This is a genomic window from Oceanobacillus sp. FSL W7-1293 (assembly GCF_037969815.1).
Lineage (GTDB): Bacteria > Bacillota > Bacilli > Bacillales > Amphibacillaceae > Oceanobacillus > Oceanobacillus oncorhynchi.
Genome location: NZ_CP150212.1, coordinates 4,775,441 through 4,833,111, shown reverse-complemented (window position 1 = coordinate 4,833,111; position 57,671 = coordinate 4,775,441). Strand labels below are relative to the sequence as shown.

The window sequence follows — 57,671 nt, the reverse complement described above, 5'->3', positions numbered from 1 at the left end:
AAAATAAAGTATTGAATGATGTAAGTTTTGAAGTGAAAGAAGGAACGATTACAGCGATTGTCGGTCCTAACGGTGCCGGTAAATCGACATTAATCAAGACCATGTTAGGACTTCACCCCAAGCTGACAGGAAATGTCCGATTTTGGGGCAGTCCTTTTAAAACTGCAAAGAAGAAAATTGGTTATGTCCCTCAACGCGGATCGGTTGACTGGGATTTTCCAACGGATGCATTGGATGTAGTAACCATGGGACTGTATGGAAAGATTGGCTGGTTTCGTCTTCCTTCTAAAAAAGATAAAGAAAAAGCAATGAATGCCTTGAAGAAAATGGGTATGGAAGCTTATGCACATCGTCAAATCAGTCAGTTATCAGGAGGGCAGCAGCAGCGTGTATTCTTAGCACGTGCACTCGCTCAGGATGCTGAGCTATACTTTATGGATGAACCTTTGGCAGGAGTAGATGCGTCTACGGAAAAAGCGATTATGACTATTTTGAAAGAATTAAAGAGCAATGGCAAGACCGTGTTGGTTGTCCATCATGATCTGCAAACCGTCCCAGAATATTTTGACCATGTCTTATTTTTAAATAAAACCGTATATGCTCATGGGAAAACTGAAGAAGTGTTCACAACGGATAATATAGCGACAACGTATGGTGGAGATATGCAATGGGTTGGAAAGGGAGATCAATATGTTATCCAATCTTCTTCACATTAATACGCTATGGGTGATGGCAAGTACCATGATTTTGGGTATCGCTGCAGGGGGAATCGGATGCTTAGCTTATTGGAAAAGACAAAATCTGATGAGTGACGCCTTGTCCCACGCAGCATTACCCGGTGTTGTAGTAGCTTTCTTGATCATCCAGGAAAAAAATTTATTATTACTTGTTATCGGTGCAGCACTCAGTGCGCTTTTAGGAGCCTTTTTTATTCAATGGTTTTCGAGCGCGACAAGAATTACGGAAGACACTGCTATGGGAATGACGTTATCCGTCTTTTACGGAGTGGGTATCATGCTTTTGGCGATTGCCAACCGTTCTCCCGGCGGGAACCAGAGCGGATTAAATAACTTTATCTACGGGCAGGCAGCGGCAATGGTTCGTTCCGATGTCATCACAATGATTGCACTGGCATCGATTGTTATTTTGATTATATTCCTTGCTTTCAAGGAATGGAAATTATTTTTATTCGATGCTAACTTTGCTAAAGGTGTCGGAATGTCCATACGCGGCATGAACGTGCTGTATACTATCGTGCTGGTAACAACCATTGTTATTGGCATCCAGGCGGTTGGTGTTATTTTAATGGCTGCGATGCTGATTATCCCGGCTGTGAGTGCGAGATATTGGACGCATTCCTTTAAAATGATGATTTTACTTTCTTCTGCAATAGGGGGCTTAGCTGGTGCGTTTGGTACATGGGTAAGCTCCACAGGAAGCGGATTGCCGACGGGACCCTTTATCGTCCTCACTTCCTCCGCTGTTTTTATCATTTCCTTATTGTTTGGAAAGGAAAAAGGGATTATTATCAATTTCATCCAATTTAAAATGCAGCAGCGGGCATCTCAAAAAAAGCATCCATTAGCAGCTGAAAAAGGAGGATCACAATGACTTATACGATGTGGATTATTTTAACAGCATCTCTTGTGGGTCTTTCCTGCGGCTTAATCGGTGTATATCTCATTCTGAAAAAACAGGCGATGATGGCAGATGCAATTAGCCATACGGTGCTGCTTGGGATTGTATTAGCTTATATGGTAACACAGCAGTTATCAGGAACCGCAATGCTTGTAGGCGGTATTTTTGCCGGCATTCTTACTGCATTCCTTGTGCAGTCCCTTAATAACTTGAAGGTACAGCACGACGCCTCCTTGGGAATTGTATTTACAACCTTGTTTGCCATTGGCGTTATTTTGATTTCCACCTCGGTGGGGAATGTGCATTTAGATGTGCAGCACGCATTGATGGGAGAAATTACGTTTGTTCCATTCACAACGATGGATATTCCGTTGATCGGATCAGTACCTAAAGCTACTGCAATCCTTGCGCTTGTGTTAATTGTTGTGATTTTCTTTATTATTGCCTTTTATAAGGAATGGAAAATTACTTCTTTTGACCCGGCGCTGGCAGCAAGCATAGGTATACCAGTGATTTTCTTTCACTACTTATTTATGACGCTTGTGTCGGTAACCACCGTTGCTTCTTTTGATGCAGTCGGTGCCATCCTTGTGGTTGCGATGCTGATTACTCCAGCAGCAGCTGCTTACTTATGGACAGATAAATTAATCTTGATGTTATTTCTAAGCGGCGGATTTGGCATTATATCTGCTGTTGCAGGATATTGGGTAGCTACGTGGCTGAATACATCTATTTCCGGATCCATGGCGCTTATGACAGGCTGTATCTTTTTTATAACCTTCCTGCTCTCGCCAAAGCATGGTCTGATTTCGAGATGGGTCCGGCCGGCAGAAGTCAGGGGAGAGGCGTAAAGTGTTACCTCCTCCAGCAGGGGATTTTCGACGCACGGTGATAAAATCTTTTCAAAAGGGATTTCGTATCTGGAATAGGATATGGAATTCCTTTTTCTTTTGCTATACTTACAAATAAGAGAAAAAATAATAGGAGTAATCAATGTATGGCGAAAATTTTAGTAATAGAAGACAATAATGAAATCAATCAAATGATAGTAAACCTGTTGTCAGAGCATTATCACGTAGCAGGAGCTTATTCAGGTACAGAAGGGTTGCTGTTATTTCAGCAGGAATCTCCAGATTTAGTTTTATTGGATATTATGTTGCCGGGAAAGAATGGTGACCAAGTATTATCAGAGATTCGTAAAGTCAGTCAAGTACCAGTGATTATGCTGACCGCTTTAGGGGAGAAAAAGTTAGTCAGTGAATATTTACTGAATGGCGCCAATGATTATATTACAAAACCTTTTGATGATGAGGAATTATTAGCTAGAGTCATGGTTCAGTTACGTCAATTCAGGCAGGAGTTCGTCACCGGGGGAGTACAATCTGTTAAAAATATTTATGTAGATAGGTCTAATTTCGAAATTTCACGCGATGGGGAAAGGGTGCGGCTTGGTAAAAAAGAATTTGAGATTTTAACCTGTCTATTAGAGCATCCCAGTCAGATTTTTACGAAGGAGCAGTTATATGAAAGAGTTTGGAAGGAGCAATATTTGCCGGGGGATAATACGTTAAATGCGCAGCTGAGTAATCTGCGAAAAAAGATTGCTCTTTTAGATTCAAAAGAAGAATATATTGAAACAATCTGGGGGCTTGGAGTGCGTCTGGCTGGTGATCAGAGATGGTAGCCCTAGTTATTTTATTATCTACTGGTTTATGCTTCCTTTTTGCGTTTCTCTATTTTCGACAGAAACACGCTCTAAAAAGATTATTGATGGATATAGAAGCGAAGAAAATATCTGAAACCAATTTGTTGTTAACAAGTCAAATACAGAATACGGAAGTAGAAAAAGTAATAAATGCGTTTAACTTGCTTTTTGAAGAGCTGAGAGATACGAAAGTAATAAGCAGGCAAGAGCAAGAAACATTAAAATTAGCTCTTCACAATATTACGCATGACATTCGTACGCCGTTGACAGTTGCCAACGGGTATACGCAGCAGCTATTAAGAAAGGACACCAGCGAACAGACAATAGTAGAGAAAATTCAAGATAATATACGCACCGTGTCTGGGCGTTTAGATATTTTACTAGAATACCAAAACCTTTTAGAGCAATCAATTGAACCTATATTTCAGTCAGTGAATATTACAGAGCTTGTGAAACAGGAATTATTACAATACTATGATGCTCTTCAGGAAAAGAATTTTAACGTTGATATTGATTTAGAACAGGCGTATATCATTACAAATGATGCGGATTTGTTAAAGCGAATCATGCAAAATATTTTTGGAAATGTGTTAAAGCATGGGAGAGATTACTTACAGGTTCGTGTAAGTGGAACACAAGAGAGAATCCAGGTAGAAGTGGTTAATAGGGAGCGGCATCCTATTAAAAATTTAGAAAAGCTGACGACGCGTTTTTATTCAGAGAATATGTCTAAAACAGAAGACTCCTCTGGATTAGGTTTGTATATTGCAAAAGAGCTGGCCGAATTAACAGGCGGCTATCTGGATATTCAAGAGAAAGAAGATTTATTTATGGTGATGTTAGATTGGCCACACAGCTAAAAGCAGGGGAGGTAGAGCAAGATGAATCAAAGAAATAAGGTTCTATTGCCTGTCAGAAGCAATAGAACCTTATTTCTTTGATAATGCAACATCCTTCTTATAAGCTTTTATTACGAAAAACCTGATAAGCAATATAATTCATAACTATGATGACACCTAAACTGAAGCATAGGAAAACAAGCCAGGAAAAATCCGGCAAGTCACGTACCCAGGCATAATTTATCCCATATTGAAAGTCAACATATTTCAACCAGCCGATATTGAAAAAAGCACTTAAAATATTAATAATCAAGGGAAGCAGGATGACACTAAGGATACCTGCAACGTTGGAAAATGTGATTACCAGAATGCAAAGGCCAACGATAAAAATGGCATGGAAAGCGATAAATTGGATTCCTATTGTTTGTAAAGCATTCATCCAGAAATCCTGTGGAGCGGTACCAAATCCATTCTTAACAGCAGCAGTAAGAAAAGCAGAAGTGTAATAAAACAGAAATTGCAGGACAGTGACTACAATGAAAATCAAATACTTAGAACCAAAGTATTGAAGACGGGAGACACCGGAAGTCAGTTGATTTTTATAACTTTTATGAACTAAATCATAGCCTGCAATCATAACAAGTAAAGGCAGACAGAAATATATCAGGAAGCTCGCCATACTGGAAAAAGCAATGAAGGTCTGATAGCTGTCCCAATTATAAAATTGCAAATGGCTTTGCATCTCTGTCGTTCCCTCTGAAGTATTTACACCAACATTTCCTGTGGCTTCTGCTGCAACGCTGATGACTACAAACAGGATTAATAAAAACTGGGTAATATAAAATCCTTTTGTATGGAATAAGCGGTAAAGATCTGCACGTATCGCATTAACCATAGGTAATCTCCTCCATCTCTTCATGAACTAGGCTTGTAAAATACTTTTCTAAATCTTGTTTTTGGTAGTAGATTCCATCGATAGGAATTTGCTGCTGCACCAGCAAAACAATAATATGATTGATTTGATGTGAGTCATCGAAAATATGCATTTTATCTTTGGCAATAATCTTAAGCTGATAATGATTTGTTTCTTTCAATACACGACTGGCATTCTCCATCTGTGAAGTTTGTAATACAATATATTCTTGACTCAGCGTCTCAAATTCTTCTTTTGAGATTTCTTTCACCAATTTACCATGATGGATAATTCCAAAACGGGTAGCAACATGATAAAGTTCAGATAAGATATGACTTGAAATAATGATGGTCATTCCTTGTTCCTGCTGCAGCCGTTTTAATAACTGTCGAAATTCAATAATCGAGAGAGGGTCTAACCCGTTAATCGGTTCATCCAGTATAAGAAAATCAGGACGGGATAAAATGGCGATCGCAATCCCCAGCTTCTGTTTCATTCCTAAAGAATAATGTTTGAATTTCTTTTTATCTTTTGGGTCTAATCCAACGATATTCAGTGTTTCCTGGATAATCGTTTTTTCGTCAGTAATTCCCCGTAGTTTGCAGTAATAGGCAAGATTTTCCCAACCGGAAAGCGGCTCATAGGCGACAGGGACTTCGATAACACTGCCGGTTCTGGCTAAAGCTTTCACCCAGCTTTTTTCAGATGAAGAACCGAATAATGTAATCTTTCCGTTTGTTGGGGCGATTAGTTTTACAATGGATTTTAATAGGGTTGTTTTTCCCGCTCCATTTCTGCCGATTAAACCGTAGATTTCTCCTTTTTGTATAGATAAAGAAACGTTTTTAAGAGCATATTGGTCTTTATATTTCTTATTCAAGCTTTTAATTTCTAATACAGTTTCCATTTTGCTTACCTCCCATTCCTTATATTCTATATCATAAAGGGTATTTCTCAGATTTTGCTCAACCAATTCTCAAATGTTTCTAAAAAATTAAAAGAGCAGCATGATTTTTTTGAAAATATATTACCCAACGAAAATTTAAAAGAAGGTTCTCTATGATAAGCTTATTGGATAAAGAAAAAGCATTGCAAATTTATTGAAATTTGATTATAATGCTCTTTAACTCTTTGTTTGCTGAGATAGCTGAGAGGTTGGACAATCATTTATATATTCCATACATAAAACGAAACTTCATTCAGTGGGAGTTTTACGGGTGGTTCTCCGTAATAAAACATATTTAGACGAAAATGTTTCACGTGGAACATTTTAAAAGAGGAATCCTGTAAAACTGTATAGACATAGGGGCTGAAATTACTTGTCCTGTTAAAACTCATAAAAATAGGAGGCAGGAAGTGGCTTTATTCGGAACAATTATTAATTTCACATTTATTATTATTGGAAGCATCATCGGTTTATTTTTTACAAAAATTCCGGAACGGTTTAAAGAGACGGTGATGAACGGGATAGGACTGGCTATTGTTTTAATTGGTCTGCAGATGGCATTACAGACGGAACAGATTATTGTGGTCTTATTAAGTTTATTATCTGGAGCAATCATTGGAGAAGGGTTAAAGATTGAAGAAGGCTTAAATCGTTTTGGAAAGTGGATTGGCTATCGTTTTGCCGCGAATGAGAATGATACAAGCATCTCGCAAGGGTTTGTAACAGCTTCTCTTATCTTCTGTGTTGGAGCAATGGCGATTATCGGTGCTTTAGACAGCGGCATTCGCGGAGATCATGGTATTTTGATTACCAAAGGAATCATTGATGGATTTACAGCACTTGTGTTAACGACGACTTTAGGCATTGGTGTTATCTTATCAGCCATTCCAGTTGTGCTTTATCAGGGGACGATAACGCTTTTGGCAACACAAATTGACAAGTGGGTATCGGCTGCTTTTTTAGATGGATTAATTGTCGAGTTGACTGCAGTCGGCGGTCTGCTTATCCTGGCAATTGGCTTCAATTTATTAAATATCACCAAGATTCGCATCGGAAATTTATTACCAAGTATTTTGACAGTAGTGCTTGTTTACTATCTTTTTACTTTATTCTAGAACGAAAAAAATCGGGCAGAGAGCCCGTTTTTTTATGCTTAAATCATATTTTTAACTGTATTTATATGCCGGGAATAGGTTAATTGTCTGTCCACCTGTTTAAGTATGCCTGCTACTTCCAAAGCCATATCCATGACGAGTGACAGGCGGGTATTTTGTAAAACGGTTTGTTCCATAAATCCGCTGACATTGACAACCCCTGTAATGTTCATATTGCCAACCTGAGGGAGCTGTTTGTTTAATGCCAGACCAGGCTTTAAAGGCTTGTTTTCAGCAATTATACTTCCAACAGAGCTGCTTTTGCCCAGGCATGCATCAATGGCAATCAGATAAGGTTTCTCGTGATTTTTATAAATGCTTAAGAGGGATTCTTTCAGGTTAACCGCATGAACCGGCTCATGAATCGTTCCATAAACATGTAAATTTCTGGGACGCATTTCCTCGAAATACATACCAGCGAGCGGGCCTAATGCGTCTCCTGTAGAACGATCAGTACCAATGAAGACAGCGATATAATCAGCAGCTTTCAAAGGAAACCAGGGCATGATTTGATTAGATAATGTTTTGGCTATGTCGGGTTCTTGATAATTTGCTCTAAAATGGTTTGATTGTATGCGTAAGCTTGTTTTTAGATTCATAGCAGTTCCTCCAAAATCATATTGTTACAGTATACGGTAATTTACGAAGAACTATACGTATGAATTGGAGGAAATACCATGTGGAGAAGAGGCCTGCAATGGACGGCATTAATCCTTGGTGCAACGATTGGTGCCGGATATGTATCAGGAAGAGAACTGTGGCAATTTTTTGGGCATGAAAGCGGACTGGCTATTGTGTTATTTTCTTTTCTATTTTCATTCTGCTGTTATGTGATTATGGCAATCAGCTACCAAATGAAAAGTGAAAATTATTTACCTGTTTTAGAAATAATTGCTGGAAAAAAGCTGACGAAGGCATTTGACGGATTAATCCTTCTGTATCTGTTCACCACGACGATGATTATGATTGCCGGAAGCGGGGCAACGGGGCAGGTATTTCATTTACCATATCCGGTCGGCATCGGAATTACTGGAATTGTACTTGTATTGTTATTTATTAAGGGAATAAACGGGTTATTGACTTTTAATGAGCTTATATTGCCTATTTTGATTGGCGGGCTTTTGTATGTGTTAGCAATGTATGTTTCCAATCAAAATTTACAGCTGTTTGCATATTGGCACGAGCAGCGAAATTGGTTTTCCGCCTTTCCCTTTACAGCATTAAATATTCTTCCGCTGATTGCTATTTTAGGAGCGATTGGAAATAAGGTGAAGGGAAGAGGAGAAATTATTATTTGCTGTATTGGGACAGGGGTGTGCTTAGGAATTGTTTCGTATATTTACAATAGCAGCTTGATTCAAATTGCGGATGAAATTATTCTTTATGAGATTCCCTTATTCGCTATTTTGAAAGAATTTCCATTAGGGATGATTCTATTTATGTCTATCCTTCTTTGGCTGGCAATTTTTACAACTGCCGCTGCAGGGATGCTGGGCATCGCAACCAGGGTCCAGTCATTTTTAAAAGAAGAAAAGCCGATGTATCTGATTGTACTTATTTCGGTATTGCTGATGCTGCCATTAACAGGATTTGGTTTTGCTAATTTGGTAAATTTCCTCTATCCGCTGTACGGTATACTTAATTTATATATTTTAGCCAGACTGTTAACCTATCCGTTATGGAAAAAAACAAAATAATATTTCGTTGGTGACGAACATGCAAATAACTTCTAAATAAAGGACTGTTAAAAAAATGGAGGTATCGGAGAATAGTATTATTTCGATACCATCCCATCTATAAATAAAAAACTTGCAAAATATAAGATTTATATGTTTATATTTTTTCAGATGGGAAAAACATTATGGTAGTATTTTTTAACATCCAATAGAAAAACTGTTTATAAGAAAGTGAAAGGAGTTATATACGCATGAACTTGAATTTTATAAGTCATCAATTTGACAGGGTATGGGATTATTTCAGCAATCCTGAACTGTGGCTGGCTATTTTAGGAGGAGCCATCCGGATTGCTTTAATTCTTCTTATTTCTTGGCTGGTTGTCCGTATCGTGCGGAAAATAGTAGATAAATTATTTGTACAAAGACAGCACGGCCCGATAAAAATTCCGAAACGCCGGGAAGATACACTGAAGAAATTGATTAAGAGTGTCGTTGCATATGTTGTTTACTTTATGGCACTTGTCATGATATTAGAAGTTTTTAACTTTCAAATTGGACCATTACTAGCTGGTGCTGGTGTTGCAGGTCTGGCAATTGGTTTTGGGGCACAGAACCTTGTGCGTGATATCATTACAGGCTTCTTTATTATTTTTGAGGATCAATTTTCAGTAGGAGATTATGTGTTAGCTGCTGGAATAGAAGGAACCGTGGAAGAAATTGGATTACGCACATCAAAAATTGTTTCCTGGACAGGGGAGCTGAACATTGTCCCTAACGGAAATATTGATCAGGTAATCAATTATTCATCACGAAACGGCCTTTCTGTTGTCGATGTAAATGTGCCATATGAAAGCGATATTGCACATGTAGAACAAATTATTCATGAAGTAGCAGAAACACTGCCGGATAAATATGACTTTATTTTAGGCGTTCCAGAGATTATCGGTGTTCAAAACCTGGATGTCTCTCACTTCGTTGTTCGTATTATTGCAGAAACAGAGCCGGTCTTCCAATGGGCGGGAGAACGGAATATCCGTAAAGAGATTCAAGACAAGCTATATAAATCCGGAGTTAAAATTCCTTCTCCTCGTATTGTTGCTTATTCCGAGCAGGAAATGGACCAATTAACTCAGGAACGTCAAGAACGTCGGCAAAATCGAGGATAAACCTCCTTTAAATTTGCTATAATGTAATGTAAGAAAAGCGCTGAGTTTCCGTTTAAAAAGGTTCTTGAAGCCAGACAGCATTATTTCAAAAAAAGGAGCAGGAGTTATGGATAAAGAATTTGGTTTGCGTGACGTTGTCCAAATGAAAAAGCCGCATCCATGCGGGGAGAATCGCTGGCAAATTATCCGGATGGGAATGGATATCCGGATTAAATGTCTTGGCTGCGGGCATAGTGTGCTTATCCCGAGAAGAGATTTTACGAAGAAGATGAAAAAAGTTCTAGAAAAACACGAAGAATAGTAAAAAAATGATTTTGTTGATGAAAAGACAAGAGAAAAATAAAAAATTCCTTAGAAGAAAACTCAAAATGGGGTCAGAGAACAGCCCTGTTTTGAGTTTTCTCATGCTTGTCTTTTTGCATCGGACTATCTATAATTGGAATTACGAAAATGTTCATGAACGAATTAAGTCCTTAAGGAGTTGGAAATATGGCATTAACAGCAGGAATTGTAGGCCTTCCAAATGTAGGGAAATCTACCTTATTTAATGCAATCACGCAGGCAGGGGCGGAAGCAGCAAACTACCCATTTGCTACAATTGATCCGAATGTAGGGATTGTGGAGGTTCCGGACGAACGTTTAAATAAATTAACAGAGCTTGTAAAACCAAAGAAAACGGTCCCGACTGCATTTGAATTCACGGATATTGCCGGAATTGTGAAGGGTGCAAGCAAGGGGGAAGGTTTAGGAAACCAATTTTTATCTCATATCAGACAGGTAGATGCGATTTGTCAGGTTGTACGCTGCTTTGAAGATGAGAATATTACACATGTTTCCGGAAAGGTCGATCCGATTGATGATATTGAAATCATTAATTTGGAGTTGATTTTAGCAGACTTGGAATCGGTCAATAAACGATTTCAGCGTGTAGAAAAACTGGCGCGTCAAAAGGATAAAGAAGCACTGGCAGAGCATGAGATTTTAAACAAAGTAAAAGAAGGCTTGGAGAACGATCAGCCGGCACGTGCTTTAGAGTTTACAGAGGAGCAGGAGAAAATAGTTAAAGGACTGCATCTGTTAACGAGTAAACCTACCTTATATGTGGCCAATGTAAGCGAAGAAGAGGTAGCAGACCCGGATTCGAATGAAAATGTTCAAAGAGTAAAAGAATATGCAGCAAATGAGAATGCGGAAGTAATTGTGGTCTGTGCACGTATTGAGGAAGAAATAGCTGAATTAGAACCGGAAGAGAAAGAAGAATTCCTGGAGGATTTAGGTATTTCTGAATCTGGTTTAGATCAATTAATTAAAGCATCTTATAATTTACTTGGACTGGCTACGTATTTTACAGCCGGTGAACAAGAAGTGCGTGCCTGGACTTTCCGTCAGGGAATCAAAGCACCTCAGGCTGCAGGGATTATCCATACTGATTTTGAACGAGGATTTATTCGTGCAGAGACTGTATCCTATGATGCTTTAGTAGATGCAGGCAATATGGCGACAGCAAGAGAAAGAGGTCAAGTAAGACTGGAAGGAAAAGAGTATATTGTTCAAGATGGTGACGTTATTCATTTCCGATTTAATGTGTAAGTCCATTTTCTAATTATAAGCTGGATAATAGTAAATATTTAAAAATAAACGTAATCAGGTTCTCTCGAAGGCTTGTCATAACATAATTTATTTGGTATAATGTCCAAATGTGAGTAATTAAAAAATTATTCCTTGCTCTTATATCTGCGATTCAGACCGAATTGCAGAGAACAGAGCCGCTAAGACCAAAAGGAGGTGTAACGGATGAGAAAATACGAAATTATGTACATCATCCGCCCAGATATCGAGGAGGAAGCACAAACTGCTTTAATCGAGCGTTTTAACAAAATCCTTACTGATAATGGTGCGGAAATCGAAAAAGTTGATGAAAAAGGCAAGAAGCGTCTTGCATATGAAATCAATGACTATCGTGATGGCTATTATGTTGTTATCAATTTCCAAGGTGATGAAAATGCAGTAAATGAATTTGACCGCCTAGCGAAATTCAACGATGATATTATTCGCCATATGGCAATTCGAGATGAAAAATAATAAGGAGTGGTTCTGATGTTAAATCGTGTCGTATTAGTTGGCAGATTAACGAGGGATCCTGATTTACGCTATACACCAAGCGGTGTGGCAGTAGCTAATTTTAATATTGCTGTGAACAGACCTTTTTCAAATCAACAGGGAGATCGCGAAGCAGATTTTATTAACTGTGTCGTTTGGCGCAGACCTGCGGAGAACCTGGCGAATTATATGAAAAAAGGAAGTTTGATTGGTGTAGATGGCCGTGTACAGACACGTAATTTTGAAGGCCAGGATGGTAAACGGGTTTATGTAACAGAGATTGTTGCAGATAGTGTCCAATTCTTAGAGACGAAAGGTTCCCAAGGGGGCGGACAGTTTCAATCGGATGGATACCAGAACAACCAAAATAATCAGAACCAATATCAGCAAAATCCATTTTCATCAAATCAAAATCAAGGATTTAATCAAAACCAAAATCAAAATACAAGTCAGGAAGATCCATTTAAAAACAATGGAGAACCAATTGACATATCAGATGATGATTTACCGTTCTAAATGATTATCTAACAAATTAAACAAAAAGGAGTGTTTCACATGGCAGCTCGTCGCGGACGCGCAAAACGTCGTAAGGTGTGTTATTTCACAGCAAACGGAATTACACACATTGACTATAAAGATGTAGATTTGCTAAGACGTTTCGTTTCTGAACGTGGAAAAATTCTTCCTCGTCGTGTAACTGGAACTTCTGCAAAATATCAACGTAAATTGACTATTGCAATTAAACGTGCTCGTCAAATGGCTTTATTGCCTTACGTAACAGATTGATTAAAAAACCCTCAAGTTTTAATGAACTTGAGGGTTTTTTATGTCTTTATTGAATTGTAGTCCCCTAAGGAATTTATTATTGTGTAGGCAACACAGCGGTCATTACCTCCTGTAAAAGCTTCATTTAGTAACAAAAAAATTATTCTGATACAGGAGAGTATACAGAGAATAAACATAAAACGATATACAGCATTCCTGTATGATTCCGCCTCCCCTATCTATCATTATAAAAAAAATCTCTCCAAGTACAGGCAAATACTTTGCTGTACTTGGAGAGATTATATGAATCTACTAATCAAATTTTAGAGAGTGACAACGCCAATCAATATTGCACATCCTAATAAGACAATACTGAATCCCCATAACCAGAAGAAGGAGTATTTGATATGTTTCCCCATATTGGCTGAGGCAAGTCCGATTCCCAACCATAGCGCAGGAGAGAAAGGACTTACAAATGTTCCGATGATGTTACCAATCATCATAGCGTATGCTGTGGATACAGAAGCAATCCCTTGAGTGCTGGCAATCTGATCAACAATAGGCAGCAATGCAAAATAATATGCATCTGTACTAGTTAGTAAGTCTAAAGGAACCCCGAATATACCAACAATGATGTGTATAACTGGAACAACAAATGCTGGCATGATAGTAATCGCAGCAAGTGCAATTTGTTCAAGCATACCTGATTCATTCAGGACACCGAGGAATACCCCGGCTGCTAAAATAACTGCGGCCATCATTAAGGCATTAGGAGCATGCTCTTTAACACGGTTCATTTGATTATCGACGCCTTTGTAGTTCAATGGAAGAGCGATAGCAACCCCTATCATAAATGCATATTGTGGTGCCAGTAATCCAGCCATCATAGTTCCTAATACCAGAACAGTAAGAACAAGATTGGCCGCGTTTCTCCATGAAATATCTCGTGGCTGTTCTTTCGCTTGCGCCATTTCTTCATTTTGTTTTTTTGTGAAATTGTCAGCAATTGCTACAATATTTACGTTTTCACTTAATGTAATTTCACCAGCTGCCGCTTTTTTACTGATTTTCTTTTTTTCCCGAAGTCCGAGAAGAGCAGCCAGTAACAAAATAAGTACAGCTCCAATTACCTGTACAGGAATAAGTGGTAAGTAAAAGTCAATTAAATCCATATCGATTACGGTTGCCGCACGTGCAGACGGTCCGCCCCAGGGGATCATATTGATAACACTTGCACTTAGAGCAACTAATAATAATAATAAGTAACGACTCATATGTAGTTCCTTATACAGAGGAAGCAATGCCGGGATACAGAGAAGGAAAGTAGAAGCTCCAGCTCCATCAAGCTGTGCAATCATCCCAATAATCGCTGTTGCCATAGCTACGATGATTACATTTCCTTTTGTTACTAGAATCATAAAGCGTATGAAGGGATTAAATAAACCACTATCCTGCATAATACCAAAATAGACAATGGCAAAAATAAACATAATCACGACGCCCATTACTTGCTCTGAGCCAGAAGCTAAAAATTCAGAAAGCTCCTCAAAATTAAATCCCGCTATAAATGCTCCTATTATTGGAATAACTGTCATCCCGACAATAGGACTAATTTTATTTGAGATAAGTAATCCTACAATTGAAAAGATAATAAGCAGTCCAACAATTGTAAGCCAAATAGAAATATCTTCCATAATAAACCCCTTTTCTTTGGAAACGCTTCACAAACTTTTAAAAAAATGCATAATAACACTATAAAACGTTTACAAGTGAAATTCAACCGTTTCTTTGTTTAAATATGTAGAAAAATGTAATTTAACGGACTCTTTTTTGTGGATATAAGAATATCATTCGTATCAGCAGCACTACTGGATAAATAAAAAAGATAAATAAAAACCAATCTGGAATAGACCAAATAAACGAAAGTAAGGTAAAAACCAGCATAGGGAGAGTCAGAGAACAAGCAGTTAATTTCCATAGTGTGCCATAATAGAGTTTCCGGTTTGCCAGACGAACAATCCCCCTCCCGAGATAAGCGATAAATGAAATAACGCCTAGCAACAGAATAGCTAGAATTAAGTAATAAAACATAAAGAAATAAATAAGTTGAAAGATAATATTCATTTCTCCTCCTAAACCACTCCAACTTGTTAATCGCGCTATTAGTTCAGGCAGGGATGTCACCATAAATAAGATGAAAAGATAAATCATAATTTGATCCATTCCGATTCGATTAATCTGAAACATGGCCTTTTTTTGTGGGAGTAAAAGACTTTCTTTGAGTATTTTTATGAATTTCATTTTTATCATCCTTTATTTCGAAATAGAGAAAAGTCTTTTCCTTATGAATTATATAAAAACAAGGTGCTTTATGCTGGGCCAAAATAAAAATATATACAGCCAGAAATCGATGAAAAAAGATATGATTTAATCTACTTTTAGTTGGCAACACTATTATTATATAGGAATTAGCTTTTATTTGGCTAAGAATACAGCGTTATTCGACAAATTTCCCGGGAAATAATATGAAACTTAATTTTCAGAGCAACCTATCCTCATTTAATTGCATACATAAAGCGGTGATACTGTCTGAACATAGTGAAGCACCACTGTTACGCCTTCTTTTGAACAAGGTACTATACAAGCCTTTCTGCTAAATTCATGTTATCATAATAGAGTATGTGTTGAATTATCATATTGCCATTTGAACCTATAAAAATGGATGTGAATAAACAGGAAAGGATATAGCTATATAAATTGAAGTAAGAAATTATACTTTTTTCTTATAAAAGTGACGAAATAATAATTGAAAACAGTAACTGGCGAACGCTTTTTGATGGGACGAGTAATCGCAGACCCAGACCCAATTTTAGCTTTGTCTGCGTCTTTCGGCTTGCCAATCGCTAAGTCTTCTTTAGAGGAGACGAGTCCGGGGCACACGGAAAGCGTAGTGTTTTTCTGGAGGCTAAGATTACTCACCCCGTGAAACCTGTTGTAGCGGTAGCTATTAATATTAATTTCAATTTATATAATTAGATTAATTTTGATGTATTTTTTATAGAGGAGAGGAATTTAAAATATCCTTTACTATTACTTATTTTTGTTAGAATGAGGTGCAGTATATGAACCAATCGAGAAAAGTTACCGAAGGAGCATTAATGATTGCCATTGTTATGGTTTTGTTGGTGGCTTCTTTCTTACCGATACTTAGTTTAATCAGCATGTTTGTACTGCCTGTTCCTTTTATATTCTATGTGAAACGGCATGGAGTGAAGGCAGGTCTTATAATGACACTGGCTGTTGCGGTTATATCTACATTGCTGATGTCTATGATGATACTGCCAGGTGTGCTTATTGCTGCAGCAGGCGGTATTTTTATCGGCTATGCCATGTATAAAAGGAATACAGCATATGAAACACTGGCCCAAGGAACATTCGGCTTTATTGTTGGTATGCTTTTGGCTTTTGTTTTTATTCAAATACTGTTGGATGTTAATATTGTATCTGAATACGAAAACATTGTGGAAGACTCTGTCAGTATGAGTGCATCCATGATAGAAAGTGTCAATCCTTCGCTGAACGAAGAAGATATCACCGCATTGCAAGAGACACAAATTAGCTTACTGAAGCAATTAATTCCTACCTTTATGGTTGTATTTGCTTTAGCTACGGCATTTATTACGCAATGGATCAGTTATAAGTTATTAAATCGGATAGAGAAAGAGAAATTTTCTTTTCCGCCATTCCGTGAATTACAATTTCCGGGTGCAATTATTTGGATTTATCTGTTAGCATTAATTTTATCTGTTATCGGTTTTGACGAAGGAAGCACCATGGAATTTGGAGCGCAGAATTTATTGATGATTGTTGGGATTGCTTTGATGCTGCAAGGATTTTCATTTATTTTTTACTTTGCACATATCAAACGTATAGCCAAAGCAGTTCCTATTTTGATTGTTATTGCAACGATTCTTTTTCCAGGAATTCTTCTTTATTTCATCCGAATCTTAGGTATAATTGATATAGGTTTCCGGTTAAGAGGGCGGTTAAAATAAAAAAGAAGCAGGCTTATAGAGCAACCCGAAATTCCCGCACCGAAAGCCATAAAATAATTGTGCGGTCTAAGAATAAGTACAGGAAAAAAACAGAAAGACTGTTGGACTTTGAAGGAGCTGAATGCCGTGCCAGATTTACAGAATAGACCAACATTAAGCAAGCATGTATGGATGATTTATATCTTTACATTTCTATTGCTTTTATATGTTTGGTACTATCAATGGATAGTTGGCTTAATAATGACAGTTGTCTACGCTGCTTCATTTTACTATAGTATTCGAACGGAAAGAGTGCTTCTGGATGAAGCGGAAGAATATATATCGACGATTTCTCATCGTGTGAAAAAAGTTGGTTCGGAAGCTTTATTAGAGATGCCATTTGGAATTGTTCTATACAATGATAACTTTCAAATAGAGTGGTCAAATCCATTCATGAATCAGTTTAAAGCAAGCAAGGATACCATTATTGGTGAATCTCTTAATCAGTTATCGGAAGACTTAATCCCGATGATTATAGAGAACAGAGATGAAATATGGGTGGAAATTGGAGATTACACCTTTCTGTGTGTGATTAAAAAGGAAGAAAAACTGCTCTATTTCCTTGATCGTACAGAGCATCAAAAACTGAAGGACCGTTACTATAATGAACAAACCGTACTTGCTATTATCTTCTTAGATAATTATGAAGAAATCACACAAAATATGGATGATACAGCCAAGAGTCAATTGAACTCACAGGTGACGGCTGTTTTGAATAACTGGTCAAGTCATTATGGACTTTACTTGAAACGAACGTCCCAGGAACGATTTTTAGCTGTTGGGAATCTGGAAATTCTCGAGGAGCTGGAAAAAGTTAAATTCTCTATTTTAGACGAAGTCCGGGAAATGAAAGGTTCCGAAAGCAATCCAGTCACATTGAGCATCGGGGTCGGCGCTGGAAATATGACGCTGCCGGAAATTGGTGAAGTAGCCCAGTCCAGTTTAGATTTAGCCTTAGGCAGGGGCGGCGACCAAGTGGCTATTAAGGATGAGAATGGAAAAGTACGTTTTTACGGCGGAAAGACCAATCCGATGGAAAAACGTACCCGTGTACGGGCACGAGTGATATCTCATGCGTTAAAAGAGTTGGTTCGTGCCAGTGATAATGTTATTATTATGGGACATAAATCACCTGATATGGATGCCATTGGTGCAGCTATCGGTGTATTAAATATTGCTAAAACAAATGATGTACCCGGTTATATTGTGTTTGATGAGAATGATGTGGAGACTGGTGTTTCCCGCTTGATAGACCGTATTCGTGAGGATGGAGAGCTTTGGGATCAATTCATCTCACCGGAAGAAGCAGAGGATCTCATGATTGATCAGCAGAGTTTATTGATCATTGTGGATACCCACAAACCGAGCATGGTTGCAGTAGAAAGTTTATTGAACTATACCGATTATAAAATTGTTATCGACCATCATCGCCGGGCAGAGGAATTTGTTGATAATCCTACGCTTGTCTACATGGAGCCTTATGCATCCTCCACAGCAGAGCTTGTGACGGAGCTCCTGGAGTATCAGCCAAAAGGAGTGAAGCTGAAAGTACTGGAAGCTACAGCGCTTTTAGCTGGAATTATCGTTGATACGAAAAGTTTCACGCTGCGTACAGGCTCAAGAACATTTGATGCGGCTTCGTATTTAAGGTCACAAGGCGCTGATACGGTATTGGTCCAGCATTTACTCAAAGATGATTTAGAGGTATTTATCGAACGCAGTAATATTATTGAAAGAACACAAATTTATAATGACTATATTGCGATTGCGACAGCGCCGAGCGGAAGAGCATATAACCCTGTGCTGATTGCGCAAGCAGCGGATACCTTACTGTCTATGGTAGGTATCACGGCTTCCTTTGTTATTTCAGAAAGAGCAGATGGCAGGATTGGAGTCAGTGCACGCTCGCTGGGGGATGTCAATGTACAGGTCATCATGGAACAAATGAATGGCGGCGGGCATTTAACCAATGCAGCAACGCAAATAGAGGATAAAACCATTGATGAAGTCAAAGAAATGCTTGTTGAGATTATTGATGAGCTGGAGTACAAAAAAGGGAGAGATTCAGAATGAAAGTTATTTTCTTAAAAGATGTCAAAGGGAAAGCAAAAAAAGGTGAAGTGAAAAATGTTCCTGACGGCTATGCCCGCAACTACCTATTCAAAAATAAACTGGCAGAAGAAGCTACTTCCGGGAATCTGAAAGCACTTGATGCGAAAAAGAAAAAACAAGATCAATTAGAAATAGAAGAAAAAGAAAATGCCATTCAATTAAAAGACAAACTTGCTGATTTAACAGTTGAGCTGGAAGCAAAATCTGGAGAAAATGGACGTTTATTCGGTTCCATTACTAGTAAACAGATTTCAGAAGGATTAAATAAACAGCATGGTTATAAAATTGATAAGCGCAAGTTAGAATTAGATGAGCCAATCCGTGCGTTAGGTTACACAAACGTTCCTGTTAAATTACATCCGGAAGTATCTGGCTCTGTAAAGGTTCATGTAAAAGAAAAATAAATAGGATGACATTTGGAAATAAACAGAGAAAAAAGAAATTGGCAGGAAAACAGTGTGCCGATTTCTTTTTTCACTTAACTAGAATACGGAGGAGAGGTAATGAGTGCGTCTTTTAATGATCGTACACCACCGCATAATTTAGAAGCAGAGCAATCTGTTTTAGGCGCTGTTTTTTTGGAACCGACGGCCTTTGTACAGGCTTCCGAAATTTTGATTCCGGAAGATTTCTACCGTGCGAGCCATCAGCTTATTTTTACAGCGATGATGACCTTGTCTGAGCGTGGGGAACCAATTGATGTTGTGACAGTTACCACGTTTTTAAATGACCGGAAACAGCTGGAGGAAGCAGGTGGTGTATCCTACTTAACAGAATTGGCAGAAAGTGTGCCGACTGCAGCTAACGTAGAGTATTACAGCAGAATTGTAGAAGAAAAATCAACCCTGCGCAGCTTGATTCGAAAAGCGACAGACATTGTGACGGCCTCTTTTGAAAAAGAAGATGAGGTTGAAGATGTTTTAAATGATGCAGAAAAAAGTATCCTGGAGGTTTCTGGACGAAAAAATTCAGGAGCTTTCAAAAATATAAAAGATGTCTTGATTGATGTATATGATAATATTGAACAGCTCCACCAGCAAAAAGGTGATGTAACAGGTGTTCCAACGGGGTTCTTGGACTTAGACCGCATTACATCAGGCTTTCAGCGGAACGATTTGATCATTATTGCGGCGCGTCCTTCCGTGGGGAAAACAGCCTTTGCATTAAACGTAGCACAAAACGTTGCCGTAAAAACAGATGAAAATGTAGCTATTTTCAGTTTGGAGATGGGCGCGGATCAGCTCGTTCAGCGTATGCTTTGTGCGGAAGGAAATATTGATGCGCAGCGTTTAAGAAATGGACAGCTGCAAGCAGATGACTGGAGTAAGCTGACGATGTCGATGGGTTCTCTGTCAAATGCAGGGATTTATATCGATGATACGCCAGGAGTGCGTGTCAATGAAATTCGTTCCAAGTGCCGGCGACTGAAGCAGGAGCATGGACTCGGGATGATTTTGATTGATTACCTCCAGCTTATCCAGGGAAGCGGCAGCTCGAAGGAAAACCGTCAGCAGGAGGTTTCCGAGATTTCCCGTGCGTTAAAGGCATTGGCACGGGAGCTGGAAGTGCCATTGATTGCTTTATCTCAGCTCTCTCGTGGTGTAGAGTCCAGGCAGGACAAGCGCCCAATGATGTCGGACATCCGTGAATCAGGAAGTATTGAGCAGGACGCGGATATTGTAGGTTTCTTATATCGTGATGATTATTATGATAAAGAGACAGAGAAAGAGAATATTATTGAGATTATTATTGCGAAGCAGCGTAACGGTCCAACAGGAACCGTAGAGCTAGCCTTTGTAAAAGAATATAATAAATTCGTGGACTTAGATCATCGTTATGGAGAGGGAGATATTCCGCCAGCGATGTAGATAATAGAAGTATTATTGATTTTCTATATGAGAAAGTCTATCTTGGTTAGGCGAGAGGACTCCCAACCTTATTGAATGTGCAGGGTGAACCCCAATGAGTAGGTGGGAGGTGAATCGCCTCTTCTTATTTGCGAACATCAGTTTGTATGGTATAATGTTCTTGAAAGACGTTCTTTGAAAACTGAACATATTAGGTTGTGGCGAGAATAGTTGCTTTGCCACGTAAAATGTTCAAGCCAAACATGTCAGCCAAGGCACACAAACGTGTGAACCTCAGATAAGCTGAAAAGTAGTCCCAAAGGCAGGACCAATGGGATAGCGGGGTTGGGTGTTTTTAGCACACCGATGTGTCAACTCCACTGGCGGTTAATCGTCATCTTGAAAGTCGACACCCCAGAAACCCCCACTTCAAAATTAAGTGGCGGGAGTATTCATTTCTGTGTCACTTAGATGATACTGTTGAAATGTGACGATATAATAATAAATACCAGCATGAGAAGAGATGTCTTGTAAGTGATATAAGAAGGGCATCTCTTTTCTGTTTTATGAAAGGAAAATAGTAGTGCTTTCAGATGAATCGACAAAATAAGACAATGGAACTAGATTAGTTTACAATAAGTTAACAAATTAAAAAGAATATAAATGAGTGACTCTATGTTATATGTAAAGGTATTAAAGACTGTCCTGGAGGGAAGAGAGCAGGCGTTTCGTTTTTTGGATGTTAAATAGAGTACAGGTACCAGATACAAACAGATTACAGTTATATTAAGATATTTCAAAATTTTAGTAAATTAATACTATTATTGAATTTATCTGGGAGATAGATTAGAATAGAGAAGTAAGACAAATATATTCTAATTTGAGGGGAGTACGAATATGAAATTGTCAAAAAAGTCTTTATTATTGCTAATTTTCGGTCTTTTGCTTAGCGTTGTTTTGGTAGCGTGTGCAAGCGAACCAGATGAAGGCGGTAACAGTGATTCGGATGGAGATGGAGAAGGCACTTTCGAAGAAGCAGCTGAGGGCGGCGAGCTTGTTATTGCCAACCAGTCAGATGTTGTTTCAATGGACCCGGCAGGTTCAAACGATACGCCATCTAGTAACGTACAGGCAAATATCTTTGAGACACTTGTAACTTTAGATGAAAATATGGAATTACAGCCTGGTCTGGCTACAGAGTGGGAAGCAGTAGAAGATAATGTATGGGAGTTCAAATTACGTGATGATGTAACTTTCCATGATGGCTCGGAATTTAATGCGGAAGTAGTAAAAGCAAATATTGAACGTATTTTAGATGAAGATGTAGCTTCTCAGCGTTACTTCCTTTATGAAATGGTAGAGGATATAGAAGTAGTGGATGATTATACTGTACGTTTTACGACAGAATATCCATTTGCGCCATTCCCTGCACATATTGCACATAATGGCGGCGGAATGACATCACTTGAAGTAATTGAGGCAGACTATGAAGCAATGGAAAATGGAGAAGAACCGGGAAGCTATATTAATGAGAACCCGATTGGTACAGGCTTCTTTAAATTTGATTCATGGAATTCAGGTTCCGAAGTTCGTTTAGTGAAAAACGAAGATTATTGGGGAGAGCCGGCTCACCTTGATTCCGTTGTATTTAAGGTTGTAAGTGAAGCGAATACGCGAGTAGCTGAGCTTGAAACTGGAGATTCACATATTATTGATCCTCTGGGACCAAGTAATATGGCACAGGTTGAAAATTCAGAAGGAATCCATGTAGCACCGCAAGAAAGTGTCAGCGTATCTTATATTGGATTTAACGTAGAAAAAGAACCATTTGATGATCCGAATGTGCGTCAAGCAATCAATATGGCAATTGATAAAAGCCAGATTATTGATGGTATTTACGAAGGAGTTGGAATCCCGGCAGTAGGTCCATTAGCACCGGCAGTATATGGTTATGACGAGGATGCACCTGGTTTAGAGTATGATTTAGATGAAGCGAAGCAATTATTAGCAGATGCAGGTTATGAAGATGGGTTTTCAACAACAATCTGGACAAACGATACACAAGAACGTGTAGATGCCGCTACGAATGTTCAAGCCCAATTACAAGAATTGAATATTGAGGCAGAAGTAGAAGTTCTTGAATGGGGTACGTATTTAGAAAGAACAGCCCAAGGGGATCATGATATGTTTGTTCTTGGCTGGTCTACTGTAACTGGGGACGCAGATTATGGATTATATCCACTATTCCATTCTGATAATATCGGAGACCCTGGTAACCGTTCTTTCCTACAAGATGAGGAATTAGATGAAATGCTTGAAGCTGCCCGCCGTGAAGGCGACGAAGAGACACGTCTGCAGCTTTACAGTGATATTCAGGCAAAGCTTACAGAGCTTGCTCCAATGCTTTATCTGCACCATCAAGAATTCTTGCTTGGTGTGAATGATAATGTACAAGGCTTAACGCAATCGCCAACTGGAATACTTCAATTACATGATGTATCTTTAAATCAATAATGAATTAAAAGAACAGCAGCTTTTCTGGTAAAGAGAAGCTGCTGTTCTTTTATGAATACATTAAAAAAGCCACATGATGACCATGTGGCTTTTACGATATAATTACGCGTTAACCGTCGGCTGATGTTCACCAGAACGGATAGCTTCCATATGGTGACAAGCTGCGCGATGTCCGTCTTTCATACCTTCAGTGTTACGCAGTTCAGGCACCTTTGTACGGCAGATATCCGTTGCAAATGGGCAACGTGTGTGGAAGCGGCAGCCTTCAGGAGGATCAATTGGAGAAGGAACATCTCCTTTTAACGTAATACGTTCTTTTTTGGCTTCCAGATCCGTACTAGGGATAGCAGAAAGAAGTGCTTTCGTGTACGGATGCATATTATTGGTAAATAATGATTTTTTATCAGCTATTTCAACAACTTTTCCTAAATACATTACTATAATACGGTCAGAAATGTGACGTACAACGCCTAAATCATGCGAAATGAAAAGATAAGTCAGTTTAAATTCACGCTGCAGCTTTTTCAGCAGGTTGATAACCTGCGCCTGAATAGATACATCAAGTGCTGACACAGCCTCATCAGCAATAATTAATTTCGGATCAACAGACAGTGCTCGGGCAATCCCGATACGCTGTCGCTGTCCGCCGCTGAACTCGTGTGGATGCCGGTCAATCTGGTGAGCTCCAAGACCTACTGTCTCCATCAACTCTTTCACACGATCATTTCTTTCATGTTTAGGAACCGCATTTTGAATTTCCATTGCTTCGGTTAAAATTTGCCGGACAGTGTGGCGGGGATTAATCGATGCATATGGATCCTGAAAGATAATTTGCATATCTTTACGGAACTTATTCATTTCTTTTTTGTTCAGTTCAAGAATATTTGTACCGTCAAATTCTACCTTCCCATCAGTAGGTTCATCTAATCTGAGAACAGCTCGTCCGGTTGTAGATTTTCCGCAGCCAGATTCGCCTACGATACTTAGTGTTTCTCCTTCATATACTTCAAAGGAGATATCGTCTACTGCCTTTACGTGATTGACGGTGCGTCCCAAAATTCCGCCTTTAATCGGGAAATATTGTTTTAAATCATCTACTTTAAGAAGTACTTTCTGGTTGTTCATGAATGTTCACCTCCGGATCTCCGTCCCATTCGTCAGAATAAATCCAGCAACGAATTTGATTACCATCTTTATCGGTTTCTAAGTCTGGTAATTTATTTCGGCATAAATCGGTAGCAAATGGACATCTTGGTGCAAAACGACAGCCCTGCGGCATATCAGCGGGGCTTGGAACAGACCCTCTAATTACCGCTAAATCGCCATCCACATCCTGGTCGTGTTGTGGAACAGATTGCATTAAGCCGACAGTATACGGGTGTTTTGGTTCCGTAAATAATGTCTTCTTATCTGTAAATTCGACCACTTTTCCGCAATACATAACAGCAACATAATCACATGTTTCTGCCACAACGCCGAGGTCATGGGTAATTAATAAAATTCCCATATCTAACCTTTCTTGCAATTCTTTCATTAAATCTAAAATCTGTGCCTGGATTGTTACATCCAATGCTGTTGTTGGTTCATCAGCAATCAATAGGTCTGGATTACAGGCAAGCGCAATGGCGATCATTACACGCTGGCGCATTCCTCCAGATAGCTCAAAGGGATACTGATCGATACGTTTTTCTGGGGAAGGAATTCCTACCAGCTTTAACATCTCAATGGATTTCTTTTTTGCTTCTTTTTTGCCAAGACCTTCATGAATCTGGAACGATTCACTGATTTGCTGTCCAACCGTAAAGGTTGGGTTCAGAGAAGTCATTGGTTCCTGGAAAATCATAGATATTTCATTACCTCGAATTTTGCGCATCTGTGCTTCGCTTTTATCTAAGAGGTTTTCTCCTTTGAAGAGAATTTCTCCACCTTTAATCTTACCTGGTTCTTCGATAAGACGGAGAACAGATAAGGAAGTAATACTTTTCCCGGAACCAGACTCTCCAACGACACCAAGTACTTTTCCTTTTGGAATATTAAAGGAAACACCATCTACAGCCTTTACTTCTAAATCTTTTGTGAAGAATGAAGTCTGTAAATTTTTAATTTCTAGTATATTATCATATGAAGGGTTTGGTGCACCTGTCATAGTAAGCAGCTCCTTTCAAAAATCTCGTAATGCAAGAATACTAATCTAAATCAATTCGTTTGTTCAAGAACCTGTAAGCAACATCGACAATTAAGTTTACAAGAATGAACAGAAGGGATGCGACTAAAACGGTTCCTTGAACAACTGGGAAGTCACGAGCCTGGATAGAGTCGATAATCAATTTCCCCATTCCGTTCACAGCGAATACAGATTCCGTTAATACAGATCCGCCAAGAAGTCCGCCAAATTGCAGTCCTACTACGGTAACAATTGGGATTAATGCATTTTTTAATGCGTGACGGTAGATTACAATCCGTTCTTTAACACCTTTTGCACGGGCGGTTCGGATATAGTCTTGTCCAATAACATCGAGCATGCTTGAACGGGTCATGCGTGCAATGATGGCAGCACTGCTTGTACCTAATGTGATAACAGGCAGAACAATTTGGCTGAAGCTTCCCCAACCGGAAGGACTGAACCAGGATGTGTTATTAAAGAAAGGCACCCAGGAAGGTAAATCAATCCCGATTGCAAACCATTGAATCAACATTAAACCAAGCCAGAAGTTCGGCATGGATAAACCAAATAAAGCGATCACCATAAGTGTTGTATCAAGTGCAGAATATTTCCGTGTTGCAGAAATAATTCCAATAATCAGGCCGACAAATACGGCCAGCACGGTACTGTAAAAGGCCAGTTCGACCGTTACCCAAAACCTGGCGCCAATCTCAGAAGAAACATCTCGTCCGCTTTTCATGGATGTTCCTAAATCTCCCTGAACTGCGCCGCTTACATAATTCCAATACTGTGTCGGCAATGGATCATTTAAACCCAGCCGCTCTCTGATATTCTCAATTTGTTCCTGTGGAGCACCTTCACCGGCAATAACCTGCGCTGTGTCTCCGGGAACCAAATGCATCATGCTAAATACGATAATCGATACACCAATTAAGACAGGTATCGTTTGTAAAAGACGTCGAATGATAAATTGAATCAAAGTAGTTCACCTCTTTCTATTCTCTCGTTTTTGGATCAAATGCATCACGTAATCCATCTCCAAGTAAGTTAAATGCTAATACAGCTACGACAATTGCAAGCCCCGGGAATAATGCTAAATGGGGTGCATTGTATAAGTAGTTTCGTCCATCACTCAGCATGGCTCCCCATTCTGGTGTAGGCGGCTGTGCGCCTAGTCCTAAGAAGGAAAGTCCGGCAGCTGATAGAATCGCTGTAGCAATACTTAACGTAGCCTGAACGATGATTGGAGAGGTGATATTAGGTAAAATATGTTTGAAAATAATTCTGGAATCACTGGCACCTAATGCTCTCATCGCGTCAATATACTCCAGCTTTTTCACAGATAAAGTAGATCCACGAACAATTCTGGCAAATATCGGTATAGATGAAACAGCTACCGCGATAATCACATTAACCATGCTTCCGCCTAAAACCGTAACGATTGTTAATGCTAATAGAATACTAGGAAATGCTAATAATACATCCATGAAACGCATGATAATACTATCTGTCCGTTTACCGTAATACCCGGCGATAATACCCAGGAATACGCCGACAGTTGCTCCTAGTAAGATAGAGAAAAAACCTATCTGCAATGTTAAGCCAGTACCTTGGATTACCCTGCTGAATATGTCTCTTCCAAAGTTATCTGTCCCAAACCAATGATCAGAGGAAGGAGTAGCTAATTTATTGGTAATATCCTGATCATATAGAGGGTCGTAGGGGGTTAAGTATGGCCCGATAAGAGCGATAATGATAAGTAAAATGATTAAAACACCGCCGACAACAGCCGACTTATTTTTCTTCAGTTTATTAAAGACGCTTTTCCAGCTTTTAAGACGAGGATTGGGCTGCTTGACAGCTATCTCCGGCTTTTCAATATGTTCGTTTGAACGACTCATCGATTTTTTTCATCCTTTCTCTCGTGTTATAGGTCAGTCTCGATTATATCATGAAACGACTTGGAGAAATATAAGTCATTTGAAAATCCTTAGAAAATGCATGGTTTTGCAAACTATCAAAAAACGGGAACCGTTGATATAAAAGGGTTTACACAATTGGATAAAAAAGGTAACTATTTAAATTCGTAAAAATAGATTTAATATGAAAATTGTCATTAGTTAAAAAATGAAAGCGCTATCTAAAGTTCAATGAAGCAATTTTAAGATTGTTAGGAAGAATTGCAGGAAATCTTGTATAATGATACTAATTTAAATTTAGATGTCATTATAAAGAGGTGGAAAATCATGAAGAAGAAATTTATTTGGAATCCTGCTAGATTTTTCTTTCATTATATAGGAACAGAAAAATTAGAAGCTCTTGCAAAGGAAGGCTGGGTAGTAGAAAGATTACGATTAGGCGGTCTACTCTTTCAATTAGCAAAAGATAAACCGAAAGAAGTACAATATCATCTGGCATTTCAGCCTATTCAAGAGGTAGGGGAAGATACGTCGCAATTAGATGAAGGGTGGGAACTGATTGATGCTGTAGATTACACTCAAGTTTACCAAGGCTCGCCGGAAGCGCTGTCGATAGAAGCTTCCTATGAACCGCTGCTGGGACAGCTGAACCAGGAAGGGCGTTCCCTCGGGAAATATACAATTATCTCCAGCTTGTTTTTAGTTCTTTTCTTTATTTTACATATGAGAACGGACTGGGCTTTGGCCCAGATGATTTTGCTTGGCGGGATAATGATGCTGTCCATCACGGTTATTTTGATGCTGACTTTGTATATTGTAAATAAGTATCGACAGTATAATTTAAAAAATTTGTAATGTTATTGATGTAATTGCAATAAAATGGTAACTTTTCAGAAAAAAACACCCCTCATTTGTAAAATAAGTGAAGGATACTAAAGAATACTGGAGGAAAAGGCAGATAAGGTCGTATTATATTGGAGAGAAGCAATATATTGCTTAAAACTATTAGAATACGGTAAAATAAGCGGTTTGAGGTTTAACAGGAACTTAACTATAATTAGTATTGTTGCCTTGAAACAGGTAAATACATCTATGTGGATGCCATAAAATAAATGAGTCAATCGTTGGTTCATTTATTTTTAATTTCAGCATAAATGGTTCGGGAGTACCAAAGATTATTTTAATTTTAGATGTACTACAAATCAAAACAAAATAGAGAGGTGATTATATGGCAGTAGTAGAAGCAAAAAACCTGTCTAAAATCTTTGGTAAAAATATCGGCCAATCTATCAAAATGTTAGATCAAGGTATGTCCAAAGAAGAAATACTGAAAAAGACAGGTAATACTGTCGGGGTCAATCGTGCCAGCTTTTCAGTTGAAGAAGGCGAAATATTCGTAATAATGGGGCTTTCCGGAAGTGGTAAGTCAACCCTGGTTCGATTAATAAATCGATTAATAGAGCCGAGCGAAGGATCTATTCTAATTGATGGAAAAGAACTGGCGACATTAGATAAAAAAGCATTAAGACAAGTGCGTCGTGAAAAATTAGGAATGGTATTCCAGCAATTCGCACTTTTCCCGCACCGCACGATTTTACAGAACGCAGCGTTTGGTTTAGAGGTACAAGGTGTTGATAAATCGGAACGGGATAAAAAAGCGGAGGAATCCTTAAAGCTTGTTGGACTAGGTGATTATATGCATCAGAAGCCGGGCCAGCTATCGGGAGGGATGCAGCAGCGTGTGGGACTTGCTCGTGCGCTAGCGAATGATCCAAAAGTGTTATTAATGGATGAAGCTTTCTCTGCGCTTGATCCGCTTATTCGTAAAGAAATGCAGGATGAGCTGATTGATTTGCAATCCTCGATGAAGAAAACTATTGTTTTTATCACGCATGACCTGGATGAAGCGCTTCGTTTAGGGGATCGTATTGCGTTAATGAAAGATGGGACTATCGTCCAGATTGGATCACCGGAAGAGATTCTGATGAATCCTGCGAATGATTACGTTGAGAAATTCGTAGAGGATGTGGATCGCTCGAAGATACTTACAGCAAGTCATATCATGAAGCGGCCGGAAACGATTAACATAGCCAAGCATGGTCCGCGCGCAGCATTAGAAAGAATGCGTAAAGAAGGTATTTCCAGCATTCTCGTAGTGGATGAAAACCGTCGCTTACAGGGCTATGTGACAGCAGATAACGCTTCTGAGGCACGTAAAAAAGAAATAACAGATATTAAAGAAATTTTACAAACAGATATTTTAAGAGTATCACCAGACACGCCGATGCAAGATATTTTCTCCATGATCTATGATACGCCGGTTCCGATTGCAGTTGTGGAAGATAACGGGCGGTTAAATGGAATTATTGTTCGCGGTGCTGTATTAGCCGCGCTTGCAAATGATGGTGAGGTGAACTTAAATGCTTGATTTTATTGATCAAATACCTTTATCCGAATGGACAGAGACTGCGACAGATTGGATTCAAGATACATTTGCCTTTCTTTTTGAACCAATTAAAGATCATCTTGGTAATTTTATGGACTTTGTATCTTCAGATGTTCTAGCAGGTATTCCGCCAATTATATTTATCTTGATTGTTGCTGTAATTGCGTTCTTTGTTTCTGGTAAAAAACTTGGATTAGCTGTATTTTCTATCGTGGGTCTATGGTTTGTTTATAACCAGGGGTTATGGGATGCGCTGATGTCTACAGTAACATTGGTTATTTTAGCAAGTTTATTATCTGTCATTATTGGTGTGCCAGTGGGAATATTAATGGCCAAAAGTAAAATTGCTAATACAATTTTCACTCCAATTCTGGACTTTATGCAGACCATGCCAGCATTCGTATATTTAATTCCGGCAGTAGCATTCTTCGGAATCGGGATGGTTCCTGGTGTATTCGCATCCCTAATTTTTGCGACACCGCCGACGGTCCGTTTTACAAACTTAGGGATTCGTCAGGTTTCTAAGGATTTAATTGAAGCATCTGATGCATTCGGTACGACCGGATCACAGAAACTATTTAAGGTAGAATTGCCTATGGCCAAAGGAACTATCATGGCTGGAATTAACCAAACAGTTATGCTTGCACTGTCTATGGTTGTTATTGCGTCAATGATTGGTGCACCGGGGCTTGGAAGCCAAGTGCTTTCTTCTCTTCAACGTGCATCTGTCGGTACCGGGTTTGTAGCTGGTGTCGGAATTGTTATTCTAGCGATTATTATTGACCGTATTACACAAAATATGAATAAAGGAAAAGAATAAATTTGTGTGGCAATCTTTTTATGAGGGAGGCTATCCCCTCTCATGAAAAGTGTCTATATAGAAAACAAAATTTAAGAAAAGGGGAGTTTTAATTATGTCTAAATGGAGTCTTAAGCGTGCTGGACTTATCGGTTCATTAGCACTTGGACTAGTTGTTGCCGGCTGCGGAAGTGATGACAGCAATGGCGGAGATGATGATTCTGCAGAAGGCGGAGTAGAGGGAGACATTGATTTAGCCTATGTAGAATGGGATACGGAAGTAGCTTCCACACATGTTGTAGCTAAAGTATTAGAAGATGTAGGCTATGATGTTACAACGACACCGCTTGATAATGCGGTTATGTGGGAAGCTGTTGCAACTGGTGAAGCAGATGGGATGGTAGCTGCATGGTTACCTGGAACACATGCGGAACAATTCGAAGCTTATGGCGATCAAGTAGAACAGCTTGGACCTAACTTAGAAGGAGCAGCAATTGGTCTTGTTGTACCTGAATACATGGATGTAGATTCGATTGAAGATCTTACAGATGAAGCTGGTCAAACGATTACAGGTATTGAACCGGGTGCAGGTGTTGTAAACGCCGCAGAAAATGCTGTAGAAGAATATGATAATCTGGAAGACTGGACTGTACAGACTTCTTCCAGCGGTGCAATGGCAACAGAATTAGGTAATGCAATTGATAATGAAGATGATATTGTTGTAACTGGCTGGTCTCCGCATTGGAAATTCCAAGCCTATGATTTAAAATATCTTGATGATCCAGACGGCGTATTTGGTGAGGCAGAAACCATTGAAACAATGGTTCGTGAAGGACTGGAAGAGGACGCTCCAGAAGCATATCAAGTATTAGATAACTTCTATTGGGAAACAGATGACATGGAAGAAGTAATGCTTGATATTAATGAAGGTGCAACACCAGAAGATGCTGCAGCTGACTGGGTAGAAGCTAATCAGGATAAAGTAGATGAATGGACAGAAGGTATTGAGTAATTAATTTTGTCTATTCAGAAAGGCGGCTCCAAATTATGTTGGGGCTGCCTTTTCTATGTTTATAGATGAAAACCGAACTTTTCTTTGCCTTTTACATTATTAAGTTCATTTTTCTTTAACAAAAACGATAAAAAAGACGAATGAAGCGAATGATAAAGTTAAAATGAAAAGTAATGTTCGTGTTTTACATTGACGTGTCTTTTTATTACTGATAAAATACTACGTGGTAAGTGAAAAGCAAATGTTGATAAGTAATTGTGCTGTTATGATGAATAAAAAATTCATGCAGGGCAAGAATCTTCATATATAAAATCAATTTTGGAGGTGCACGATGTCCTCAGTAGTAGTTGTAGGTACGCAATGGGGAGATGAAGGGAAAGGTAAAATTACTGATTTCTTATCTCAAAATGCAGAAGTAGTTGCTCGTTATCAAGGCGGAAATAACGCTGGTCATACGATAAAATTTGATGATGTAACATACAAGTTACATTTGATTCCATCTGGGATTTTCTTTAGCGAGAAGACATGTGTTCTTGGAAACGGAATGGTTATTGATCCAAAAGCATTTGTAGAGGAAGTTGCTTATTTACATGAGCGCAATGTTTCTACAGAAAACCTTCGTATCAGTAATCGTGCGCATGTGATTCTTCCTTATCACTTGAAGCTGGATATTCTTCAAGAGGAAGAAAAAGGCGAAAATAAAATCGGTACGACGAAAAAAGGAATCGGCCCTGCTTATATGGATAAAGCGGCACGTGTCGGTATCCGCATTGCTGATTTAATGGACAAAGAAGTATTCCACGGGAAATTAGTGCAGAACTTAAAAGAAAAGAATCGTTTATTCGAAAAAGTATATGAGTCTGATCCCATGCTGGTAGAAGATATTCTCGATGAATATTTTGAATATGGACAGCAAATGGCTCCTTATGTTGTAGATACATCGGTTGTGTTAAACGATGCAATTGATGAAGGAAAACGTGTCCTGTTCGAAGGCGCACAAGGGGTTATGCTTGATATTGACCAAGGTACGTATCCGTTTGTAACATCTTCTAACCCGATTGCCGGCGGTGTAACTATCGGTTCTGGTGTAGGTCCTTCCAAAATCAATCATGTCGTAGGTGTGTCAAAAGCATATACAACGCGCGTTGGTGATGGTCCTTTCCCAACAGAATTACATGATGAAATAGGAAATCAAATTCGTGAAATTGGCCGTGAATATGGTACAACAACAGGCCGTCCGCGCCGTGTGGGCTGGTTTGACAGCGTCGTTGTACGCCATGCCCGCCGTGTGAGCGGAATTACAGATTTATCTCTCAACTCGATTGACGTATTAACAGGTATTGAAACATTGAAAATCTGTGTTGCCTATCGCTACAGAGGGGAAATCATCAAAGAATTTCCGGCAAGCTTAAAAGCATTGGCAGAATGTGAACCGGTATATGAAGAAATGCCAGGCTGGACAGAGGATATTACCGGAGTGAAGACATTGGATGAACTTCCAGCCAATGCGCGCCACTACCTAGAGCGGATTTCTCAGCTGACAGAAATTCCATTATCCATCTTCTCTGTAGGTCCAGATCGTTCGCAGACCAATGTCGTAAGAAGCGTGTACCGTCCATAAATAGTGAATAGATTATTGAAAAGAGGCTACTTCAAATGTTAGCCTCTTTTTGTGCGAAATGGCTTTCATTAAATGTTTTCCTCTAATATATTCTACCTTTTTCTACACAGTTTTTTCTCCTCTCAATAGTTATTATTTGTATTGGTAGTAAAAACCTTTTTCTGCGGACAAGACATAAAAGCAGTTTTACGTTAAAATGAAGAAGAGAAACAACCCAATATCAAGATAGTTTAGTTAATTTTATAATATGAATAATCCATAATTAGACACTGTAACCAGCGTAGAGTTTTTCCGCAGCGGTCATATTAACCTGATAACAATGTTGCAATTACTCATACCATTAAAGCCTATCGAAAAAGTTACAGAAAACAACTTAAATTTAGTTTTCAACCATAAATATTGTCAAAAATATAGAAGATAAAATTTTATTTCAACTTATCCAACAACGTTTTTATAAATTATATAACTAAAAAAGGATGTGCAAGCAATGAGTCAAAAAATATTAGTTGTCGATGATGAACAGCCAATTGCTGATATATTACAATTTAATTTAGAAAAAGAAGGATACCAGGTAGTGGTAGCGAATGATGGCGATACTGCAATTGAACTTGCAGAAACAGAGCGTCCTAATCTTATTCTATTGGATATCATGCTGCCTGGAAAAGACGGGAATGAAGTATTGCGTGAGGTACGTAAAACACAAAGCGTCCCTGTAATTATGCTGACTGCAAAAGACGCTGAAATCGATAAGGTACTCGGGTTAGAGCTGGGCGCAGATGATTATGTGACCAAGCCATTCAGCAACCGTGAATTAATCGCACGTGTGAAAGCAAATCTGCGCCGTGAAAATGTCCCGGCAGAGGAGACGTCGAAAACAACAAAGGATATTGTGATTGGCGATTTAGTCGTCCATCCCGATGCATATGTTGTTTCCCGCAAAGGCGTAGAGATTGAATTAACACACCGTGAATTTGAATTATTACATTATTTAGCACGTCATATTGGACAAGTTATGACACGTGAACACTTGTTGGAAACAGTATGGGGCTATGATTATTTTGGTGATGTGCGCACTGTTGATGTGACGGTCCGCCGTCTGCGTGAAAAAATTGAAGAAAATCCTAGTAACCCATTATGGATTGTCACAAGAAGAGGTGTCGGCTATTATCTGCGCAGTCCTGAACAGGAGTAAGGCATGATGAATAAAGTTGGTTTTTTTAGATCAATCCAGTTAAAGTTTATTATTATTTACATCCTGCTGTTGATTTTAGCCGTGCAAGTCATCGGATCTTTTTTTACGCAACGGCTGGAACAAGATTTAACGGATACGTTTAAGGCATCAATTACCGAGCGTGTGGAGATGCTGAGCTATAATTTGGAACAAGCTTTTGCGAGAGAGCGTTCGGAAGACGAGCCGAGTTTAGAACAGGAAATTCAAGCAATCATTGATGATGTAAATACAGAAAATGTAGCGACAACCATTTATGTTTATGATCGCCAAGGCCGGATTTTAGGGACAAACCAGATTGATGAGCAGGGAGAGGTTGGCAAGAAATCTACAGATATTGATGTACAGAATACGATCTTTTTTGAACAGTCCCAGCGAAGTACGTACTTTGACCGGCAAACCGACAGCAGAGTACATGTCCATGTGGAGCCGCTAATTGGAAATGGAGAAGCAGTTGGAGCAGTGCAGTTCACTGCTTCTTTGGAAGAAGTCTATGCCCAGATCGAAGGAATCAATAATATCTTCCTGCAGGGGTCTGTTTTGGCGATAAGTATTTCTGCCATCCTTGGGGTGCTCGTAGCACGTACAATTACCAAGCCAATCAAGGAAATGCGTGAACAAGCACTGATTATGTCGAATGGAGACTTCACACAAAAACTGGATGTCTATGGACGGGATGAAATTGGACAGCTTGCCGAAACCTTTAACGATTTAAACAGCAGGCTGAAGCATTCTTACGCTACGATTGAAGAAGAGCGAAGGAAGCTGAGCTCTGTGCTTTCGTATATGAGTGACGGGGTCATTGCAACCGACCAGACGGGAGCAGTCACATTGATGAATGATGCTGCGGCTAGAATGATTGGCTCCAATCCGGATGATATGATTGGAGATGATCTCATCGATGTGCTTAACCTGGAAGAAAAAATCGTCGATATTAGCAAGCTGTCCGACAGCGGTTCGATGATTATTGATTTCAGTGATGAAGAAACACCTTTTATCATACGTGCAAACTTTTCGACAGTAGTGGATGAGGAAGAAGAAGTGACAGGGTTTATTACTGTTATCAGCGATGTTACGGAGCAGGAGAAAATGGAACAAGAGCGGAGAGACTTTGTATCGAATGTATCCCATGAACTCCGCACACCGCTGACGACCATGAAAAGCTACTTAGAAGCATTGTCTGACGGTGCTTGGGAAAATAAAGAAATTGCGCCGCGCTTTTTAGAGGTTACACAGAAGGAAACGGACCGGATGATCCGGATGGTAAATGACCTGCTGCAGCTGTCTAAAATGGATTCAGATGAATTGCCGATGCATAAGGAAAGAACGGAATTCATGGGTTATGTGCATCAGGTTCTGGATCGTTATGAAATGAATTTACCGGAAACAATTACGCTGGAGCGCCAGATACCAAAAGGAAAATCGTTCGTATGGATGGACCGGGATAAGGTAACACAGGTATTTGATAATATTATTACCAATGCTTTTAAATACTCGCCAGAAGGTGGAAAAGTGCGTGTGAATCTGGATGTAAGACGTTATATGGTCATTGTCAGTATCCAGGATGAAGGGATGGGGATTCCATATGACAAGCTCGATAAAATATTTGATCGCTTCTACCGTGCGGACCGTGCCAGAACAAGAAAATTTGGCGGAACCGGTCTTGGTTTAGCAATTACAAAAGAACTTGTCGAAGCCCATCATGGAAAGATTTGGGCCCAAAGTAAAGAAGGACGCGGTACGACAATTCTATTTACCTTGCCACTCATGGGCTCGAAGCGGGGGAGAGGCAGATGAAATTAGAGACTGCAAAATCATTATTGCTGATTATTTTAATAGGAACGAGTCTGATTCTCACATTCGGAATGTGGAATTATCAAGCGGAATACAGGCCATTAAACGACGTAGAATCGATTGAAGAAGCAAATCTGGGCGGTGAAGCACAGGAGGTAAATGATCTTGTAAAGCCCAATGATGTGGTTTTTAAAATGAATGGTGAATTCTTCAGCTATAAGGAACCAGAGGAGAGCATGCAGTTTTTTGAGGATATCCAGCAATGGGAATTGACGGATATACAAAGGAATGATTTAGAAGAAGAGAGTGAATCTGGTGCAGAAGTAGAAATTATTTTCCCGACGGAGGTACCGTTATCTTTGTTTGATACAATCTTAAATGTGGACAGCACATTGACGAATAATACGAATTTCTATGTAGATCGGTTTTCTATCGAATTGCAGGAAGACGAAGAGGTATTACACGTTGAGTTTATTTCGACAGACAGGGATGAAGTTGTAGAGGGCACTATCTACTCCTCAACGAATTATGACAGGCTGCTGTCGATATTTGGGGGACTGACGGAAGAGGAATATGAGGAAAAACAGTTAATTACCGATGCAGCCAGAGATATTTATATTCCAAAAGAAAAGAAAACATTAACGTCTTATACGTATACCTTCGAGTCTATTGAAGCCGTTGATATTCGAAATATTATGTTCAGCAATCCGAATGTAGTGAGTGTATCGGAAACGGCTCCTGGATCGATTATGTATCGGACAGATAATAGACAATTAAATATCGCCGGCTACGGGATGCGGTTTATTGATGTTGCGGAAAGAAATACGGAACCGGTGGATAACAGTGTTTTACAGCAAAGCTTAGATGATATTAACGAGCATGGAGGCTTTACAGGAGATTATCGCTTAGAAAGCTTTACAGAAGATAGTATTGCTTACCGGATGTATCAATTTCAATACCCCGTTGTGAGCAATTCATATATGGATTTATCCATAATCTATCAGGAATGGCAGAATGATCAATTAAGTAAATATAATCGTTCTCTGGTATCGCTCAATACTGTGGTCAATACCTCGGAAAAAGAGTTGAGAAGCGGCGAGGAGATTATGAACAGTATTCAGCAAAATGAAAATGCAGCAGAAATCCAAGATATTCAGATCGCCTATCGCTTAACAATTGAAACTGACGATAATGGGGATTATGTGCGATTAGAGCCCAATTGGTATCAGCGCGTGAATAACAATTGGTCCACGGTACCAGAGCCGAATGCAGATACACAGCAAAGCTTAGAAGGAGGAAGTTGAGAATGCAATGGTCACATATTAAAACGCTGTTTATTCTCAGTTTCCTTATCTTAAATGTTTATTTGTTATTTCAATTTATTGGCAAACAGCAGGATATGGATATTCCGGAGCTGGAGGTTAATGATTTGAATCTGGATGAGGAGCTGGATCAAGAAAATATAACTGTTTCTGCAGACACTGATTTTGAAGTTCCTGAATTGAGCTATATTTCATCCTCACAAAAGGAATTTACCCGATCAGAAATCAGAGAATTAAATGATATAGATGATGATATCGATGCAGTAAGGAGTTTGGATAATAAATTATTGACCGTGGAATTTTCTTCACCATTGGAGATTCCGGAAGATTTGGAGCGGGGCGAGCTGTCTGATTTGGTCAGCCCATATGTTTTAAATGCTTCTGAATTCAGTTTTGGCACATGGAATCATGATTTAAATATTATCGTCTTCTATCAAAATAAAGAAGGACATCCAATTTATTTAAATCAGCATGCGATGCTCATTTTCTATGTGAATGATGACAGAGAGATTACGCATTATACGCAAACGATGGTCGGTGACGCAAGTACACAGGGCAGCACCAGTTTGAATACTCCTAAGATTGCCATTGGTACGCTTCTTCATAATCGCTTTTTAAATGCCGAAGAAGACGTGACAGAGGTCACGTATGGGTATTATTCCAGAATTGAAGATGAAGGTGAAGGAACCCAGGTGTTTGCTCCCACTTACAAAATCACAGTAGCTGAAGAAGATGAAGAAAATGATTATTTTGTCAATGCTGCAGAGTCCTTTACGTATCCGGGAAATTATACGGACTACCTTTCCTCCAAGCTTGAGGAAAATTATTTACAAAAACTTTATTCAATGTCAGAGGATGATGAGGAAATAGCAGATGACCTGATTTCCATCATAGAGGATAAGATTGAGCCTTACAGGAGTGAGTCAGAATGAGTTTACGTTTTAGTGTGCTTGCCTCAGGCAGTACAGGCAACGCCTTTTATATCGAAACAGAACAACAGCGTTTATTAGTAGACGCTGGATTAAGCGGAAAAAAGATGGATGGGCTGTTTAAGGGAATTGATGTCGATCCGTCACGTCTTGACGGGATTCTGGTAACACATGAGCATAGTGACCACATTAAGGGCTTGGGGATTTTTGCTCGAAAGTATCAGCTGCCTATCTATGCAAATGAAAAAACATGGCAGGCAATGAATCATTCTCTGGGAAAACTAACAATTGACCAAAAATTTCAGTTTGATATGGGATCCGTCCGAAGCTTCGGGGATATCGAGGTCGAATCATTCGGTGTGTCTCATGATGCGGCAGAGCCAATGTTTTACACCTTCCGCAATAACGGACAGAAAGTAGCGCTTGTGACGGATTTAGGTTACGTATCCGAACGTATTAAAAAAACGATTGAGGATGCAGATGCTTATATATTTGAAGCAAATCATGATGTAGAGATGCTGCGGATGGGACGTTATCCATGGAACGTAAAACGCCGCATCTTAGGTGATTCCGGACATATTTCCAATGAAGATTCCGGTCTTGCTTTAACCGATGTTATTTCTAACCGTACGAAGCGGATTTACCTGGCTCACCTGAGTCTGGATAATAATATGAAAGACCTGGCGCGTATGTCTGTCAATCAGGTTCTGACCGAGCGCGGAATCGATGTAGAGCTGCATGACACCGATCCGGAAGCGCCAACGCCATTATATGATGTCGGCGCTGTAACCGAGCGTGTATAAAGAAAATAAAGTAATGATAAAAGATACAGAGGTCTGTAATGGGATAAAAATTTCATTTGTGCATAAACTGAAATTAATTCCCTCTTGCAGACCTCTGTTTTGAATTCTGGAGATGCTCTTAAAAAATTCTTATAATTAGGAGTTCCGATCCAAGTCTGTTGTTAAGATTAATAAATAGCAATTTTGTGTTAGTAATAAATGTATTTAGGGAATACGTAGGTAGATGAATCGATAAGGAGAAGGATATATGGAATATAATGACCAGCCGAATCAGCCGCAGCCAGGACCAGATAAAAAGAATAAAGGAAAATGGCTTATCCCCTTACTGCTAGGTATTATTATTGGCGGAATTATCGTGTTGCTTATAAATCCTGATTTTCTTCATAATGAGAATACAGCGCAAATCAGCCCTGCTGGTGAAGAAGAAAATAATGAGAACGCTGACAGTAATGGGGTCTTGGAAGACCAGCCGATGCAGGTAGATGTTTCTACTCAGCTAACAGAGATTATTGAACAAGTAACGCCCGCTGTAGTCGGTATAACCAATATTCAGCAGAATGTCTCGTGGGGAGCCGATGCGGATGGTATTGAGGCCGGAACAGGATCAGGTGTCATTTATAAGGTAGAAGACGGGGAAACTTATATTGTGACGAACCACCATGTAATTGAAGATGCGGACAGCGTGGAAGTGATTTTGCATGATGAGACACATATGGAGGCAGAAATCATCGGAAGTGATTTGTTTACAGATTTAGCAGTACTTAAAATGGATAATGAGAATGAAGATACGCCAATGGAAATCGGAACCTCCGAGAGTTTGAAGGTAGGCGAACCGGCCATTGCTATTGGTAATCCGTTAGGCGCATACTTATCAAGCACTGTTACGCAGGGCGTTATCAGCGGGATGGAGCGCACGATTCCAATGGATTTTAACTTTGACGGGCAGCCGGATTGGCAGGCGGAGGTTATCCAGACCGACGCAGCTATTAATCCTGGGAATAGCGGCGGAGCATTGATAAATTTATACGGGCAATTAATCGGTATTAATTCCATGAAAATCAACGAGGAAGCGGTAGAAGGAATTGGTTTTGCCATTCCAATCGACAGTGCCATTCCTGTGATTCAAGAATTAGAGGAGAATGGAGAAGTCGTCCGTCCATTCTTAGGTGTAGAAATTTATTCGATTGAGGAGCTGCCTCAATATGAATGGAGAAACACATTGCAGCTGCCGGTGGAAGTCGAGGGCGGTGTGTATGTATGGAGCGTAGAAAACTTATCCCCAGCTGATGAAGCAGGTATTGAACAATATGATGTCATTGTTGCATTGGATGGTGTGCCTGTGCATAACACGATTGACCTGCGGAAAATCCTTTATGAAGAGAAAGAGGTTGGAGAAGTCGTAGCCATTGATTATTACAGGGATGGCGAGTTAATGCAGACAGAGTTGGAATTAGAAATTCAATAAAAGCTAGAAAAGAATGGATGAAAGGGCATCCATTCTTTTCTAGCTTTTATCCACAGAAATATAGAATTATGCACAAACGGTGGATAAAAAAAGAAAGAGATTCTATATTTGGTGTGGAAAATATGTTCCTATACTATATAACTGCGAACATTTGTGCATATGTGGATATAATTGTGGATAAATGGAGTTTGTCCATAAGCTATAAACAGGATTTTTGAATTACACAGATGTTGTCCACAATTTGGGTGTGGGAAAGTTACGTGAAGGCCTCTTTTTCATTTCGCTGTGTCCAAAGAAAGATGAGCAGTATAAGTAAAGTCAAATCTAATCGTGAAGCAAAAAGAAATGCGAATATCCCGTCCCCTGTCAGAATAGGAAGTTTGGTGAAAAAAAGCGCGCCAAGCATAATAAAAATTAGTGGAATAAGACTTATGTGGATAAATATTCTGCCGATTAATAACATCCCCGCCATCACTTCAAACAGAGCTACAAAGAAATAAACAAAATTGGATAAAGGCACGCCCATTTGTTCAAAACTGCTGACCATCGAAAGGTCCACAAATTTCATCAGCCCGGAAACTAGAAATACAAATCCCACTACATAGCAAATAAGCTTCATTGGTTTCATGTGAAACATCCTCCTTTTTTAAATGGTATGCAGGGGAAAGGACAAACTTTCCCAAGAATCTGGAGAAAAGCATATTGTTTTCATAAGCGATTAACTATATAATTCATTCATATGCGCTTTAGCTTTTAAAAAAAAGAAGAAGAGGAGGATATGTATGCTGCGTCAATTTTTTTCATACTATAAACCGCATAAGCGGTTATTTATTATAGATTTTTCAGCTGCAGTGATTGTGGCGCTGATGGAATTAGCCTTTCCGGTAGCGGTTCAGTGGTTTATCGATCAATTATTACCTGGCCAAGACTGGAATGCCATTGTTGTTATATCGATTTTACTGTTGATTGTGTATATTATCAGTACGTATTTGCAATATGTTGTGTCCTATTTAGGACATAAATTGGGAATCAATATCGAAACAGATATGCGCCGTGATTTGTTTTATCAGGTTCAGAGACAATCCTTTCATTTCTTTGATAATACGAAAACAGGCCATATCATGAGCCGTATTACCAATGATTTATTTGATCTGGGAGAGCTTGCCCACCACGGTCCAGAGGATTTCTTTATTTCGATCATGACCTTTTTAGGTGCTTTCTTTATTATGTTCACCATTAATCCAGTTTTAGCACTGATTGTTCTTATTACCGTACCTATCCTGATATTCCTTATTACATTTGGAAATATTCGTATGAATAAGGCGTGGAGAAAAATGTATGCAAATATTGCAGGAGTCAATGCGAGAATAGAGGATGCTGTTTCTGGCGTGCGTGTCGTACAATCCTTTACAAATGAAGAATTCGAGAAGCAGCGTTTTCAGGAGAATAATGAAAAGTTTCGCCTTGTAAAGGTTGGAGCATATAAAGTAATGGGTATCGTCCATTCAAATATTTTTCTGCTGATGCGTTTAATGACACTGCTTGTACTTGTTGTAGGGGCCTGGTTTACTTATACAGATCGCCTCAGCTATGGGGAATTAGTCAGCTTTATCTTATTCGTGAATGTATTAACGACACCAATCAATAAAATTACAGCACTTTTAGAGCTATATCCCAAAGGAATGGCCGGCTTTAAACGTTTCTCAGATATGATGGCAATCAATCCGGATGTCGAGGACAAACCAGATGCCGCAGCAGTCAGCGAATTAAAAGGAGATATCCGTTTTGATCATGTCGGTTTCAGCTATGATAAAACGAAAAAATCGGTGCTGAACGATATCAGCTTTGATATTCATCGTGGAGAGACGGTTGCTTTTGTCGGACCGTCTGGAGCAGGAAAAACAACGATTTCTGCATTGATTCCAAGATTTTATGATGTGACAGATGGAGCGATCACGATTGATGGAATGGATATTCGTGACATGACGAAGGAATCTCTTCGCAGTAAAATCGGTGTTGTACAGCAGGATGTATTCCTGTTTACAGGAACCCTGCGGGAAAATATTGCGTATGGAAACCTGGAAGCAACTGATGAAGAAATCGAGCTTGCTGCAAAACGTGCACATATGGAGGATTTTATTAAGGAGCTTCCAGATGGCTACGAGACACAGGTTGGAGAAAGAGGCTTAAAGCTGTCAGGAGGACAAAAGCAGCGGATTGCAATAGCGCGGATGTTCTTAAAAAATCCGCCAATCCTTATTTTGGACGAAGCAACCTCGGCGCTGGATACAGAGACAGAAATGATTATTCAGAAAGCACTGAACGAGCTGGCGGCCAACCGCACGACGATTGTTATCGCCCATCGTCTTGCTACGATTAAAGAAGCAGACCGTATTATGGTGGTAACGAAAAATGGAATTGAAGAGGAAGGAACGCACGAAGAACTCCTGCAGAAAAAAGGTATCTTTGCTCATCTGCACGGTGTTCAAATGAAATAGCAGAACAGGCTGTGCCAAGCGCAGCCTGTTTTTTAGCGAACTGTTCTCATTTCCCGGGAAATAAATACATCTGTCTTCTGATTAGCATAAAAACAAAAAAATAACACAAGCTAAGGCTAATTAGGAGGTGGCATGATGAATCGAATATATCGCGCCCTTATCTTCGCCGGCATTATTATCATTCCATTATTAATTGGAACATGGGTGAATGCAGAGGAACCGGAATATGCCGAATGGGGTCAGATTGCCATGAAAGAAGTGAAAGCCAAGTACCCTCAAGAAAAAATTGTAGATTATTTACATGTAGGCAGACAAACAGAAGCTGAGAATACAGTCGAAACCTTTAAGCTATGGTTAGTGGGAAAAGAAAAGGAATTTGGCGTTATTATTGATATTTATTTTAAAACCGATACAAAAGAAATTGTCGAAATAAAAATGAGGGAAACAAAGAACTAGCACAATGAGCTGTGATTCTTCGTTAATGCGTCCATTCTCGTGCTAACAGTCCGTATACAACTAAATCTTCATAATGATCATATAGCCATTCTCCCTGCCTGATAATACCTTCTTTTTGAAAACGGAGCCGTTCTGGAATGGCTCTGCTTTTTTTATTATGGGTTGCAGCACGGATTTCAACCCGGTTTAACCGCAATGTGTAAAAGGCATAATCAATCATCACTTGAACTGCTGTGGTCATGACGCCCTTCCCTTGATAAGCCGGATCTAACCAGTAGCCAATCGATGTGCTGCCATTTTGCCAGTCAATAAAATTATAATTGACACAGCCAATCAGCCTATCCCGATCAAAGATCCCGATATTCAGCGACTGTCTGTGTCGGGCTCCTTGCAGGCATAAATCAATAAAGGCTAAACAATCGGCCGGTTTTTGTGTCGTTTCAATCCAGGGAAGCCATTCACGCAGCTCTTCTCTGGAGCTTTCTACCGTCCTGAACAGCGCATTTGCATCATTCATCTGCAGCTGACGCAAGGTCAGACGGTCATCTATTTTATAGTGAAACATAGGTTAACCCCCATATTCATACTTCCTTTATTATCATCTTCCTATATCATACGTTATTTGTGCGTAGATGTTTAATTAATTGGTGAAAATGTATTACAATAGGATATACAAGTTTAAAAAAAGGAATTCCGTGTTGAATAACATAATGGAAGGAAGAAGGATGGTACATGAGTGAGGAGAACATCACAAGACTCCATTTGAATGGAAAAGAATATATACTAATCGGAACAGCCCATGTTTCTAAAAATAGTGCCGAACAGGTCAAGGAAGTCATTGAAAGGGAACAGCCTGATGCAGTGTGTATTGAACTGGATGCACAGCGTTTTCAATCGGTGAAGGATAATAATAAATGGAAAAACACTGATATTTTTCAAGTTATCCGTGATAAAAAAGCAGTCATGCTATTAATGAACCTGGCAGTTTCTTCCTTTCAAAAGCGGATGGCTAAGCAGTTTGGCATTCGTCCGGGAGAAGAGATGATACAAGGAATTGAATCTGCGGAAGAAACAGGAGCCGAGCTTGTTTTAGCCGATCGGGATATTCAAATTACCTTTGCCCGAATTTGGGGGAATATGGGTTTAAAAGGGAAATCAATGCTGCTCATGCAAGTATTTGGAAGTATCTTCAGCAGAGAGGAAATTTCCGAAGAAGAATTAGAAAAAATGAAGCAGCAGGATACGATTAATGCAATGCTTCAAGAGTTTACCGCCTATTTTCCAGACTTGAAGAAACCATTGATTGATGAACGGGATCAATATTTATCCCAAAAGATTAAAGATGCTCCCGGTGATAAAGTTGTTGCCATACTTGGGGCAGCACATGTGCCCGGCATAACCAAAGAAATTGAAAAAGAGCAGGATCTGGAACAACTAAACACACGTCCTCCTAAATCAAAATGGCCGAAAGTCATTGGATGGGCGATACCTATTTTCATTATTGGCATCATTGCCTACACATTTATGACAAATCCAGCAGCCGGTTGGCAGCAAACGATAAGCTGGGTGCTCTGGAACGGTTCTCTCTCAGCTATTGGCGCCCTTGTTGCCTTCGCACACCCATTAGCTGCCCTGACTGCGTTTATCGCAGCGCCATTCACTTCGCTGAATCCATTACTTGCGGCCGGCTGGTTTGCAGGGTTTGCTCAGGCTTATATTAAGCGCCCAAATGTGGGCGATTTTGATTCACTTGCAGATGATGTGCATTCTGTAAAAGGTTTTTGGAATAATAAAGTAACACGTATCTTGCTTGTGATTGTGTTTGCTAATATCGGAAGCTCTTTAGGAACGCTTATTGGCGGAGCAGATGTTATCCGTGTATTTATCCAGAACTTATTGTAAATAAATGTTTTAAAAATATTTTAACGTGTATATTGTTTGGAGAAGATAGTTTTCAAATGAAGGAGAGCTATCTTTTCTGCTCTATATAGTAATGGAGCATATCAAACGAAAATGTCATTTTAGGAGGAATTTACCCGTGATCATTGCGATCATTTTTTTACTATTTGTTTCTTTTTTCTTCTCAGGAAGCGAAACAGCCTTGACAGCAACCAATAAGGTAAAGTTGCAAGCGAAGGCCAATGATGGAGATAAAAAATCAGAAAAACTGCTTCAGCTTGTTTCTGCGCCGAGTGAATTTATAACAGCTATCTTAATCGGAAATAATGTGGCAAATATCTTGCTGCCCACGCTGGTTACCATGATGGCAATAGACTATGGTTTAAATGTAGGTATTGCATCAGCTATACTGACAGTCACGATTATTGTCTTTTCTGAAGTGATACCAAAATCCGTTGCAGCCAGCTTTCCGGACCGTATTGCTGCTTTAGTATTCCCAATGATTCGTGCCGTTGTATTTCTCCTTAAACCAATCACCTTTTTATTAAATGGATTGACAGGAATGATTACCAAAGCACTTTCAAAAGGAGAATTTCAGGCAGAGTCTGTTTCCAAAGAAGAGCTGCGGGCAATTGTAGATATTGCTGATTCAGAAGGAGCTTTTCAAAAGGAAGAGTCCTCACGAATCCGCGGTGTATTTGATTTTTATCATTTGAATGTAAAGGATGTTCTGAAAACACCGCGTGTCGAGATAGTCGGCTTAGAGCATGAAGCCAGTTACCAGGAGGTCAAAGAGCTGGCGCTGTCCAGTCCATTTACGAGATATCCTATTTATGGGGAGGATGTCGATGATATTATTGGCATTTTTCATTCTAAATATTTAATAGCATGGAGCGATGAAAAAGAAAAAACACTTGCAGATTATAGTGATATGGATCCGCTTCGTGTGTATGAATTTAATAATATCGAATGGGTATTCCATAAAATGCTGGAAGAAAAGAAGCATATGGCCATTGTCTTGGACGAGTATGGCGGCACAGAAGGAATCGTCACCCAAGAAGATATTATCGAAGTAATGATTGGACAAGAAATAGAAGACGAAACGGATATAGAAGAGGACGCTTTAATCGAAAAGCAGACAGAAACCGAAATTATTTGTGATGGGAAAATCACACTGCATCAGCTGAATAATACCTTTGATACGGACATTCCAGAGGAAGATGATGTACTCGCAGCATATATTTTGAGAAACTTTACTACCTTCCCTGTAGAGGGAGATACCTTGGAAAAGGAAAATTTAACATTCCACATATTAGAAATAGACGGCCGATATATTAAAAGGGTTCAAATTATTAAATAGAAATAATGAAAAGGCGCTATGTTTTTCACATTTCTCCAGTTCCTTTTTCAAATAGTTACAGGTTAATGTGACAAATTAGTGAAATAGCGATTTCTCATACATGATTCTGTCTCTTTGCGGCATAATTCGTTATAATGTAGGGAAAAGGACAGGACGGAGAGGAGCGTGGTGCTTTGAAATCTATCAGTGTGAAGCAATTAGTGCAGGAATTTAAATTGGAAGTACTGGCTGGAGGCGATGAGTTAGATCGGACGATCAAAAAAGCCCGGACGCATCGGCCCGGCTTAGAATTCATTGGTTACTTTGACTTTTTCCCAATGGAACGTGTGCAGATTTTAGGAAAAAAAGAAATTAACTTTTTGAAACAGCAGAATATTGAAGAACGTAAGGAACGGATAGACCATGTGGTAAGTTATCATCCTCCATGCTTTATTGTTACATCTAATCAAGAGGGACTTACGTACTTAACAAAATTCTGTCAGGAAGAAAATATCCCGCTTCTGCGTACAGCGGATACGGCTGTTGACTTTATCGCCAAGGTGGATAATTATTTAACCCGCAAGCTCGCAACAGAAATTGCAGTCCATGGGGTCTGCCTGAATGTCTCCGGAATTGGCGTTTTAATTCGCGGAGAGTCTGGCGTAGGGAAAAGTGAGCTGGCACATACCTTGATTGGACGCGGACATCGGCTTGTTTCGGATGACATTGTTATTTTGAAAAAGGTGAGCCATAAGACGATTCTTGGTACACATAACGATATCAATCGTGAATTCCTTGCTCTCCGCAGTGTCGGACTTTTAAATGTTGTCCGGATGTATGGCAGAAAGGCGTTCCAGGATGAATCACGTATTTCCTTGGATATTGAGCTGACAAAGTGGGAGAAGGATGCACTCAATAATGATCTGGAGCCGAAAACCGATTATGAAGAGTATATGGGCGTTCAGGTTCCAAGAATTGAGATTCAGCTCCAGCCAGGACGGGACGTAGCTGGATTAGTAGAAGCGGCTGCGAATAATTGGTACCTGCAGCAGCAGGGGTATAAGGCTTCTACGGAATTTATGGAACGTGTTCAGTGGGAAGAAGGAGACGATTGATGGTTTCCTTTTACATAAAGGGAGAGGAGAATGTTGGATTCTTCCCTCCTTTTTTTGTTAAAATCAGCGGTGTTTAGAATTTTTTTATAAAGAATGGTAGAAGTCATGCGGCGACTAAAAATAGTGTATGGATATGAAATAAAATTATTTTAACGAAGGAGTGTTATCATTGTCGAAAATATATATTTTACATGAAAACGATGATTGGACAGTACACTTAACCAATCGTCTGGAAGAATTGAATTTGCCTTATGAAACCTGGCATTTAGATAAGGGGATGGTTGATTTAACAGCAGAACCGCCTGAAGGGGTATTTTATAATCGGATGAGTGCTTCCTCACACACACGAGATCACCGCTTTGCACCCGAGTTAGCTGGAGGCATTCTATCCTGGTTAGAGATGCATAATCGAACGGTCTTTAATGGTTCACAGGCGCTTCAGCTGGAAATTAGCAAAATTAATCAATATACCGCACTTGAAAAAAACGGAATAAAAACACCAAAGACAATTGGAGCCGTTGGTCGCGACCAGATAATAGAAGCTGCCAAAAAAATGGGTGAATCTTCTTTCATTACAAAGCATAACAGGGCAGGCAAAGGGCTGGGAGTACAGCTTTTCCATTCCATCGATGCTCTTGAAGCGTATGTACATAGCCCGGAATTTGAAGAACCTGTTGATGGTATCACATTGATCCAGCAATATATTCAATCACCTGAACCTTTTATTACACGAGCAGAATTTGTCGGTGGAAAATTGATTTATTTAGTGAAGGTAGATACTTCAGAAGGCTTTGAGTTGTGCCCTGCAGATGCATGCCGGATTGGCGATGCATTTTGTCCAGTAGGAGAGGAAGAAGAGACTCCGCCGATGTTTGAGATTATGGAAGAAGGAATGGACACGGAGCAAATTGCACGTTATGAGAATTTCTTGAAAAATAGCGGGATTGATGTTGCTGGTATTGAATTTATTCGTGATATTGATGGTGAGATTTACACGTATGATGTAAATACGAATACAAACTACAATTCGGAAGCGGAAGAAAAAGCTGATAAATATGGGATGTTGGAATTAGCTCGATTTTTAGGGGATGCTTTAGAAAAAGAACGTTTATCATAGGATAGTAGATTGATAAAATGAAGAACTCATCGAAAGTTTAAGGGAAATCCATAAAAAAGAAGGAGTGCTTCGAAAAGAAACACTCCTTCTAAACGTCTGCTTACATCCGCTTTAACCCCTTGCGAATTGGCGGAAGCTCCAGCTTTCCTTTTTCAAATAATTTTTTAATGGTCTGCTTCGTGTAGCTGGTCACTTGATCATAAGAAAGCTTGCCAGGGATTGGCGGCTCATCCTCAATACAGACATCGACAATCGCCGGCTGGTTAAATGACGCTGCCGCCTGCAGAGAAGGTCCAAGGTCTTCAAATTTCTCCACCCGATACCCTTTACCGCCGCAGTTATCCGCAAATTGAGCAAAGTTAAAGCTTTCTAAGCCAGTCTTATAATCCAGGTGTCCGCCAGCCTCCTGCTCGTACTTAATCATGCCGATGCGTTCATTATTAAAGATAACAACAATCATTGGCAGGTTATATTTCACAGCAGTTAAAAAATCCTGCATGTTCATGGAAAAACCGCCATCGCCGGCAAGGCTGATTACCTGCCGCTCAGGGAAAGTTATTTTACTTGCAATCGCTCCAGGAAGACTGCATCCCATCGTGCCAAGCCAGCTGGAAATCAGGAAATCCTGTGTTGTTTTCATCCGGAAATGCCGTGTTGCCCATACGGTCACATTACCTACATCGACTGACAGGATAGCATCATCCTCTGCGATTTTCTGCACTTCATGAATGACCTGCTGCGGCTTAATCGGTGTAGAGGTTTGCTCTTCATCGTTCTTCATTTCCTCCCACCAGCTGGTCATTTTCTCCTGATATTTTTCTAAGAAATCACGTTTCTCCGAGCGAGGCAGCTGTTCATTGAACCACGTGAGCACCTTTTTCGCATCCCCGGCAACGCCAATATCCACGGGATACCTTTTGCCGATTTGTAAAGGATTCCTATCGATTTGGATGCAGGTAACATCCTCTGGCAGAAATTCGGTATAAGGGTAAGAGGTTCCAAGCAGGATTAACAGATCTGTCTCCTCCATCGCTTCATAAGCCGGTTTAGTGCCGATCATGCCAAGGTTGCCAAGGAAATTTGGATGCTCATCTGCCATCACTCCTTTAGCAGGCAAGGAAATAACGACAGGAGCAGCAATGGTATCTGAAAATGCCGCCAGCTCTTCCTTCGCTTTTTTCACACCTGTTCCCGCTAAAATAATGGGTTTTTTCGCTTTTTCTATTGCAACTGCAGCCTCCTGCATCGCAGTTACATCTGGAGTAAGTGCTGGTGACTCGTACATCACTGCATTTTTTTGCACCTTATTTTTAATTTTTTCAGTTGGAATGTCGTCCGGCAAGGTTAACACAGCAACCCCTTTTTCCGCATACGCTGTGCGAATAGCCTGATTGACCATGGATGGGAGCTGTTCCTCTGAGGTAACCTCTTTATTATAAACCGCAACATCATCAAAAATGCGTTCCATGTTGATCTCTTGAAAGCTGTCTGTCCCAATCTGATCTGTTGGAACCTGCCCGGCAAGAACAAGAACAGGAGCGCTATCCTCCTTCGCATCATACAATCCATTTAGTAAATGTATCGCGCCTGGCCCTGCAATGGATAAACAAACGCCAAGCTTTCCAGTTAATTTTGCGTAAGAAGCAGCAGCTAATGCGCCGGCCTCTTCATGACGAACCTGCACAAATTTTATTTTATCCTCTGCTTTTCGCAGTTCTTCCATTAAATTGTTGATGGAGTCCCCAGGCATTCCATAGATATGGTTTACACCCCAGTTCTCCAGTAAATCCACAAGTACTTTTCCTGCACGATCATCAAACATGTGGCATGTCTCCTTTTCGTGAGTAGTTTTAGCATTCCTATTTTATCTCTATCCATCAGACAGCTGATAAACAGCTTCATGTTCCTCTTTTTATGCCTACTTTGTCTATTCCACAATACGGGAAACATGAAACCAGGAGGAATAGGAAAAAATGGAAATGAAAATAATTCGGAAAAAGGCTTAAAGCCTAGCTTTTCATCCCAATATCTTTTAGAATAGGGATACATTAACTCCAGCAGGATATGTGAGGGGGATAAAACATGATGAAAAGACCCGTTGTATTTTTTGATTTAGACGGAACATTATTGACAAGTGATAATAAAGTAGCAAAAAGCAGTATTGAGGCAATTGAGAAACTAATTGAAAATGATGGAATACCTGTGCTTGCAACAGGCAGGCCCCCATTTGAAACAAAGAAATTACGAGCAGAAACAGGAATCGGATCTGCTGTGTTGATGAATGGACAATTTATTGTACATGAAGGAGAAGTCGTTTACCGGAATCGAATCAACCCGGTCCAATTAAAAAAATTGGGAGACTATGCAACACAAAGAGGGGTCACTCTTTCATTCCACACTGCCGAGCAAATTTTCACAACGAATAATCAATGTGAGCTATTAAAAAAGGACTGTCTGGAATGTGACAGAGAGATTCCGGAAGTGGATGATGATATTTATATGAACAAGCCGGTCTATCAGGTAGAAATATACCTGGAAGAAGGCGAAGAGGAATATCAGGAAAAATTCCCAGAGCTCCATTTTGTCCGCAACTCTCCCTATAACTGTGATGTCTTCCCAAAAGACGTCTCCAAAGCAACAGGTATTAAGAAATTCTTAGAAGTCACCGGACTTTCTAAAGAGAATACATATGCTTTCGGCGATGGATTAAACGATCTGGAGATGTTTGGGTTTGTGAAAACATCGGTGGCGATGGAGAACTCTGTGGAGGAAATTAAGGAAGCAGCGACGCATATTACGAAGTCGGCGGATGATGATGGAATTGCTGATGGGTTAAAGATGTGCGGGTTGATTGATTAGGAAGAGAGCGAAGAAGCCTAATAAGGATGTATGGAAAAAACCGAGGTTTCTGTATGACATATACAGAGAATCTCGGTTTTTGTATATAGATATTAGAATATTTTTAAAGTGAGAAGTAACCTCAGGTAGAGAAACATGGTAAAATAAAGGAAGAATATGTACAGAATCGAAAAAATGAAATAATAAAGGAAGATTTTAATGAACATAACCCTTGTTACAGTCGGAAAATTAAATGAAAAATACTTAAAGCAAGGCATTGATGAATATAAAAAACGCTTAGGTGCGTATGCCAAAGTGAATATTGTCGAAGTAGCGGATGAAAAAGCGCCGGAGACGATGAGTGAAGCAGAAATGGAAGAAGTGAAGCGTAAGGAAGGCGAGCGTATTCTTGCACAGGTTCATCCAGATGCGTTTGTGATTACGCTGGAGATTGAAGGAAAGATGCTGAGTTCAGAGCAGCTGGCGAAAAAGCTGGATGAGCTGGCGACTTATGGGAAGAGCAAGGTCGTGTTTGTGATTGGCGGTTCGCTTGGGATTAGTGCGGATGTGCGGAAGCGGAGTGATTTGGCGCTGTCGTTTTCTAAGATGACGTTTCCTCATCAGTTAATGCGGCTGGTGTTGTTGGAGCAGGTTTATCGGAGTTTTCGGATTATGAGGGGGGAACCGTATCATAAGTAAATGAGGTTTTTTGGGAAAAAGATTGGTGAAAACCTCATTTAGGAATATCACGGAGCACCTTACAATAAATAACGGTAAAACTTTTTCTTCTTTGGTTTTACAGATAAAGATGGGACGGACAAGCGAGAGTTTCGAGTATAAATCAAAATTTATCTTCACGATTAAAGCAATTAGAAAAAAATGATTGTAATTATATTTTTAAGGAAAAAACAAGTAGCAGGAAAAAAAGTGGTCAATAAAATTTGTGCAATAACAAAAATTAGTAAGGCAACGTTGTATCGATCTGTTTCAAGATCTGGATTCATGCAATCTTGAATAACAATAATTTTAGAATAATAGATTAAGGTGGTGGTTTTGATGGGCAAAAAAAAATTGAAAGATAATACTCCATCTATTATAAATTTTCCTGAATATGAGACTGCTTTTATGACCTACTTCCAAGAAACTGTAAATAATTTTATAGATTTGAAAAATGAGATATTTGAAGGCATTAAAAAGAATAAACATGATGGGCCAATTTCAATGAGAACAGAAACAAGTGAAAATGATTTCTTAGACAAAGCACCAACAAAAATTGAAATGAGCTTCAGTTTACCAGTGGAAGCAATTCTAAATACTGATGTAGAAGCATTAATTGTTGAAATTGATAAAGCATCTGACTCAGGATTAGAGTCACTTATTCCTCAATTAATTAATTATTTGAGTGAAGTAACAGAAAAAACTGGGCAAGTAGTCGATGCAAAAGGAAAAGGTTTCTCTTTCGACTTTCTTTTAGAGATGATCGAAAAAATAGAAATTTCATTTGAAGATGATGGAACACCTATTATGCCAACACTTCTGGTGAATCCAAAAATGAAGGAAACAATCCTTAAAAATATACCGACTAATGATCAGGAAAAAAGGATGGAAGAAATTATTTCAAAGAAAAGAGATGATTTTTTTGCTAAGAAACGTACTCGTAGACTATATTGAAACATTAACTGAAAGACAATTTGATATTCCGCTTTTGTGCATACTATTAAAAAACGGTTTCTATGATATCCATTTTACTCATGGATCTTTTGAATTCGGAAAAGATTTTATAGCCAAAAAAAGAGAGGGCGATAAGGTTGTGCAGTATTTCTTCCAATCTAAAGGGGGAAATATTGGTTTACCAGATTGGGGCCAAATTAGGTGGCAAATTGATGAAGCAAGAATCAACCCACTATCCCATCCTTCTTTTGATGATACGTTAGATAGAAAAGTAGTCTTGGTTTTAACAGGAAGGCTTGTTGGAGGGGCAGGGATATCAACACAAAAATACAAAGAGTATTGTAAGAATGAAGGGAAAATCGGATTTAACGTTTGGGATATTGATAACTTAATAGAGATGATATTGTCTGGGGAAGTAAATTCAATTGGTCTTATTAAGGAACAACCTGAATTATTATCGATAATTGCAAAAATACAAACAGATAATGTTACATTTAAGGATTTAGAGAGGTATTCGAGAAATTGGATGGAGAGATGTAAAGAAAACAATAAAAAATCTTTTTTAGGAGTTATTCTGGAAGCATCTATCTTTGCTACTGAGTTAGAAAATAAGGGAAGATTAACATTAGCATGCTATGTAAGTCTTTTTCCTACGAGAGCAATTGTACACTCTCTACATAGCTTAGGTAATGTTCCTATGTGGGCAAAACCTTGCTTGCAATTAGTTAGGAAACAATTTGACTATTATTCTAACCACCTTCTTTTTTCACTTAAAGAAAACTTTGAAGATAATGAATCAGTTTTTTATAATCAAGTTAAAGGAGCTCACACTTTTATTACTTACCCAGTTATATGCTCTCAAATAATGGAAATAATTGGGTTGATTGGTCTCTTAAAATTTGATGAAGACAACAAAAATGAAGCTGAAGAAATTGTGAATATTTTAGAGATTTTGATAAGGAAAAATACCGGCTTCTTTTCACCTCTTTCTGATAAATACGCAATTTCTTTGTTGCCGCCATTAATACTCTTTGCAAAATTTAACAGATTAGAGATGTGTGAATTAATAATAAAGAAAAATGCTATATGGTTGTGTAATAGATATGAGATATCAGAATTTGGTATGGCGAGTCCATATGCAACAGAGGATGAAGAAGTTCAAACGTTATTGGGGTATTCGTATGATTTTATGGATTTAACGTCAAGGAGAGAGTCATATTTAGCTACATTATTGCTTGATATGTCAGCACTATTAGGTTTATCGGAATTATATGAGGATATTTTGAATGATATATTAGCTACCTCCATATATCCTTGTAACGTCGAAACTAATAACTCTACACAAAATTATATGTTGAATGGTGACGATATAGTTTATACTCCAAATGTTAGATTTGAAGAAGTATTGATTCCAAATGGTGGTTGGAGAAATGCTGTTAATGTTGAAAATAATCCAACCTTTTGTAGTGAAAATGGACTATGGTGGGAGTTACTTGGAATTGCCACAACTATGAGGGATCGGCATTACATTAGTGATTTAAGAATTTTAATTAATGATATGTAATATAGTAAAACTGTATTTCGTATAGATATGTGTGAGTTCTTGATTACTTGTGAAATGAATTCTTTTTGGAAGAGCTGATCTGTTGAGGTCAATAAATTACTCTTCGAATTAAATAGTTTTCTATCTAACTAACATTTCCCTCTTTTAAAGGGTTTGGACAGTTAATAAATAGGTATCCCGAAAAGTATGCTAACTATTTCATGTTGTATATTAGAAAAAAAGAAATAAAAAGGGATGCAGAATTAGATGTAAACATGTTATTTCATATAACATTAGCTTTAAGGCTGAATATAATGGAAACCGTAGTCTTGTTAAGAAAAGTTGAGTAGATTTTACAAAAGTTTATGGAAGAAAGTAGCTTTTTACTAACAAAGAACAAGAAGAGCTAGGTTTGATAGATGAAACTTTAGAAATAGAATTGATTTAGTGAAAAATTGAGTAGTGATAAATAAACGAGATTATTTAGTAGAATGACACTTTCACGAAATGGCATAAGTTGAACAAAATACACTTTAAACCAGTTAGCCCAACATTCCATAAAACTGAATATAGAATGCATGCATAGAAGAATTTATATTTTGCACACCTACCTTAGAGATAGAGTCAATTGAGCTTACCCAAATGGGGGAGTTGTAAAAGTTGTCTGAAATCATAATAGTATTTCAAAGTATTAGCAAATTTATATTTCAATTGCTAATTTTCACAACAAAAATAAGTTAAAGAGAGAGTTCTCTATGGAATTGGATATATTTTCGATGATAATAGTACAACTTCTCATCGGGATAGTACCGTCCAAAAACTTATATGATGTAGTGAAAGTTGGAGCAGTATTACGATGGTTTTCAAATGGTTAAGAGCCGCTATTTATAGAAAAAGAACAAGAGGAGTTTAGTTTTATTGATGAAGACTTTGAAAATTGAGGTATTCTAATTAAGCATAAAGAAAATCCTGAATACTCCATCCTAACAATAGGAGGTAGGCATGATGGGAGAGTATATGAATAATTATATTACAATTGAACCTATTTTAGAGTTATTAAATTATTTTATTAAATTTGAGCCTATCTCTCTTGGAGAGTTATTAACTTTTCTATCTTCAATAATACTGTTAGTAATTACGTGGAAATCAGTATCAAATGCAAAGGAAGCAAATTTAATCACCAAACAATCACAACAACTTCAAAGTGAACAATTTAAACTAAGTATCAAACCAGAATTAATTTTTGATATTCCACCTATAAAATACACTGATAAAGAAAATAATAAATCAAAAGTTAATAGTTTAATAAAACCTGATCATATTTACTATATCAAAAATTTATCAAAGAATACTTGCTACAATATAAGTGCAACAACATTCATTTATTTGCAGGATGAGGGTTGGGACAAATATTATTTATTTTTAAATAACGAGTTTGGTAAAGAAAAAGCTAGGCCGAATATTGTTTCTTATAGAGAGACACATGCTCTGCACACCACAAATAAATTAGAATGTACGATACCCTTCTATTTTCTTAATTTTAATGTTATAGCGTATGATGGGACAATTAACTCTCCAAGATTATATGTATTTTTAAAATATGAAGATAAGTCAAATAATATTTACGAGGAATGTTTTGAACTTAAACAGATTGGAAAAGTATTTGGGAAATTTAATGATGATATAGAGCTTCACTTTAGTCCAATACTAAGAGAAAAGGATGAAATAAGAATAAAACTATATGAACAAAAGAAAAAGTTAGAATCAGAATTTCCTAATAAACAAGAAGTATTTTATTACAATGTTTAAGTAATCTAACATAGGGAGTAAAAGGACAATCTCAAAACTGTTAAAATGAGAATGTCCTTTTGGTATAATCATTGCCTTTAGATCGTTACGGTGAACCGTACCATAAGTAAATGAGGTTTTCTCATATGTGGAATGAAACAACTAGTAATCCTTTAAATATGGTCCAACCTACATTTTGGTGAGTAATACATCCAAACAAAAATGTATACGAAAAATCCTGTTATGTGTAAAATAGAACAGTTAGCATTTTGTTGTAGGAAGGATGATAGTGTGTTAAAAACATATACTTGGCTAACATTTTGTGTAATGGTGTGGGGAAGTAACTTTGTATTTGGAAAAGTGTTAGTCCAAAGTTTTTCCCCAACCCTGTTAACCATGCTTAGGCTTTTATTTATTGTATTATTTTTAATTGGGT

Annotated in this window: 53 protein-coding genes (2 of these 53 running past the window's edge); 41 read left to right on the top strand and 12 right to left on the bottom strand. The window is 38.9% G+C overall.

Going from position 1 to position 57,671, the window contains the following annotated elements; genetic code table 11:
• The 5 genes from MKY65_RS23070 to MKY65_RS23050 form a co-directional block, all read left to right on the top strand.
• Window positions 1-716 carry the 3' portion of a metal ABC transporter ATP-binding protein gene (locus MKY65_RS23070; RefSeq protein WP_319022544.1) on the top strand. The gene continues 49 nt to the left of window position 1, outside the view, so only the last 716 of its 765 coding nucleotides appear in the window; the start codon falls outside the window, past its left edge; its stop codon occupies window positions 714-716.
• Window positions 691-1,611, top strand: coding sequence for a metal ABC transporter permease (locus MKY65_RS23065; protein ID WP_193063762.1), 921 nt, complete (start codon window positions 691-693; stop codon window positions 1,609-1,611). Before MKY65_RS23070 ends, MKY65_RS23065 begins: the two co-directional genes overlap by 26 nt.
• Entirely contained in the window at window positions 1,608-2,489 is an 882-nt protein-coding gene (locus MKY65_RS23060) for a metal ABC transporter permease (RefSeq protein WP_339181198.1), read from the top strand. The genes MKY65_RS23065 and MKY65_RS23060 overlap by 4 nt, the downstream gene beginning before the upstream one ends.
• A gap of 146 nt (window positions 2,490-2,635) precedes the next feature.
• On the top strand, window positions 2,636-3,322 hold the full coding sequence (locus MKY65_RS23055) for a response regulator transcription factor (RefSeq protein WP_339181196.1): 687 nt from the start codon (window positions 2,636-2,638) through the stop codon (window positions 3,320-3,322).
• 86 nt (window positions 3,323-3,408) lie between these two features.
• Window positions 3,409-4,203: a HAMP domain-containing sensor histidine kinase gene (locus MKY65_RS23050; protein ID WP_339181194.1), complete on the top strand. Its 795-nt coding sequence runs from the start codon at window positions 3,409-3,411 to the stop codon at window positions 4,201-4,203.
• Between the two features lie 97 nt (window positions 4,204-4,300).
• Here the strand turns inward: MKY65_RS23050 and MKY65_RS23045 are convergent, their stop codons facing one another.
• Both MKY65_RS23045 and MKY65_RS23040 read right to left on the bottom strand, forming a co-directional pair.
• The gene (locus tag MKY65_RS23045; protein WP_339181192.1) at window positions 4,301-5,077 is read right to left on the bottom strand and encodes a hypothetical protein; all 777 of its coding nucleotides are present in this window, start codon (window positions 5,075-5,077) and stop codon (window positions 4,301-4,303) included.
• Window positions 5,070-6,002, bottom strand: coding sequence for an ABC transporter ATP-binding protein (locus MKY65_RS23040; protein WP_339181191.1), 933 nt, complete (start codon window positions 6,000-6,002; stop codon window positions 5,070-5,072). The genes MKY65_RS23045 and MKY65_RS23040 overlap by 8 nt, the downstream gene beginning before the upstream one ends.
• A 449-nt stretch (window positions 6,003-6,451) precedes the next feature.
• Between MKY65_RS23040 and MKY65_RS23035 the strand changes: the two genes are divergently transcribed.
• Window positions 6,452-7,156, top strand: coding sequence for a DUF554 domain-containing protein (locus tag MKY65_RS23035; RefSeq protein WP_339181188.1), 705 nt, complete (start codon window positions 6,452-6,454; stop codon window positions 7,154-7,156).
• A gap of 38 nt (window positions 7,157-7,194) precedes the next feature.
• Here the strand turns inward: MKY65_RS23035 and yyaC are convergent, their stop codons facing one another.
• The gene (yyaC, locus tag MKY65_RS23030; RefSeq protein WP_339181186.1) at window positions 7,195-7,794 is read right to left on the bottom strand and encodes a spore protease YyaC; all 600 of its coding nucleotides are present in this window, start codon (window positions 7,792-7,794) and stop codon (window positions 7,195-7,197) included.
• Between the two features lie 78 nt (window positions 7,795-7,872).
• On the opposite strand from yyaC, the gene MKY65_RS23025 reads away from it, so the two are divergent.
• The 7 genes from MKY65_RS23025 (at window position 7,873) to rpsR (ending at window position 12,923) form a co-directional block, all read left to right on the top strand.
• Entirely contained in the window at window positions 7,873-8,892 is a 1,020-nt protein-coding gene (locus MKY65_RS23025; RefSeq protein ID WP_339181183.1) for a hypothetical protein, read from the top strand.
• Between the two features lie 230 nt (window positions 8,893-9,122).
• Window positions 9,123-10,037: a mechanosensitive ion channel family protein gene (locus tag MKY65_RS23020; RefSeq protein ID WP_339181180.1), complete on the top strand. Its 915-nt coding sequence runs from the start codon at window positions 9,123-9,125 to the stop codon at window positions 10,035-10,037.
• 106 nt (window positions 10,038-10,143) lie between these two features.
• Window positions 10,144-10,338 carry a DUF951 domain-containing protein gene (locus MKY65_RS23015; RefSeq protein ID WP_256705439.1) on the top strand — a complete coding sequence of 65 codons (195 nt, stop codon included), beginning with the start codon at window positions 10,144-10,146 and terminating at the stop codon, window positions 10,336-10,338.
• Between the two features lie 188 nt (window positions 10,339-10,526).
• Window positions 10,527-11,627, top strand: a complete 1,101-nt coding sequence (gene ychF, locus MKY65_RS23010; RefSeq protein WP_339181178.1) for a redox-regulated ATPase YchF — start codon at window positions 10,527-10,529, stop codon at window positions 11,625-11,627.
• A 204-nt stretch (window positions 11,628-11,831) separates the two neighbouring features.
• Window positions 11,832-12,119, top strand: a complete 288-nt coding sequence (gene rpsF, locus MKY65_RS23005; RefSeq protein ID WP_042528692.1) for a 30S ribosomal protein S6 — start codon at window positions 11,832-11,834, stop codon at window positions 12,117-12,119.
• Window positions 12,120-12,134: 15 nt separating this feature from the next.
• Window positions 12,135-12,653, top strand: coding sequence for a single-stranded DNA-binding protein (ssb, locus tag MKY65_RS23000; protein ID WP_042528694.1), 519 nt, complete (start codon window positions 12,135-12,137; stop codon window positions 12,651-12,653).
• A 39-nt stretch (window positions 12,654-12,692) separates the two neighbouring features.
• A complete protein-coding gene (rpsR, locus tag MKY65_RS22995) occupies window positions 12,693-12,923 on the top strand; it encodes a 30S ribosomal protein S18 (RefSeq protein WP_042528696.1) in 231 nt (76 codons plus the stop codon).
• Window positions 12,924-13,225: 302 nt separating this feature from the next.
• On the opposite strand, the gene MKY65_RS22990 is transcribed toward rpsR, so the two are convergent.
• A complete protein-coding gene (locus MKY65_RS22990; protein WP_339181173.1) occupies window positions 13,226-14,596 on the bottom strand; it encodes a citrate:proton symporter in 1,371 nt (456 codons plus the stop codon).
• A 121-nt stretch (window positions 14,597-14,717) separates the two neighbouring features.
• A complete protein-coding gene (locus MKY65_RS22985; protein WP_339181170.1) occupies window positions 14,718-15,203 on the bottom strand; it encodes a DUF1189 family protein in 486 nt (161 codons plus the stop codon).
• Between the two features lie 821 nt (window positions 15,204-16,024).
• On the opposite strand from MKY65_RS22985, the gene MKY65_RS22980 reads away from it, so the two are divergent.
• The 5 genes from MKY65_RS22980 (at window position 16,025) to MKY65_RS22960 (ending at window position 23,469) form a co-directional block, all read left to right on the top strand.
• Entirely contained in the window at window positions 16,025-16,957 is a 933-nt protein-coding gene (locus tag MKY65_RS22980; protein ID WP_339181167.1) for a YybS family protein, read from the top strand.
• A gap of 126 nt (window positions 16,958-17,083) precedes the next feature.
• Window positions 17,084-19,069 carry a DHH family phosphoesterase gene (locus tag MKY65_RS22975; protein ID WP_339181164.1) on the top strand — a complete coding sequence of 662 codons (1,986 nt, stop codon included), beginning with the start codon at window positions 17,084-17,086 and terminating at the stop codon, window positions 19,067-19,069.
• Window positions 19,066-19,512, top strand: coding sequence for a 50S ribosomal protein L9 (gene rplI, locus MKY65_RS22970; RefSeq protein WP_339181162.1), 447 nt, complete (start codon window positions 19,066-19,068; stop codon window positions 19,510-19,512). The genes MKY65_RS22975 and rplI overlap by 4 nt, the downstream gene beginning before the upstream one ends.
• Window positions 19,513-19,611: 99 nt before the next feature.
• Window positions 19,612-20,976 (top strand): replicative DNA helicase, encoded by a 1,365-nt coding sequence (gene dnaB, locus MKY65_RS22965; RefSeq protein ID WP_339181161.1) that lies wholly within the window; start codon window positions 19,612-19,614, stop codon window positions 20,974-20,976.
• Window positions 20,977-21,852: 876 nt separating this feature from the next.
• The gene (locus MKY65_RS22960; RefSeq protein ID WP_339181159.1) at window positions 21,853-23,469 is read left to right on the top strand and encodes a glutathione ABC transporter substrate-binding protein; all 1,617 of its coding nucleotides are present in this window, start codon (window positions 21,853-21,855) and stop codon (window positions 23,467-23,469) included.
• Window positions 23,470-23,571: 102 nt separating this feature from the next.
• Here the strand turns inward: MKY65_RS22960 and MKY65_RS22955 are convergent, their stop codons facing one another.
• From MKY65_RS22955 to nikC, 4 genes are read right to left on the bottom strand one after another with little or no spacing between them, the layout of a single operon-like run.
• Window positions 23,572-24,594 carry a dipeptide ABC transporter ATP-binding protein gene (locus MKY65_RS22955; protein WP_339181156.1) on the bottom strand — a complete coding sequence of 341 codons (1,023 nt, stop codon included), beginning with the start codon at window positions 24,592-24,594 and terminating at the stop codon, window positions 23,572-23,574.
• On the bottom strand, window positions 24,569-25,615 hold the full coding sequence (locus tag MKY65_RS22950) for an ABC transporter ATP-binding protein (protein ID WP_339181154.1): 1,047 nt from the start codon (window positions 25,613-25,615) through the stop codon (window positions 24,569-24,571). The genes MKY65_RS22955 and MKY65_RS22950 overlap by 26 nt, the downstream gene beginning before the upstream one ends.
• A gap of 40 nt (window positions 25,616-25,655) precedes the next feature.
• The gene (locus tag MKY65_RS22945; protein WP_339181151.1) at window positions 25,656-26,612 is read right to left on the bottom strand and encodes an ABC transporter permease; all 957 of its coding nucleotides are present in this window, start codon (window positions 26,610-26,612) and stop codon (window positions 25,656-25,658) included.
• A gap of 16 nt (window positions 26,613-26,628) precedes the next feature.
• Window positions 26,629-27,534 (bottom strand): nickel transporter permease, encoded by a 906-nt coding sequence (gene nikC, locus MKY65_RS22940; protein WP_339181148.1) that lies wholly within the window; start codon window positions 27,532-27,534, stop codon window positions 26,629-26,631.
• A gap of 345 nt (window positions 27,535-27,879) precedes the next feature.
• Between nikC and MKY65_RS22935 the strand changes: the two genes are divergently transcribed.
• The 11 genes from MKY65_RS22935 to MKY65_RS22885 all read left to right on the top strand — a co-directional run bounded on the left by MKY65_RS22935 (window position 27,880) and on the right by MKY65_RS22885 (window position 40,971).
• Window positions 27,880-28,407, top strand: a complete 528-nt coding sequence (locus MKY65_RS22935) for a DUF2812 domain-containing protein (protein WP_339181146.1) — start codon at window positions 27,880-27,882, stop codon at window positions 28,405-28,407.
• Between the two features lie 373 nt (window positions 28,408-28,780).
• Window positions 28,781-29,980, top strand: a complete 1,200-nt coding sequence (locus MKY65_RS22930; RefSeq protein ID WP_339181144.1) for a glycine betaine/L-proline ABC transporter ATP-binding protein — start codon at window positions 28,781-28,783, stop codon at window positions 29,978-29,980.
• A complete protein-coding gene (locus tag MKY65_RS22925) occupies window positions 29,973-30,818 on the top strand; it encodes a proline/glycine betaine ABC transporter permease (RefSeq protein WP_339181142.1) in 846 nt (281 codons plus the stop codon). Before MKY65_RS22930 ends, MKY65_RS22925 begins: the two co-directional genes overlap by 8 nt.
• Before the next feature lie 94 nt (window positions 30,819-30,912).
• Window positions 30,913-31,809 carry a glycine betaine ABC transporter substrate-binding protein gene (locus tag MKY65_RS22920; RefSeq protein ID WP_042528729.1) on the top strand — a complete coding sequence of 299 codons (897 nt, stop codon included), beginning with the start codon at window positions 30,913-30,915 and terminating at the stop codon, window positions 31,807-31,809.
• Between the two features lie 331 nt (window positions 31,810-32,140).
• Complete coding sequence (locus MKY65_RS22915) at window positions 32,141-33,430, top strand: adenylosuccinate synthase (RefSeq protein ID WP_339181140.1); 1,290 nt, start codon at window positions 32,141-32,143, stop codon at window positions 33,428-33,430.
• Between the two features lie 487 nt (window positions 33,431-33,917).
• On the top strand, window positions 33,918-34,622 hold the full coding sequence (gene yycF, locus MKY65_RS22910) for a response regulator YycF (protein WP_339181137.1): 705 nt from the start codon (window positions 33,918-33,920) through the stop codon (window positions 34,620-34,622).
• Window positions 34,623-34,628: 6 nt separating this feature from the next.
• Complete coding sequence (gene walK / locus MKY65_RS22905) at window positions 34,629-36,455, top strand: cell wall metabolism sensor histidine kinase WalK (RefSeq protein ID WP_339185355.1); 1,827 nt, start codon at window positions 34,629-34,631, stop codon at window positions 36,453-36,455.
• Window positions 36,452-37,756 (top strand): two-component system activity regulator YycH, encoded by a 1,305-nt coding sequence (gene yycH, locus MKY65_RS22900; RefSeq protein WP_339181134.1) that lies wholly within the window; start codon window positions 36,452-36,454, stop codon window positions 37,754-37,756. The genes walK and yycH overlap by 4 nt, the downstream gene beginning before the upstream one ends.
• A 2-nt stretch (window positions 37,757-37,758) precedes the next feature.
• Window positions 37,759-38,706: a two-component system regulatory protein YycI gene (locus MKY65_RS22895; protein WP_339181131.1), complete on the top strand. Its 948-nt coding sequence runs from the start codon at window positions 37,759-37,761 to the stop codon at window positions 38,704-38,706.
• Window positions 38,703-39,506 (top strand): MBL fold metallo-hydrolase, encoded by an 804-nt coding sequence (locus tag MKY65_RS22890; RefSeq protein WP_339181128.1) that lies wholly within the window; start codon window positions 38,703-38,705, stop codon window positions 39,504-39,506. The genes MKY65_RS22895 and MKY65_RS22890 overlap by 4 nt, the downstream gene beginning before the upstream one ends.
• A gap of 247 nt (window positions 39,507-39,753) precedes the next feature.
• The gene (locus MKY65_RS22885; RefSeq protein ID WP_339181126.1) at window positions 39,754-40,971 is read left to right on the top strand and encodes a trypsin-like peptidase domain-containing protein; all 1,218 of its coding nucleotides are present in this window, start codon (window positions 39,754-39,756) and stop codon (window positions 40,969-40,971) included.
• 256 nt (window positions 40,972-41,227) lie between these two features.
• Here MKY65_RS22885 and MKY65_RS22880 read toward each other — a convergent pair whose 3' ends face one another.
• Complete coding sequence (locus tag MKY65_RS22880) at window positions 41,228-41,599, bottom strand: DoxX family protein (RefSeq protein WP_339181124.1); 372 nt, start codon at window positions 41,597-41,599, stop codon at window positions 41,228-41,230.
• Window positions 41,600-41,753: 154 nt separating this feature from the next.
• Here MKY65_RS22880 and MKY65_RS22875 point away from each other — a divergent pair, with 154 nt between their 5' ends.
• Both MKY65_RS22875 and MKY65_RS22870 read left to right on the top strand, forming a co-directional pair.
• Complete coding sequence (locus MKY65_RS22875; RefSeq protein WP_339181121.1) at window positions 41,754-43,469, top strand: ABC transporter ATP-binding protein; 1,716 nt, start codon at window positions 41,754-41,756, stop codon at window positions 43,467-43,469.
• Window positions 43,470-43,601: 132 nt separating this feature from the next.
• Window positions 43,602-43,925, top strand: a complete 324-nt coding sequence (locus MKY65_RS22870) for a DUF3889 domain-containing protein (protein ID WP_339181119.1) — start codon at window positions 43,602-43,604, stop codon at window positions 43,923-43,925.
• A 22-nt stretch (window positions 43,926-43,947) separates the two neighbouring features.
• Here the strand turns inward: MKY65_RS22870 and MKY65_RS22865 are convergent, their stop codons facing one another.
• On the bottom strand, window positions 43,948-44,490 hold the full coding sequence (locus MKY65_RS22865; RefSeq protein ID WP_339181117.1) for a GNAT family protein: 543 nt from the start codon (window positions 44,488-44,490) through the stop codon (window positions 43,948-43,950).
• 167 nt (window positions 44,491-44,657) lie between these two features.
• On the opposite strand from MKY65_RS22865, the gene MKY65_RS22860 reads away from it, so the two are divergent.
• From MKY65_RS22860 to MKY65_RS22845, 4 genes are all read left to right on the top strand, one after another.
• Window positions 44,658-45,827 (top strand): TraB/GumN family protein, encoded by a 1,170-nt coding sequence (locus MKY65_RS22860; RefSeq protein WP_339181114.1) that lies wholly within the window; start codon window positions 44,658-44,660, stop codon window positions 45,825-45,827.
• A 136-nt stretch (window positions 45,828-45,963) separates the two neighbouring features.
• Window positions 45,964-47,184, top strand: a complete 1,221-nt coding sequence (locus MKY65_RS22855) for a CNNM domain-containing protein (RefSeq protein ID WP_339181111.1) — start codon at window positions 45,964-45,966, stop codon at window positions 47,182-47,184.
• A 173-nt stretch (window positions 47,185-47,357) separates the two neighbouring features.
• Window positions 47,358-48,278 carry an HPr(Ser) kinase/phosphatase gene (gene hprK / locus MKY65_RS22850; RefSeq protein WP_042528756.1) on the top strand — a complete coding sequence of 307 codons (921 nt, stop codon included), beginning with the start codon at window positions 47,358-47,360 and terminating at the stop codon, window positions 48,276-48,278.
• Window positions 48,279-48,447: 169 nt separating this feature from the next.
• A complete protein-coding gene (locus MKY65_RS22845; RefSeq protein WP_339181108.1) occupies window positions 48,448-49,395 on the top strand; it encodes an alpha-L-glutamate ligase in 948 nt (315 codons plus the stop codon).
• Between the two features lie 100 nt (window positions 49,396-49,495).
• Here the strand turns inward: MKY65_RS22845 and MKY65_RS22840 are convergent, their stop codons facing one another.
• Window positions 49,496-51,217, bottom strand: coding sequence for a pyruvate oxidase (locus MKY65_RS22840; protein WP_339181107.1), 1,722 nt, complete (start codon window positions 51,215-51,217; stop codon window positions 49,496-49,498).
• A 260-nt stretch (window positions 51,218-51,477) separates the two neighbouring features.
• Between MKY65_RS22840 and MKY65_RS22835 the strand changes: the two genes are divergently transcribed.
• The 6 genes from MKY65_RS22835 to MKY65_RS22810 all read left to right on the top strand — a co-directional run.
• Complete coding sequence (locus tag MKY65_RS22835) at window positions 51,478-52,254, top strand: Cof-type HAD-IIB family hydrolase (protein ID WP_339181106.1); 777 nt, start codon at window positions 51,478-51,480, stop codon at window positions 52,252-52,254.
• A 198-nt stretch (window positions 52,255-52,452) separates the two neighbouring features.
• Entirely contained in the window at window positions 52,453-52,932 is a 480-nt protein-coding gene (gene rlmH / locus MKY65_RS22830) for a 23S rRNA (pseudouridine(1915)-N(3))-methyltransferase RlmH (protein ID WP_339181105.1), read from the top strand.
• A 357-nt stretch (window positions 52,933-53,289) separates the two neighbouring features.
• A complete protein-coding gene (locus MKY65_RS22825; protein WP_339181102.1) occupies window positions 53,290-53,904 on the top strand; it encodes a hypothetical protein in 615 nt (204 codons plus the stop codon).
• A complete protein-coding gene (locus MKY65_RS22820; RefSeq protein WP_339181100.1) occupies window positions 53,873-55,468 on the top strand; it encodes a hypothetical protein in 1,596 nt (531 codons plus the stop codon). The genes MKY65_RS22825 and MKY65_RS22820 overlap by 32 nt, the downstream gene beginning before the upstream one ends.
• 981 nt (window positions 55,469-56,449) lie before the next feature.
• A complete protein-coding gene (locus MKY65_RS22815; protein WP_339181098.1) occupies window positions 56,450-57,256 on the top strand; it encodes a hypothetical protein in 807 nt (268 codons plus the stop codon).
• Between the two features lie 270 nt (window positions 57,257-57,526).
• Window positions 57,527-57,671, top strand: the 5' end (the start) of a protein-coding gene (locus MKY65_RS22810) for a DMT family transporter (protein ID WP_339181095.1). The gene runs 740 nt beyond the window's last position; the window shows 145 of its 885 coding nt (coding positions 1-145); its start codon is at window positions 57,527-57,529; its stop codon lies off the right edge, out of view.

What these genes read in the sequence shown, in the direction of transcription:
- MKY65_RS22915 (WP_339181140.1), top strand. Translation starts at nt 32,141, where the DNA reads ATGTCCTCAGTAGTAGTTGTAGGTACGCAATGGGGAGATGAAGGGAAA.
- MKY65_RS22930 (WP_339181144.1), top strand. Translation starts at nt 28,781, where the DNA reads ATGGCAGTAGTAGAAGCAAAAAACCTGTCTAAAATCTTTGGTAAAAAT.
- MKY65_RS22950 (WP_339181154.1), bottom strand. Translation starts at nt 25,615, where the DNA reads ATGACAGGTGCACCAAACCCTTCATATGATAATATACTAGAAATTAAA.
- ssb (WP_042528694.1), top strand. Translation starts at nt 12,135, where the DNA reads ATGTTAAATCGTGTCGTATTAGTTGGCAGATTAACGAGGGATCCTGAT.
- MKY65_RS23065 (WP_193063762.1), top strand. Translation starts at nt 691, where the DNA reads ATGTTATCCAATCTTCTTCACATTAATACGCTATGGGTGATGGCAAGT.
- MKY65_RS23045 (WP_339181192.1), bottom strand. Translation starts at nt 5,077, where the DNA reads ATGGTTAATGCGATACGTGCAGATCTTTACCGCTTATTCCATACAAAA.
- MKY65_RS22825 (WP_339181102.1), top strand. Translation starts at nt 53,290, where the DNA reads ATGGGCAAAAAAAAATTGAAAGATAATACTCCATCTATTATAAATTTT.
- MKY65_RS23050 (WP_339181194.1), top strand. Translation starts at nt 3,409, where the DNA reads ATGGATATAGAAGCGAAGAAAATATCTGAAACCAATTTGTTGTTAACA.
- rlmH (WP_339181105.1), top strand. Translation starts at nt 52,453, where the DNA reads ATGAACATAACCCTTGTTACAGTCGGAAAATTAAATGAAAAATACTTA.
- MKY65_RS22860 (WP_339181114.1), top strand. Translation starts at nt 44,658, where the DNA reads ATGAGTGAGGAGAACATCACAAGACTCCATTTGAATGGAAAAGAATAT.
- yycF (WP_339181137.1), top strand. Translation starts at nt 33,918, where the DNA reads ATGAGTCAAAAAATATTAGTTGTCGATGATGAACAGCCAATTGCTGAT.
- MKY65_RS22890 (WP_339181128.1), top strand. Translation starts at nt 38,703, where the DNA reads ATGAGTTTACGTTTTAGTGTGCTTGCCTCAGGCAGTACAGGCAACGCC.
- MKY65_RS22920 (WP_042528729.1), top strand. Translation starts at nt 30,913, where the DNA reads ATGTCTAAATGGAGTCTTAAGCGTGCTGGACTTATCGGTTCATTAGCA.
- MKY65_RS22840 (WP_339181107.1), bottom strand. Translation starts at nt 51,217, where the DNA reads ATGTTTGATGATCGTGCAGGAAAAGTACTTGTGGATTTACTGGAGAAC.
- MKY65_RS22865 (WP_339181117.1), bottom strand. Translation starts at nt 44,490, where the DNA reads ATGTTTCACTATAAAATAGATGACCGTCTGACCTTGCGTCAGCTGCAG.
- MKY65_RS22980 (WP_339181167.1), top strand. Translation starts at nt 16,025, where the DNA reads ATGAACCAATCGAGAAAAGTTACCGAAGGAGCATTAATGATTGCCATT.
- MKY65_RS22875 (WP_339181121.1), top strand. Translation starts at nt 41,754, where the DNA reads ATGCTGCGTCAATTTTTTTCATACTATAAACCGCATAAGCGGTTATTT.
- MKY65_RS22880 (WP_339181124.1), bottom strand. Translation starts at nt 41,599, where the DNA reads ATGAAACCAATGAAGCTTATTTGCTATGTAGTGGGATTTGTATTTCTA.
- MKY65_RS22935 (WP_339181146.1), top strand. Translation starts at nt 27,880, where the DNA reads ATGAAGAAGAAATTTATTTGGAATCCTGCTAGATTTTTCTTTCATTAT.
- rpsR (WP_042528696.1), top strand. Translation starts at nt 12,693, where the DNA reads ATGGCAGCTCGTCGCGGACGCGCAAAACGTCGTAAGGTGTGTTATTTC.
- walK (WP_339185355.1), top strand. Translation starts at nt 34,629, where the DNA reads ATGAATAAAGTTGGTTTTTTTAGATCAATCCAGTTAAAGTTTATTATT.
- MKY65_RS23055 (WP_339181196.1), top strand. Translation starts at nt 2,636, where the DNA reads ATGGCGAAAATTTTAGTAATAGAAGACAATAATGAAATCAATCAAATG.
- MKY65_RS22985 (WP_339181170.1), bottom strand. Translation starts at nt 15,203, where the DNA reads ATGAAATTCATAAAAATACTCAAAGAAAGTCTTTTACTCCCACAAAAA.
- MKY65_RS23020 (WP_339181180.1), top strand. Translation starts at nt 9,123, where the DNA reads ATGAACTTGAATTTTATAAGTCATCAATTTGACAGGGTATGGGATTAT.
- MKY65_RS22925 (WP_339181142.1), top strand. Translation starts at nt 29,973, where the DNA reads ATGCTTGATTTTATTGATCAAATACCTTTATCCGAATGGACAGAGACT.
- MKY65_RS22835 (WP_339181106.1), top strand. Translation starts at nt 51,478, where the DNA reads ATGATGAAAAGACCCGTTGTATTTTTTGATTTAGACGGAACATTATTG.
- MKY65_RS22955 (WP_339181156.1), bottom strand. Translation starts at nt 24,594, where the DNA reads ATGAACAACCAGAAAGTACTTCTTAAAGTAGATGATTTAAAACAATAT.
- yyaC (WP_339181186.1), bottom strand. Translation starts at nt 7,794, where the DNA reads ATGAATCTAAAAACAAGCTTACGCATACAATCAAACCATTTTAGAGCA.
- MKY65_RS23015 (WP_256705439.1), top strand. Translation starts at nt 10,144, where the DNA reads ATGGATAAAGAATTTGGTTTGCGTGACGTTGTCCAAATGAAAAAGCCG.
- MKY65_RS23025 (WP_339181183.1), top strand. Translation starts at nt 7,873, where the DNA reads ATGTGGAGAAGAGGCCTGCAATGGACGGCATTAATCCTTGGTGCAACG.
- MKY65_RS22870 (WP_339181119.1), top strand. Translation starts at nt 43,602, where the DNA reads ATGATGAATCGAATATATCGCGCCCTTATCTTCGCCGGCATTATTATC.
- nikC (WP_339181148.1), bottom strand. Translation starts at nt 27,534, where the DNA reads ATGAGTCGTTCAAACGAACATATTGAAAAGCCGGAGATAGCTGTCAAG.
- MKY65_RS22960 (WP_339181159.1), top strand. Translation starts at nt 21,853, where the DNA reads ATGAAATTGTCAAAAAAGTCTTTATTATTGCTAATTTTCGGTCTTTTG.
- MKY65_RS23060 (WP_339181198.1), top strand. Translation starts at nt 1,608, where the DNA reads ATGACTTATACGATGTGGATTATTTTAACAGCATCTCTTGTGGGTCTT.
- yycH (WP_339181134.1), top strand. Translation starts at nt 36,452, where the DNA reads ATGAAATTAGAGACTGCAAAATCATTATTGCTGATTATTTTAATAGGA.
- rpsF (WP_042528692.1), top strand. Translation starts at nt 11,832, where the DNA reads ATGAGAAAATACGAAATTATGTACATCATCCGCCCAGATATCGAGGAG.
- MKY65_RS22815 (WP_339181098.1), top strand. Translation starts at nt 56,450, where the DNA reads ATGATGGGAGAGTATATGAATAATTATATTACAATTGAACCTATTTTA.
- MKY65_RS23040 (WP_339181191.1), bottom strand. Translation starts at nt 6,002, where the DNA reads ATGGAAACTGTATTAGAAATTAAAAGCTTGAATAAGAAATATAAAGAC.
- MKY65_RS22990 (WP_339181173.1), bottom strand. Translation starts at nt 14,596, where the DNA reads ATGGAAGATATTTCTATTTGGCTTACAATTGTTGGACTGCTTATTATC.
- rplI (WP_339181162.1), top strand. Translation starts at nt 19,066, where the DNA reads ATGAAAGTTATTTTCTTAAAAGATGTCAAAGGGAAAGCAAAAAAAGGT.
- dnaB (WP_339181161.1), top strand. Translation starts at nt 19,612, where the DNA reads ATGAGTGCGTCTTTTAATGATCGTACACCACCGCATAATTTAGAAGCA.
- MKY65_RS22895 (WP_339181131.1), top strand. Translation starts at nt 37,759, where the DNA reads ATGCAATGGTCACATATTAAAACGCTGTTTATTCTCAGTTTCCTTATC.
- MKY65_RS22885 (WP_339181126.1), top strand. Translation starts at nt 39,754, where the DNA reads ATGGAATATAATGACCAGCCGAATCAGCCGCAGCCAGGACCAGATAAA.
- ychF (WP_339181178.1), top strand. Translation starts at nt 10,527, where the DNA reads ATGGCATTAACAGCAGGAATTGTAGGCCTTCCAAATGTAGGGAAATCT.